This window comes from Ralstonia psammae (assembly GCF_958405935.1).
Classification (GTDB): domain Bacteria; phylum Pseudomonadota; class Gammaproteobacteria; order Burkholderiales; family Burkholderiaceae; genus Ralstonia; species Ralstonia psammae.
In genome coordinates this window covers 1-57671 of the sequence record NZ_CATZBU010000004.1, presented here as the reverse complement: position 1 = coordinate 57671, position 57671 = coordinate 1, and the positions used below count along the sequence as shown (strand labels likewise).

The 57671-nt window shown below is 65.1% G+C and carries 51 protein-coding genes (1 of these 51 running past the window's edge); 27 read left to right on the top strand and 24 right to left on the bottom strand.

What is annotated here, in order from left to right:
• The 3 genes in view from R2N16_RS09815 to R2N16_RS09805 are tightly spaced (each overlapping or abutting the next) and all read left to right on the top strand, a layout consistent with a single transcriptional unit that may run on beyond the window.
• On the top strand, positions 1 to 1193 hold the final stretch of the coding sequence (locus R2N16_RS09815) for an N-6 DNA methylase (protein WP_316665476.1). It extends 1309 nt beyond the left edge of the window; only the last 1193 of its 2502 coding nucleotides appear in the window; its start codon lies off the left edge, out of view; it ends in the stop codon at positions 1191 to 1193.
• Positions 1193 to 1924 carry a hypothetical protein gene (locus R2N16_RS09810; protein WP_316665475.1) on the top strand — a complete coding sequence of 244 codons (732 nt, stop codon included), beginning with the start codon at positions 1193 to 1195 and terminating at the stop codon, positions 1922 to 1924. Before R2N16_RS09815 ends, R2N16_RS09810 begins: the two co-directional genes overlap by 1 nt.
• Positions 1921 to 2943, top strand: a complete 1023-nt coding sequence (locus R2N16_RS09805; protein WP_316665474.1) for a virulence RhuM family protein — start codon at positions 1921 to 1923, stop codon at positions 2941 to 2943. Before R2N16_RS09810 ends, R2N16_RS09805 begins: the two co-directional genes overlap by 4 nt.
• A gap of 24 nt (positions 2944 to 2967) precedes the next feature.
• On the opposite strand, the gene R2N16_RS09800 is transcribed toward R2N16_RS09805, so the two are convergent.
• From R2N16_RS09800 to R2N16_RS09775, 6 genes are all read right to left on the bottom strand, one after another.
• Positions 2968 to 4104: a porin gene (locus R2N16_RS09800; protein ID WP_316665473.1), complete on the bottom strand. Its 1137-nt coding sequence runs from the start codon at positions 4102 to 4104 to the stop codon at positions 2968 to 2970.
• Positions 4105 to 4213: 109 nt separating this feature from the next.
• Positions 4214 to 5437, bottom strand: coding sequence for a 3-(3-hydroxy-phenyl)propionate transporter MhpT (gene mhpT, locus R2N16_RS09795; protein WP_316665471.1), 1224 nt, complete (start codon positions 5435 to 5437; stop codon positions 4214 to 4216).
• A 29-nt stretch (positions 5438 to 5466) separates the two neighbouring features.
• On the bottom strand, positions 5467 to 7215 hold the full coding sequence (locus R2N16_RS09790) for a tannase/feruloyl esterase family alpha/beta hydrolase (RefSeq protein ID WP_316665470.1): 1749 nt from the start codon (positions 7213 to 7215) through the stop codon (positions 5467 to 5469).
• Positions 7216 to 7277: 62 nt separating this feature from the next.
• The gene (locus R2N16_RS09785) at positions 7278 to 9182 is read right to left on the bottom strand and encodes a feruloyl-CoA synthase (protein WP_316665923.1); all 1905 of its coding nucleotides are present in this window, start codon (positions 9180 to 9182) and stop codon (positions 7278 to 7280) included.
• An 81-nt stretch (positions 9183 to 9263) separates the two neighbouring features.
• A complete protein-coding gene (locus R2N16_RS09780) occupies positions 9264 to 10727 on the bottom strand; it encodes an aldehyde dehydrogenase (RefSeq protein ID WP_316665469.1) in 1464 nt (487 codons plus the stop codon).
• Positions 10728 to 10760: 33 nt separating this feature from the next.
• Entirely contained in the window at positions 10761 to 11594 is an 834-nt protein-coding gene (locus R2N16_RS09775; RefSeq protein WP_316665468.1) for a p-hydroxycinnamoyl CoA hydratase/lyase, read from the bottom strand.
• A gap of 188 nt (positions 11595 to 11782) precedes the next feature.
• On the opposite strand from R2N16_RS09775, the gene R2N16_RS09770 reads away from it, so the two are divergent.
• The 4 genes from R2N16_RS09770 to R2N16_RS09755 all read left to right on the top strand — a co-directional run bounded on the left by R2N16_RS09770 (position 11783) and on the right by R2N16_RS09755 (position 18373).
• On the top strand, positions 11783 to 12256 hold the full coding sequence (locus R2N16_RS09770) for a MarR family winged helix-turn-helix transcriptional regulator (protein ID WP_316665467.1): 474 nt from the start codon (positions 11783 to 11785) through the stop codon (positions 12254 to 12256).
• 171 nt (positions 12257 to 12427) lie between these two features.
• Positions 12428 to 15634, top strand: a complete 3207-nt coding sequence (locus R2N16_RS09765) for an efflux RND transporter permease subunit (RefSeq protein ID WP_316665466.1) — start codon at positions 12428 to 12430, stop codon at positions 15632 to 15634.
• Positions 15627 to 16916: an efflux RND transporter periplasmic adaptor subunit gene (locus tag R2N16_RS09760; protein WP_316665465.1), complete on the top strand. Its 1290-nt coding sequence runs from the start codon at positions 15627 to 15629 to the stop codon at positions 16914 to 16916. Before R2N16_RS09765 ends, R2N16_RS09760 begins: the two co-directional genes overlap by 8 nt.
• On the top strand, positions 16913 to 18373 hold the full coding sequence (locus tag R2N16_RS09755; protein ID WP_316665464.1) for an efflux transporter outer membrane subunit: 1461 nt from the start codon (positions 16913 to 16915) through the stop codon (positions 18371 to 18373). The genes R2N16_RS09760 and R2N16_RS09755 overlap by 4 nt, the downstream gene beginning before the upstream one ends.
• 3 nt (positions 18374 to 18376) lie before the next feature.
• Here the strand turns inward: R2N16_RS09755 and R2N16_RS09750 are convergent, their stop codons facing one another.
• Entirely contained in the window at positions 18377 to 19306 is a 930-nt protein-coding gene (locus R2N16_RS09750; RefSeq protein WP_316665463.1) for a hypothetical protein, read from the bottom strand.
• 344 nt (positions 19307 to 19650) lie between these two features.
• On the opposite strand from R2N16_RS09750, the gene R2N16_RS09745 reads away from it, so the two are divergent.
• From R2N16_RS09745 to R2N16_RS09735, 3 genes are all read left to right on the top strand, one after another.
• Positions 19651 to 21243: an N-acyl-D-amino-acid deacylase family protein gene (locus R2N16_RS09745; protein ID WP_316665462.1), complete on the top strand. Its 1593-nt coding sequence runs from the start codon at positions 19651 to 19653 to the stop codon at positions 21241 to 21243.
• A gap of 61 nt (positions 21244 to 21304) precedes the next feature.
• Entirely contained in the window at positions 21305 to 21661 is a 357-nt protein-coding gene (locus tag R2N16_RS09740; protein ID WP_316665461.1) for a RidA family protein, read from the top strand.
• A gap of 13 nt (positions 21662 to 21674) precedes the next feature.
• Positions 21675 to 22928, top strand: coding sequence for an NAD(P)/FAD-dependent oxidoreductase (locus tag R2N16_RS09735; protein ID WP_316665460.1), 1254 nt, complete (start codon positions 21675 to 21677; stop codon positions 22926 to 22928).
• On the opposite strand, the gene R2N16_RS09730 is transcribed toward R2N16_RS09735, so the two are convergent.
• From R2N16_RS09730 to R2N16_RS09710, 5 genes are read right to left on the bottom strand one after another with little or no spacing between them, the layout of a single operon-like run.
• Complete coding sequence (locus R2N16_RS09730; protein WP_316665458.1) at positions 22925 to 24406, bottom strand: NAD-dependent succinate-semialdehyde dehydrogenase; 1482 nt, start codon at positions 24404 to 24406, stop codon at positions 22925 to 22927. The two genes, R2N16_RS09735 and R2N16_RS09730, sit on opposite strands and share 4 nt — an antisense overlap.
• Positions 24407 to 24430: 24 nt before the next feature.
• Positions 24431 to 25516, bottom strand: coding sequence for a tartrate dehydrogenase (locus R2N16_RS09725; RefSeq protein WP_316665457.1), 1086 nt, complete (start codon positions 25514 to 25516; stop codon positions 24431 to 24433).
• Positions 25517 to 25544: 28 nt separating this feature from the next.
• The gene (hpaI, locus tag R2N16_RS09720) at positions 25545 to 26348 is read right to left on the bottom strand and encodes a 4-hydroxy-2-oxoheptanedioate aldolase (RefSeq protein ID WP_316665455.1); all 804 of its coding nucleotides are present in this window, start codon (positions 26346 to 26348) and stop codon (positions 25545 to 25547) included.
• Positions 26317 to 27657 carry an MFS transporter gene (locus R2N16_RS09715; RefSeq protein WP_316665454.1) on the bottom strand — a complete coding sequence of 447 codons (1341 nt, stop codon included), beginning with the start codon at positions 27655 to 27657 and terminating at the stop codon, positions 26317 to 26319. The genes hpaI and R2N16_RS09715 overlap by 32 nt, the downstream gene beginning before the upstream one ends.
• Before the next feature lie 42 nt (positions 27658 to 27699).
• A complete protein-coding gene (locus tag R2N16_RS09710) occupies positions 27700 to 29247 on the bottom strand; it encodes a UxaA family hydrolase (RefSeq protein WP_316665453.1) in 1548 nt (515 codons plus the stop codon).
• Positions 29248 to 29409: 162 nt separating this feature from the next.
• Between R2N16_RS09710 and R2N16_RS09705 the strand changes: the two genes are divergently transcribed.
• Positions 29410 to 30462, top strand: a complete 1053-nt coding sequence (locus R2N16_RS09705) for a LacI family DNA-binding transcriptional regulator (protein ID WP_316665452.1) — start codon at positions 29410 to 29412, stop codon at positions 30460 to 30462.
• Between the two features lie 3 nt (positions 30463 to 30465).
• On the opposite strand, the gene R2N16_RS09700 is transcribed toward R2N16_RS09705, so the two are convergent.
• The 7 genes from R2N16_RS09700 to R2N16_RS09670 form a co-directional block, all read right to left on the bottom strand.
• Entirely contained in the window at positions 30466 to 31944 is a 1479-nt protein-coding gene (locus R2N16_RS09700; protein WP_316665451.1) for a M81 family metallopeptidase, read from the bottom strand.
• Positions 31945 to 31963: 19 nt separating this feature from the next.
• Positions 31964 to 33208 carry a Zn-dependent hydrolase gene (locus R2N16_RS09695; RefSeq protein ID WP_316665450.1) on the bottom strand — a complete coding sequence of 415 codons (1245 nt, stop codon included), beginning with the start codon at positions 33206 to 33208 and terminating at the stop codon, positions 31964 to 31966.
• A 14-nt stretch (positions 33209 to 33222) separates the two neighbouring features.
• Positions 33223 to 33930, bottom strand: a complete 708-nt coding sequence (locus R2N16_RS09690; protein WP_316665449.1) for an ABC transporter ATP-binding protein — start codon at positions 33928 to 33930, stop codon at positions 33223 to 33225.
• On the bottom strand, positions 33927 to 34697 hold the full coding sequence (locus R2N16_RS09685) for an ABC transporter ATP-binding protein (protein WP_316665448.1): 771 nt from the start codon (positions 34695 to 34697) through the stop codon (positions 33927 to 33929). The genes R2N16_RS09690 and R2N16_RS09685 overlap by 4 nt, the downstream gene beginning before the upstream one ends.
• Positions 34694 to 35662, bottom strand: coding sequence for a branched-chain amino acid ABC transporter permease (locus tag R2N16_RS09680; RefSeq protein WP_316665922.1), 969 nt, complete (start codon positions 35660 to 35662; stop codon positions 34694 to 34696). The genes R2N16_RS09685 and R2N16_RS09680 overlap by 4 nt, the downstream gene beginning before the upstream one ends.
• The gene (locus R2N16_RS09675) at positions 35662 to 36519 is read right to left on the bottom strand and encodes a branched-chain amino acid ABC transporter permease (protein WP_316665446.1); all 858 of its coding nucleotides are present in this window, start codon (positions 36517 to 36519) and stop codon (positions 35662 to 35664) included. The genes R2N16_RS09680 and R2N16_RS09675 overlap by 1 nt, the downstream gene beginning before the upstream one ends.
• Before the next feature lie 72 nt (positions 36520 to 36591).
• Complete coding sequence (locus R2N16_RS09670) at positions 36592 to 37791, bottom strand: ABC transporter substrate-binding protein (protein WP_316665444.1); 1200 nt, start codon at positions 37789 to 37791, stop codon at positions 36592 to 36594.
• A gap of 355 nt (positions 37792 to 38146) precedes the next feature.
• Between R2N16_RS09670 and R2N16_RS09665 the strand changes: the two genes are divergently transcribed.
• Positions 38147 to 38986, top strand: a complete 840-nt coding sequence (locus R2N16_RS09665; protein ID WP_316665443.1) for a FadR/GntR family transcriptional regulator — start codon at positions 38147 to 38149, stop codon at positions 38984 to 38986.
• Positions 38987 to 38990: 4 nt separating this feature from the next.
• Here the strand turns inward: R2N16_RS09665 and cynS are convergent, their stop codons facing one another.
• Entirely contained in the window at positions 38991 to 39434 is a 444-nt protein-coding gene (cynS, locus tag R2N16_RS09660) for a cyanase (protein ID WP_316665442.1), read from the bottom strand.
• Between the two features lie 299 nt (positions 39435 to 39733).
• Here cynS and R2N16_RS09655 point away from each other — a divergent pair, with 299 nt between their 5' ends.
• From R2N16_RS09655 to R2N16_RS09635, 5 genes are all read left to right on the top strand, one after another.
• Positions 39734 to 41089 carry a carbohydrate porin gene (locus tag R2N16_RS09655; protein ID WP_316665441.1) on the top strand — a complete coding sequence of 452 codons (1356 nt, stop codon included), beginning with the start codon at positions 39734 to 39736 and terminating at the stop codon, positions 41087 to 41089.
• Between the two features lie 30 nt (positions 41090 to 41119).
• Positions 41120 to 42130, top strand: a complete 1011-nt coding sequence (gene xylF, locus R2N16_RS09650; RefSeq protein WP_316665440.1) for a D-xylose ABC transporter substrate-binding protein — start codon at positions 41120 to 41122, stop codon at positions 42128 to 42130.
• 56 nt (positions 42131 to 42186) lie between these two features.
• Positions 42187 to 43734 (top strand): xylose ABC transporter ATP-binding protein, encoded by a 1548-nt coding sequence (locus tag R2N16_RS09645; protein ID WP_316665439.1) that lies wholly within the window; start codon positions 42187 to 42189, stop codon positions 43732 to 43734.
• 6 nt (positions 43735 to 43740) lie between these two features.
• The gene (locus R2N16_RS09640) at positions 43741 to 44943 is read left to right on the top strand and encodes a sugar ABC transporter permease (protein ID WP_316665438.1); all 1203 of its coding nucleotides are present in this window, start codon (positions 43741 to 43743) and stop codon (positions 44941 to 44943) included.
• 151 nt (positions 44944 to 45094) lie between these two features.
• Positions 45095 to 46021 carry an NAD-dependent epimerase/dehydratase family protein gene (locus R2N16_RS09635; RefSeq protein WP_316665437.1) on the top strand — a complete coding sequence of 309 codons (927 nt, stop codon included), beginning with the start codon at positions 45095 to 45097 and terminating at the stop codon, positions 46019 to 46021.
• A 1-nt stretch (position 46022) separates the two neighbouring features.
• Here R2N16_RS09635 and R2N16_RS09630 read toward each other — a convergent pair whose 3' ends face one another.
• Together R2N16_RS09630 and R2N16_RS09625 are read right to left on the bottom strand one after the other, a co-directional pair.
• Positions 46023 to 47063: a LacI family DNA-binding transcriptional regulator gene (locus R2N16_RS09630; protein ID WP_316665436.1), complete on the bottom strand. Its 1041-nt coding sequence runs from the start codon at positions 47061 to 47063 to the stop codon at positions 46023 to 46025.
• Positions 47064 to 47176: 113 nt separating this feature from the next.
• A complete protein-coding gene (locus R2N16_RS09625; RefSeq protein WP_316665435.1) occupies positions 47177 to 48070 on the bottom strand; it encodes a DMT family transporter in 894 nt (297 codons plus the stop codon).
• 98 nt (positions 48071 to 48168) lie between these two features.
• Between R2N16_RS09625 and R2N16_RS09620 the strand changes: the two genes are divergently transcribed.
• Complete coding sequence (locus R2N16_RS09620) at positions 48169 to 48984, top strand: AraC family transcriptional regulator (protein WP_316665434.1); 816 nt, start codon at positions 48169 to 48171, stop codon at positions 48982 to 48984.
• 9 nt (positions 48985 to 48993) lie between these two features.
• On the opposite strand, the gene R2N16_RS09615 is transcribed toward R2N16_RS09620, so the two are convergent.
• Positions 48994 to 49791 (bottom strand): SDR family NAD(P)-dependent oxidoreductase, encoded by a 798-nt coding sequence (locus R2N16_RS09615; RefSeq protein ID WP_316665433.1) that lies wholly within the window; start codon positions 49789 to 49791, stop codon positions 48994 to 48996.
• Positions 49792 to 49936: 145 nt separating this feature from the next.
• Here R2N16_RS09615 and R2N16_RS09610 point away from each other — a divergent pair, with 145 nt between their 5' ends.
• The 3 genes from R2N16_RS09610 to R2N16_RS09600 all read left to right on the top strand — a co-directional run bounded on the left by R2N16_RS09610 (position 49937) and on the right by R2N16_RS09600 (position 51983).
• Positions 49937 to 50836, top strand: coding sequence for a LysR family transcriptional regulator (locus tag R2N16_RS09610; RefSeq protein ID WP_316665432.1), 900 nt, complete (start codon positions 49937 to 49939; stop codon positions 50834 to 50836).
• 119 nt (positions 50837 to 50955) lie between these two features.
• On the top strand, positions 50956 to 51489 hold the full coding sequence (locus R2N16_RS09605; RefSeq protein WP_428984110.1) for a hypothetical protein: 534 nt from the start codon (positions 50956 to 50958) through the stop codon (positions 51487 to 51489).
• Entirely contained in the window at positions 51486 to 51983 is a 498-nt protein-coding gene (locus R2N16_RS09600; RefSeq protein ID WP_316665431.1) for a hypothetical protein, read from the top strand. The genes R2N16_RS09605 and R2N16_RS09600 overlap by 4 nt, the downstream gene beginning before the upstream one ends.
• A gap of 13 nt (positions 51984 to 51996) precedes the next feature.
• Here R2N16_RS09600 and R2N16_RS09595 read toward each other — a convergent pair whose 3' ends face one another.
• Positions 51997 to 52572, bottom strand: coding sequence for a TetR/AcrR family transcriptional regulator (locus R2N16_RS09595; RefSeq protein ID WP_316665429.1), 576 nt, complete (start codon positions 52570 to 52572; stop codon positions 51997 to 51999).
• Between the two features lie 92 nt (positions 52573 to 52664).
• On the opposite strand from R2N16_RS09595, the gene R2N16_RS09590 reads away from it, so the two are divergent.
• The 6 genes from R2N16_RS09590 to R2N16_RS09565 form a co-directional block, all read left to right on the top strand.
• Positions 52665 to 53396, top strand: a complete 732-nt coding sequence (locus R2N16_RS09590) for an SDR family oxidoreductase (RefSeq protein WP_316665428.1) — start codon at positions 52665 to 52667, stop codon at positions 53394 to 53396.
• Between the two features lie 47 nt (positions 53397 to 53443).
• Positions 53444 to 54031 (top strand): 2-hydroxychromene-2-carboxylate isomerase, encoded by a 588-nt coding sequence (locus tag R2N16_RS09585; protein ID WP_316665427.1) that lies wholly within the window; start codon positions 53444 to 53446, stop codon positions 54029 to 54031.
• Between the two features lie 137 nt (positions 54032 to 54168).
• Positions 54169 to 54453, top strand: a complete 285-nt coding sequence (locus R2N16_RS09580) for a hypothetical protein (protein ID WP_316665426.1) — start codon at positions 54169 to 54171, stop codon at positions 54451 to 54453.
• A complete protein-coding gene (locus R2N16_RS09575; RefSeq protein WP_316665425.1) occupies positions 54450 to 54716 on the top strand; it encodes a hypothetical protein in 267 nt (88 codons plus the stop codon). The genes R2N16_RS09580 and R2N16_RS09575 overlap by 4 nt, the downstream gene beginning before the upstream one ends.
• Before the next feature lie 7 nt (positions 54717 to 54723).
• Positions 54724 to 56346: a PepSY-associated TM helix domain-containing protein gene (locus R2N16_RS09570; RefSeq protein ID WP_316665424.1), complete on the top strand. Its 1623-nt coding sequence runs from the start codon at positions 54724 to 54726 to the stop codon at positions 56344 to 56346.
• A gap of 121 nt (positions 56347 to 56467) precedes the next feature.
• Positions 56468 to 57671: TonB-dependent siderophore receptor (locus R2N16_RS09565; protein WP_316665423.1), on the top strand; the 1204-nt coding region annotated here is incomplete at its 3' end.

Genomic DNA, 57671 nt, shown 5'->3' with positions numbered 1-57671 from the left:
GGAATTTGAGTGGGGAGCGTTATCGGACCACCGCCCAAACTCATCACACCTATCCGATGGTGGCCCTGGGTGATCAAACGGTATTCCGCATCGAGAGCGGCGGCACGCCAAAATCCACCGAACCGACATATTGGAGTGGCGACGTTGCGTGGGTCACGCTGGCCGACCTGCCGCAGCAGAACTACATCACGGACGTCAGTAGCACCGAACGCACGATTACAGAAAGCGGCTTGGCAAGCTCTTCCGCCAAGATGCTTCCCATGGGTACGGTCTTGGTTTCCACTCGTGCAACCATTGGCCGGGTAGGCATTGCGCGCATTCCGCTGGCGACCAATCAGGGGTTCAAGAACGTCATTGTTCAGGACACGAATCGCGCCACCCCCGAATTCGTGGCGCACATGCTCAAGCGTCTCGTGCCGCAAATGGAAGCCTTGGCGTCAGGCGGAACCTTCAAAGAAATCTCGAAAAGCTCGCTAGCAGCGCTCAGTATTCCGCTCCCACCACTTGACGTCCAACGCGAAATCGTTGTCGAAATCGAGGGCTACCAGAAGATCATCGATGGGGCACGGCAGGTGGTGGAAAGCTATCGCCCGCAGATCATCGAACAACGAGCCTGGGAACAGGTCGCGGTTGGCGAACTCTGCGACGTCAAGTCCGGGGGAACGCCAGATCGCGCATCACCCGAATTCTGGAACGGCGATATTCCTTGGATCAAGACCGGGCAAATCGACTTCGACCACATCGAGCAAGCCGAGGAGTTCATTACCGAGGCCGGACTCGAACAATCATCGGCTCGAATCATTCCGGCTGGAACAGTCCTGATGGCAATGTACGGACAGGGGATCACACGAGGAAAAGTCGCCATTCTCGATATCGATGCCGCGATTAACCAAGCATGTGCCGCGTTGTTGCCCAAATCCACGGCTATCGATCGCGATTTCCTCTTTTACTCTCTCGCGTCCAGGTATGAACACCTGCGGGCCATCAGTGAATCGCGGGGTGGGAATCAATCGAACCTGAACGCGCAGCTCATTCGAGAAGTCACCATCCCATTGCCACCCCTCGACGTGCAGCAGGCTGTGGTCGCGGAAATCGAAGCTGAACAAGCCCTCATCAACGCCAACAAAGCTTTGATCACGCGCTTCGAAGCCAAAATCCAATCCGTCCTAGACCGAATCTGGACCGCCGCCTGATGCAGCAAGCCCAGCAGATGCACGATTACCTGCCCCTGGCCTACCGTACCCCGGCCGAGGCGGAATACATCGCGTTTTTGTGGGAAACCTTCGAGACCAACTATCAGCATGGCAACTACCAGTTCGCCCTGCTGGCGTATCACATGCTGTGCATGAGCAGCATGTACGTGGCGGTGTGGCAGATCAGGCTGGCGCTGCCCGATGCGTTTGCCCAGGCGCTGTTGTTCCAACAAGAGGCACAGACACTGCGCAGCGCCACGTCGCCCTTCACCTTTAGCAAGATCAGCGAGCGCGGCGTCCTGAAGTTCCTGCACCTGATCGGCTGCGATGACGCGCAGATCGCGCAGCTGGGCCGGCTGGTGGCTGAGCGCAATCACATGGCACACGCCAACGGCAACGTCTTCTGCCGCACGCAGGCGGCCGCACAGGGCAAGATCGAGAACATCCTTGCGCGCTTGCATGACGTGCAGACCAAGATCGCACCGCTGCTGCAGCGCTGCTTTGAACGTTTTCTGGCAGACAACGCCCACGTAGAACAGTGGGAATACGTGGCGGCGGAAGATCAAGTGCGGGGTGCTTTCATCCAGCCGTATTACCTGTCACCGCAGGATGTGGCGGCGTGCCTTCAACAGCCGGCCCCGCAGTTGGCCAACGTCGGCGCGGCACATCAGCTGCACTCGGCCCTGCACGCCTGCTTGCCTGACACAGACCTCTTTGCGAGCACCCTATGAGCACCGGAGAACTCATCCTCTACACCACCGAAGATGGCGCGACACAGCTCCATCTGCGCGCGGAAGGCGGGACGGTGTGGCTGATGCAGGCCGAAATCGCCACTTTGTTCCAGACGACCAAGCAGAACATCAGCCTGCACGCCAAGAACGTACTGGCGGAGGGCGAATTAGTTGCTGAGGCAGTTATCAAGGAACGCTTGACAACTGCCTCCGACGGCAAGAATTACCGGACCCTGTTCTACAACCTCGACATGATCCTCGCGATCGGATACCGCGTCCGGTCGCATCGGGGCACGCAGTTCCGCCAATGGGCCACGGCCCATTTGCGCGAGTTTCTGGTCAAGGGTTTCGTCATGGACGATGCCAGGCTTAAGGACCCAGCCGGGTGGCACTACTTTGACGAACTGCTCGAGCGCATTCGCGAGATTCGCGCCTCCGAGAAGCGGTTCTATCAGAAGGTGCGTGATATCTACACGACCGCCGTTGACTATGACGGCAAGAGCGATGCTGCCAAACTGTTCTTCAGCAAAGTCCAGAACAAGATGCTCTGGGCAATTACAGGCCGCACAGCAGCGGAGCTGATTTCCCAGCGGGCGGACCCTGCGCAGCCGAACATGGGGCTGCAAAGCTGGAAAGGCGCTCGGGTACGTCAACAAGACGTCACCACTGCGAAGAACTATCTCGGCACGGAGGAATTGCACGAGCTTGACCGCATCGTGGTCATGTATCTGGACTATGCGGAAGACCAGGCTCGTCGCCGCAAGGCGATGACCATGCAGGAGTGGGAAAACAAGCTCGATGCATTCCTGACGTTTAACGAACGCCACGTGCTCACGCATGCGGGCCAAATCTCGGCGCAGATTGCTGAGCAACTGGCGTTGGACCGTTACGCGCAATTCGACGCACAACGCCGTGATGCTGAGCGGCTGGCCGCCGATGCGCAAGACGCCGCACTCCTTACCGAGGTGGAGCGCGCCCTGCAACGGCGCGCCCCCGCCAAAAAGCACGGCAACAGTTGATAGCTGCGCGCCTCCCCTCCCTCATCAAAACGCCGTCCGCATCCCCACCATCGCGCCGAGCTGGTTCACGCCCTTGGCGGGCGTGGTGCCGCCGCCACCGCCGCTCACGGAGTACTGGGCATTGGCGCTGTTCCACAGATAGCCCGTCTGCGCGTAAAGCGCCGTGCGCTTGGACAGGGCATAAACGCCGCGCAGCACCGCCATCGTCGCGCTGCGGCTCTGGTCTGCATTGACGAGGCGGATCAGGCCGGCATCCAGCGTGAGCGCACCCGTGAGCGGATAGCTGCCGTTGACGAAGTACAGGTTGGAGCGCACATCCCCCGCGACGGCCTGCAAGTGGCGGCCGATCCAGCCGACGCCCAGCTTGGCATTGCCGAGCTTCAGATAGCCATTGGCGACGATGCGGCGGTCCTTGTCACCCGCATCGGTGAACGCGACGGGCGCGCTGCCGTTGAAAAACGACGCGGTGGCGCCTGTGCCGCCGCGCTGCTCTTCGTAGGCACCGGCCACCCCAAAGGTGGCCGCGTCGTACTTCAACATCGCCGACATGGCGCGGCACGCCGATGCATTGCCCGCCACTTCCCCCGCACAGGTGCCGGACGCCGGCACACCGCCTGCCGCATCGCGGCCGAACGAATACGTGGCGCCCACCGTCAGGCCGCCGAAGGTGCCCTTGTAAGCGATGGTGTTGTCCGTGCGTGCGTTGGGGATGTAGGCATCCAGCGAACCGATGGCGTACTGGCTGGGGCCCAGGATGTCGGCATCGGCCAGCGAAAGAAACACCATGCTGTACTGCCGGCCCAGCGTGACGGTGCCGTAATCGCTCGCCAGCCCGACCCACGCTTGCCGGCCGAACAGGCGGCCGCCCTGGCTGGCCGTGCCGGTGTCGGTGTTGAAGCCGCTTTCCAGCGTGAACACGGCCTTCAGGCCGTTGCCCAGGTCTTCGGCGCCGCGCAGGCCCCAGCGCGAGGGCAGCGTACCCGTCACCGACGGGATGCGCGCGAGGCCGTTGCCGTTGGCATTGGCGTGGCTCACGTATTCGATGCCGGTATCGATCAGGCCGTAGAGCGTGACGCTCTGTGCATTGGCGGCGCCGCTGGCGAGTGCGCACGTGGCGGCTGCCAGCGCGAGACAGTGCGTGCGCAAGGTGGTGGTTTGCATGTGGGGCCCCTCCTAGGGTCGAGCCGGTACCGCCCCCCTTGTCTGGCGGGCCGGCAGTTTGGAATGCATGGAAGGCGCCATCCGACCGGAGGCGCAAAGTAGCGCTGTGTCAGTCCTGCACGCGCGGCCGCTTGAGCAGCAGCAGCGCAGCCAGCGCCGCAATAATGGTGACGGGGATGCTCGCGCCGATGATGGTGGTGGCGTGCTGCCCCATCGCCAGCAACTGGCCGGCCAGTAGCGGCCCCGCAATCGAGCCCAGCCGGCCCACCGCCACCGCGGCGCCCACGCCGGTTCCGCGCACAACGGTGGGGTAGTACGCCGCCGCCAGCGCATACAGCACCGACTGTGCGCCGATCACAAACAGCCCGGCCATGAAGGCCCCTGCGGACATCGACGTCATACCGCCCGCAGCGGCCAGCAACGACAGCGCCGCGATGATGCCGACATACATGCCCGACACCACCCAGCGCGGGCGCGCCGCGTCCATCAGCATGCCGATACCCAGCGCGCCTGCACCCCCGCCGATGTTGAACAGGATCTGCACCACACCCACCTGCGGGCGGCTCAGCCCCTGCGCGGCCATTAAGGAAGGCAGCCAGTTCAGCAGGAAATACAGCACGATCAGCGTGAAGAAATAGCTGACCCACAGGAATAGCGTGGCCGCCGTGCGGCGCTCGCCAAACAGTGCCCATGACACGGGCGGCGGCTGGATGGCGCCACGTTGCGCGCTGTCGAATCGCCGCGATTCCTGCAGCGTCAGCAGCAGGGGCACCACCACCAGCGGGCCGAAACCGCCCACGTAGAAGATGTGGCGCCAGCCGGAATCGCCCGCGCTCAAGATGCCGACCACCGCCGCAATGGCCCCGCCAAACGGAATGCCGCAGTACATGACGCTCACAGCGGTATTGCGCAGGCGCGCGGGTACCGCTTCGGCGCACAGCGCAATCAGGTTGGGCATGGCGGCACCCAAGCCGAGACCGGTGGCCACGCGGATCATCAGCAAGCTGTTGAAATCCCACACGTGCGCGGTGGCGATCGAGAAGAGGCCGAACAGCGCCGTGGCCAGGATCAGCACGCGCTTGCGGCCGATGCGATCCGCCAGGCGGCCGCCCAGCATGGCGCCCGGCAACAGGCCGAACGTGCCTGCGCTGAAAGCCAGGCCCATCTGCCCGACCGAGAGGCCGAACTCGCGTGCCATGCGCGGCGCAGCCACCCCGATGGATTGCAGATCGAGTCCTTCAAGCAGCGCAACGATGAAGCACAGCCCAAGGGTCATGGCGACACCTGGGCCGATGTTCTCCCGGCTCAAGGTCGTAGTGGTCGTGGTTTGCATGGCGTCTCCTTCCGGATGTGGGGCGGCCGTCATTGGCAACTGAAGCTCGATGCATCGTTGATGTTGCCGGTGCCCGTATAGCGCGCGTTCTTCGGGTATGCGCACAGCGGGCGCGTGCGGTCGTGGCCGGCTGCATTCCAGTCGCTGGGCACTTCGGCGTTGGGCACGGCGTTGGACGGGCCGCGTGCGGTGGCTATCACGCTGTCGGGGGCCACGCCGTGCTCCACCCAGGCCACCAGCGGCGTCAGCATGTCGAACTGATCGGCGGTGGGGCCGCCCGAGCAGTGGTTCATGCCGGGCACCGCATAGAAGCGCGCGAAGTTGCTGGCATCGCCGCCATTGGCAGCGGCCAGGCGCTGGTACCAGTCGGTCGTGTCGTCGGACGAGAACACCGGGTCGCTCGTGCCGTGATAGACCATCAGCTTGGCGCCGCGTCCTTTGAGCGTGCCGAGGTTGGTCTCATCGGGCGGCGTCATGAACGACCAGGCGGATTCGGTGTACGTGGCGTCGGTGGCGAAGATCTTCGGCGCGTCGGTGTCCATGTTGAACGCCAGGCCATACGCGGTGAGTGACGTGATGGCAGACGCCGGCTGCGGCGTGGTCGTAAACACGAACGCCAGTGCTGCGGGGTCAAGCTGGATCGAGTTGCCCTGCTTCCAGGCCGCCCAGTTGCTGCCGCTGATGCCCGCGTCAAACGAAAAGCCCGAGTACAACGCCTGTCCCGCGCTGTTGTGCGCACCGGCAAACAGGTTGGCCATCACGGTCTTCTGCGCGGCGCTCAGGCAAGTGCCGTCGCGTGCGCCGCTGCATGTCGGCACATCGTTGGCGAGGCTGAAGGCCGTCTGGCACGCCTTGAGGTTGTTGATCATGCCGTCGGTCGTGCCGTCCAACGCATCGCATTTGGCGAGCACGCGGCTGGCCACCATGGCGCGCTCCGTGGCGCTCAGGGAAGTGGTGATGTCTGGAAAGCCGGCACTGGTGTTGGCCGTGGCCACCGTCGCCAGTTGCTGCGCGCTGTACACCTCGTTGATGGCTGCCTTGGGTAGATGGAAGCCCGGATCTCCGGCGACGATGCCGTCATACGCATTGGCCGAGCGCGCGGCAGCCACCATCGCGTGGCGCCCGCCGTTGGAGCACCCGCCAAAATAGCTGCGGTCCGGCGCCTTGCCGTACACCTGCGCGATCATCGACTTCGCCATGGGTGTGAGCGTGGCAACGGCGTTGTAGCCGTAATCAAGGCGCGCCTGCGGGTCGCGCCCGAACAGCGGCACCTGGCTGCCGTTATGCCCGGCATCCGAACTGATCACGGCAAACCCCGAGCCCAGCGCACTGCTGATGGGGCCACCGCCCAGCGCGCCCAGCGCAGTGGCCACCGACCCATCCAGCCCGCCGTTGGCCTGATAGAAGAAGCGACCGTTCCATGCTTTGGGCAGACGCATTTCAAAGCCGATGGCGTAGGTCTTGCCGTCCACCGGGCTCACGCGCGTATTCATGGTTCCGGTGACCAGGCAGTGCTCGGGCACGGCGTTGCCGCCCACGGTCAACGTGCCGGCGGCCACGGTGGAGACGGCGGTGATGCTGGTGTTGGCAAAGTTCAGCTTGCCGGCAAAGCTCTCGCACGCGGTGGCGAGGTTCAAACCGGTGGCGGGCGTGAGCTGTGGCAGTTGCGATGCTTGCGACGACGATGTGTCGCCTGTGCTGTCGTCGTTGCAGCCGGCGCAGCTCAGCGCGAGGGCGAGCGCGGCCAGCGCCATGCCCCGTGACATGACGGTCTTCATGAGTCTCCTCCTGGGTGGATGAACCGGTCTTTGCCGGTTGGGTCTCGTTGGAAGCGGTACGGTCAGCCCGCGCGGATCACGGCAGGATCGCCATCGCGATACAGCGTGTCGACCTGCTCCGCACGGTGCGCAAGCACGGCGCGCTGGTTGAGCGTGCCCTTGTCGGTGATCTCGCCACGGTCCAGCGATGGCGGCGCGTCCAGCAACAGCAACCGAGCCACGCGCGTTGCGCTGCCGGTGGCCGTCGCGTTCAGTTCATGCAACAGCGCGGCACATGCGGCGCGCACCGCGGGGGCGGCCAACACCTCCGCCACGCTTGCGGTGGGCGGCAGGCCGGACAGGCGCCGGCATGGCTCCATTTGGGGAAACACCAGCAAGCCGATGTCATCACGGTTCATGCCGGCGATCACCACGTCCTGCACATACGGCGCGCCCGCGGCGATCACGCGTGCACGCAACGGCCCCACGCTCACGAAGGTGCCAGAGCTGAGCTTGAAGTCCTCCGCAATGCGGCCATCGAAGACCAGGCCCTTCTCGGGATGCTCAGGATCGTAGAAACGCAGCGCGTCGCCGCTGCAGTAGTAGCCGTCTTCGTCGAAGACCGGGGCGGCAGGCTCTTCGCCCAGGCGCCAGTAGCCACGCATGACGTGCGGCCCGCGAAAACGCGCTTCCAGCTTGTCGCCCACGGGCACAAGCTTGAGTTCGCAGCCCGGCGCCGGCGTTCCGACATAGCCGGAGCGCATGATCGGCCCGGTGGTGAACAGGCAGCACGGCGAGGTCTCGGTCATGCCCAGGCCGGCCATGATGCGGATGCGCTCGCCGCAGTGCTGGCCGGTGACGCGCTCCAACCGGTCCCATGCCTCTTGCGACAACCCGGCACCGCCAAAGAAGTAGAGCTTCACGCGAGAGAAGAAGGTCTCGCGCAGCGCCGGGTCCCGTTCCAGCGCCAGCGCGAGTTCTTCCCACCCCTTGGGCACATTGAAATACGCCGTGGGCGCGATCTCGTGCAGGTTGCGCAGGGTCTCGTCAAACTTGCCAGGCACGGGCCGGCCATCATCGATGTAAAGCGTGCCGCCGTTGTAGAGCACGATGCCCACGTTGTGGCTGCCGCCAAAGGTGTGGTTCCACGGCAGCCAGTCCACCAGCACCGGCGGCTCCTTGGCAAATTCGGGAATGGTCTGGCGCAACATCTGCTGGTTGCTGCACAGCATGCGGTGCGTGGTCGGCACGGCCTTGGGCGCGCGTGTCGAGCCGGACGTGAACAGCACCTTCACCAGCGTCTGCGGGCCGGTGGCGGCCTGTGCGGCGTCTACCGTCGTCACAGGCGTTTGCAGCAGTGCATCGAATGCGGTGGCCGTGCGCCCCGGCAGTACGCCGTCACGCGTGATGACTTCCACGCCGTCCGGTACCACCGCGGCGATGGCCTTGGCGAAGGCCGCGCCATCCGCTGCATAGACGAGCCCCGGGGTCAGCACGTCGAACACGTGCCGCAGCTTGCCGAAATCCGCCGATACCAAGGCATACGGGGGCGACACCGGCGCATATGGCACACCCGCCCACATCGCGCCCAACGCCAGTTGCAGGTGCTCGAGATCATTGCCCGACAGAATCGCCAGCGGGCGCTCGGCGGACACACCGCGATCCAACAGCGCCTGGCCGATGGCGCGGGCACGCTCCAGCATCTCGCGATAGGTCAGATTGATCCACGCGCCGTCCGCCCCACGGCGTGCGGCCAGCACGCGATCCGGGTGACGCTGCGCGCCGGCCACCAGGCAGTCGGTCATGCGTTGCGGATGCTCCGCCAGCGCTTCGGTATTGCGCACGTGCCAGACCGTGGCGTCGCGCTCGTCCATCTCGCAACGCGCAGGTGCATTGCTGACGGCAACCTGCCTGTATGGGTGATCAGGCACACCTGCCGGGGGCGGCGTGTGGTGCCCAGTCTGAACCCGCCGGCGTTGAGCCTGCATTTCGACGTGATCCACGTCTTGTCTCCTGAATGCGTCGCCCGTTTTATGTTTGTGGTGGGCGGCTGCTGAACTTCAGATGGATTAAATCGGATAGTGGCGCGGCGTATTCTGCAAGGTGATCCAGCGCAGCTCGGTAAATTCCGCGATCGACGCCTTGCCGCCAAACCGGCCATAGCCGCTGCTCTTCACGCCACCAAACGGCATCTGCGCTTCGTCGTGCACGGTGGGGCCGTTGATATGGCAGATGCCCGATTCGATACGCTGCGCGATCCGCATGGCGCGTGACACATCGCGGCTGAACACGGCGGCCGACAAGCCGTATTCACTGTCGTTGGCCAGGCGGATCGCCGCTTCATCGCCATCCACACGCGCCACCGTCACGACAGGGCCGAACGATTCTTCGCGGTACAACCGCATGGCCGGCGTTACGCCATCCACGATGGCCGGCTGAACGATGGCGCCATCCATGTGCAAACCGACGGGCAGCGCAGCACCGTGCGCGCGGGCATCTTCCACCAGCGCCTGCACGCGCCTGGCCGCATCCACGCTGACCATCGCGCCGAGCTGCGCGGTCGCGTCGGTCGGGTCACCCGCGCGAAGCGTGCGTGCCTTGGCGGCAAGCTTGTCGACCAGCGCATCGGCAATCGTGTGATCGACGATCACCCGTTCGGTCGACATGCAGATCTGCCCCTGGTTGAAGAACGCACCAAAGGCAATGGCATCCACCGCCGCATCCAGGTCGGCATCGTCCAGCACCAGCACGGGCGCCTTGCCGCCAAGTTCGAGCAGCGCGGGCTTCAGATGCCGCGCGGCGTGCTGCGCAATGATGCGTCCCACGTGCGTCGAGCCCGTGAAGTTCACACGCCGCACGGCCGGATGTGCGATGAGGCGTTCCACCACCTGGGCGGCATCGGCCGGCGCGTTGCTCACCACGTTGACCACGCCATCGCCCAGGCCCGCCTCTTGCAGCACCGTCCCGATCAGCCGGTGCACGCCAGGGCACATCTCCGATGCCTTGAGCACGACCGTGTTGCCGCACGCCAGCGGCATCGCCAGCGCACGCGTGCCCAGGATCACCGGCGCGTTCCAGGGGGCAATGCCGAGCACCACGCCGCACGGCTGGCGCACGGCCATCGCAAAGTTGCCCGGCACATCCGACGGGATCACGTTGCCGTCAATCTGCGTGGTCATGGACGCGGCTTCGCGCAGCATGTTGGCCGCCAGCATGACGTTGAAGCCAATCCAGTTGGGGCTGGCGCCCGTCTCGGCTGCGCCGGCGCGGACGAACGCCTCGGTGTGCTGGTCCATCAAGTCGGCGGCCTTGAGCAGGCGCTTGCGGCGCTCGCCCGGAGGCAAGGCCGACCACGCTGGGAATGCATCGGCAGCGGCCTGCACGGCAGCATCCGCATCCTCCAGCGTGGCAGCCGCCGCGCGCGACGCGACCGCGTCGTTGACGGGGTTGCGGCGCTCGAAGGTGGCGCCGTTGGCAGCCGGCCGGCTTTGACCGCCGATCAGCAGGGTCACAAGCTGAGTCACGTCAGGCATGGGTTCGTCTCCGGGGGCGTTGGAGGGAGCGGATCAGGCGCGCTTGTACGCTTGCAGACCCGGCTTGATCGACTTGTCGTCCAGGAACTGCTTGAGGCCCTGCTCGCGGCCACCCTCCGGATCACGCAGCGTGGCCTGGTCGAGCTTGGCGTACAGGTAGTCCTCGTTCTGCTCCCACGTCAGTTCGCGGCTGCGCTTGAAGCCGTGCTTGGCGGCGCGCAGTACCACCGGGTTCTTCTCCAACAGCTTCTCCGCCAGTGCCACGGTGCGCGCACGCAGGTGGGCACGCGGCACACTCTCGTTGACGAGGCCCATGGCGGCGGCCTGCTGGCCGGTGAAGGTTTCGCCCGTCATGATGTAGTAGAGGGCCTGGCGGTGACCCACCGTGTCGGCCATCGCCTTGCTGACGAGGTTGCCCGGCGGGATGCCCCAGTTGATTTCCGACAGGCCGAAGGTGGCCTCATCTGCGGCAATCGCCAGATCGCACGCCACCAGTGGCGAGAACCCGCCGCCAAAGCACCAGCCGTTGACCATCGCGATGGTCGGCTTGGCATACATGCGCAGCAGCTTCCATTGCCACTGGCAGGCATCGCGACGAATCTTCTCCTGCAGGATTTCCGGGCCAGCGTCGACTTCGCGGAAGTATTCCTTCAGATCCATGCCCGCCGTCCACGCATCGCCCGCGCCGGTCAGCACCAGCACCTTGGCATCGGCGTCCAGCTCCAGCGCTTCGAGCACCTGGATCATCTCCGTGTTGAGCGTCGGGCTCATGGCATTGCGCTTCTCGGGGCGGTTGAACGTGACCCAGGCAATGCCCTGGTCCACGTTGACATCCACGGTTTGCCAGCGCCCTTGGTAATCAGCCATTTCCATCTCCTTGATCTGTCGGCTTGCTTGAGACACCCGCCGTCTGGTGTGCGGCGCGTCTCAGCTTGGTACCCATTTAATATCAGGTAGCCTGATATCACAAGGAGATTATCATTGCCGTAAACCCTGATTCGAACCACACGTAGCAGAATGTGCGCATCTGCATAGGTGCACATCCACTCACATCCATGGCGGCCACACGAACCCAACGCAATACCCCTCAGCCCGCACCAGACGGCGCCCCGGCAACGTCTGCCCGACTGCCGTACCTGATCGGCCGCACCGATCGCATCGTCAAGCGCCGCCTGGGCGAGGCGCTCGCCCCGCATGGGCTGACGGTCCCGCAGTTCACCGCGCTGTCTGTACTGCACGCGCGCGGCAGCCTGTCGAATGCGCAACTGGCGGAGCGCTCGTTCATGTCGCCGCAATCGGCCAATGAAGTGGTCAAGACGATGGAAGCGCGTGGCTGGGTGACCCGCACGCCCGATCCGACACACGGCCGCATCGTCATGCTCGGGTTGACGGAAGAAGCGCTCGCCTTGCTGGCCCTCTGCGATCAGGCCGTCAGCCGGCTGGAGCAGGAAATGCTGCAGGGAATCGACGCCGCGCACGCGGCATTGCTGCACGATCTGCTGCTGCAATGTGGGCGGAATCTGCGCTGAGCGCAGCCCTTCAGATGCCCCGGCAGTTGCCGTTATGCAATGTAATAAAGTCAGATCAAAGGGACATATTGATCGACGGCCCCGGACGCTAGAATGGTGGGGCCCTGCCTTTCGGGCTCGGATCGAGCAACCGTCCCCACCTTCAACGCACCGCGGTTCTGAAACACCTCCATGTGGATTGTCCAACTCGCGCTGCGAAGGCCGCTGACGTTCATCGTCCTCGCCCTGCTGATCCTCCTGGCGACGCCGTTTACGCTCATGCGTACGCCAACGGACATCTTTCCGGAAATCGACATTCCGGTCGTCAGCATCATCTGGAACTACAACGGCTTACCCGCCAAGGAGATGGCCGACCGTATCGTCTCGGTAACGGAACGCAGCCTGACGACCACCGTCAACGATATCGAGCACATCGAGTCGCAATCGTTGAACGGCATCTCGATCGTCAAGGTGTTCTTTCAGCCGACGGCGAACATCCAGACCGCGCTGGCGCAGATCGTGTCGGTATCCCAGGCGCAAGTGCGCCAGCTGCCGCCCGGCACCACACCGCCGCTCATCATCAAGTATTCGGCGTCGAGCATTCCGATCCTGCAGTTGGGCCTGTCGAGCAACACGCTGTCGGAGCAGGAACTCAATGATGCGGCGCTGAACTTCCTGCGCCCGCGCCTGATTACGGTGCCGGGCATCGCCGTGCCGTTCCCGTATGGCGGAAAGAGTCGGCAGGTCACGGTCGATCTGGACACGCAAAAGCTGTTGGCGCAGGGCCTGACGCCCGTGGATATCGTCAACGCGGTGGGCGCGCAGAACCTGATCCTGCCGGCCGGCACGCAAAAGATCGACGCCACCGAATACGGCGTCACGCTCAACGGCACGCCCGGCAGCATCGCCGCGCTCAACGCCATTCCGGTCAAGACCAGCAATGGCGCCACGCTCTACCTGGGCGACGTGGCCAATGTGCGCGACGGTTTCTCGCCGCAGACGAACGTGGTGCGTCAGGACGGCCAGCGCGGCGTGCTGCTGTCCATCTTGAAGAACGGCGGCGCATCAACGCTGGACATCGTCAACAACATCTACAAACTGCTGCCCACGGCCGCCGCCGCGCTGCCGCAAGACCTCAAGATCACGCCGCTGTTCGACCAGTCGTTGTTCGTCAAAGCTGCCATTGAAGGCGTGATCCGCGAGGCGCTGATCGCCGCATGCCTGACGGCAGCGATGATCCTGCTGTTCCTCGGCAACTGGCGCAGCACGGCCATCATTGCGGTGTCGATTCCGCTGTCGATCCTCTCGTCGATCATCGTGCTGCACCTGATTGGCGAGACCATCAACCTGATGACGCTCGGCGGCCTGGCGCTCGCCGTCGGGATCTTGGTGGACGACGCCACCGTCACGATTGAAAACATCGAGCGCCATCTGCACGAAGGCAAGGCGCCGATCACGGCCATCCTGGACGGCGCGGCCGAGATCGCCGTGCCGGCCTTCGTGTCGACCCTCTGCATCTGCATCGTGTTCGTACCGATGTTCTTCCTCACGGGCGTGGCGCGTTACCTGTTCGTGCCGATGGCCGAAGCGGTGATCTTTGCGATGCTGGCGTCGTACGTGCTTTCGCGCACGCTGGTGCCGACGCTGGTGATGATGCTCATGACCGGCCACACGCAGGACGCCACGAAAGCCGACGCCAAACCGAGCGCCTTCGGCCGCATTTACAAGGCGTTCAACACGCAGTTCGAGCACATGCGCGGCAACTACGCCGCCATCCTGGGCGGGCTGCTGGAATACCGCCGCGTGTTCGCGCTGTCGTTCCTGGGCTTCTGCGTGGCGTCGTGCGCGCTGTACCTCGCGCTCGGCCGCGACTTCTTCCCCGATGTGGACGCCGGCCAGATCCGCCTGCACATGCGCGCGCCGTCGGGCCTGCGCATTGAAGAAACCGCACGGCTGGCCGACGAAGTGGAAACGGCCATCCGCGAGATCATTCCCAAGAAGGAGCTGTCGACCATCCTCGACAACCTGGGCGTGCCGAACTCGGGTATCAACCTGTCGTACAGCAACGCGGGCACCATCGGCACGCTGGACGGCGAAATCCTCATCGCCCTGCACGAAGGCGAGCGCAAACCCAGCGCCGAATACATCCGCCGCCTGCGCGAAGCATTGCCGAAACGATTCCCGGGCGTGGAATTCGCGTTCCAGCCTGCAGACATCGTCAGCCAGATCCTGAACTTCGGCCTGCCATCGGCCATCGACGTGCAGTTCTCCGGCGCCGACGTGGCCACCAACAAGCAGCTCGCGGGCATCCTGGCCAACCGCATCAAGCAGATTCCGGGGGCGGTCGATACGCACGTGCACCAGCGTTTCGATCAGCCCACGCTGGCCTTGAACATGGACCGCACACGCATCCAGCAGGTCGGCCTGGAAGGGCGCGACGTGGCGCAGAACCTGCTGGTGTCGCTCAGCTCCAGCTTCCAGACCTCGCCCACGTTCTGGCTGAACCCGATCAACGGTGTGGTGTACCAGGTGGCCGTCACCAGCCCGCAGTACCGCGTTGACTCCCTTGATGCACTGCTGCGCACGCCGGTGGCAAGCTCCCGCGGCGGCGCTGCACAGGCAGGCGGCCCGCAATTGCTGGGCAACCTCGTGCAGGTGAGCCCTGCCGTGCAGCCGCAAGTGGTGTCGCACTACGACATCACGCCGGTGGTGGACGTCTACGCCGCCGTGCAGGGCCGCGATCTGGGCGCCGTCGCCAAGGAAGTGCAGAAAGCCGTGGACGACATTCGACCCAAGCTGCCGCGCGGCGCGCAGGTCACGGTGCGCGGTCAGGTGAAGACGATGGAATCGTCGTTCCTCGGCCTCGGCGTCGGGCTGGTGATGGCAATCGTGCTGGTGTACCTGCTGATCGTCGTGAACTTCCAGTCGTGGATCGACCCGCTCATCATCGTGACGGCACTGCCGGCCGCGCTGGCGGGCATTGCGTGGATGCTGTTCGTGACGGGGACGACGCTGTCCGTGCCGTCACTCACAGGCGCGATCATGACGATGGGGGTGGCGACGGCCAACTCGATTCTGTTGATCTCGTTTGCCCGGGAACGGTTGGCTGAAGGCATTGCGCCCGTGCAGGCCGCGCTGGAAGCCGGCGCCACCCGTCTACGCCCGGTGCTGATGACGGCCCTGGCGATGATCATCGGCATGGTGCCCATGGCTTTGGGCCTCGGCGAGGGCGCAGAACAGAACGCGCCGCTGGGGCGCGCGGTGATCGGCGGTCTGCTGTTCGCGACCGTCTCGACCCTCTTCTTTGTTCCGGTGGTGTTTGCCAGCGTGCACAACAGATTGCAGCAGCGCGCCGCGCGGCGTAGTCAAGATTTGCGGGGAAGCGAAGGACATGTCTGAGCAAACATCCGGAACCCATTCGGGGCACATGGCGGACGGCTCGCCGCACCACATCGTCACGGTCGATCCGATCGAACAGGTGGATCGCGGCCCCGCTATGCGGCGCGCACGCTGGGTCGTGATTGTCGTGGCGGTGCTGCTGGTGCTGGGCGCCGCGCGCACGCTGGTGGGCCGCTACTACAATGCGCACGCGCTGGAACGCCAGGTGAGCGCGCAAGCCAGCCGCTACGTCACCACCATCGCCCCCAAACCGGCCAACGCCAACCGCGAGCTGACGCTGCCGGGCACGCTGCAGGGCTTCGTTGAATCGCCCATCTATGCGCGTACCAGCGGCTACGTGCTGCGCTGGTTCAAGGACATCGGCGCCCATGTGGACAAGGGCGAAGCGCTGGCGCTGCTCGACACGCCCGAAGTCGACCAGGAACTGAACCAGGCCCAGGCCGCACGCAACCAGGCCGCCGCACGCAAGGCACTGGCGCAGACGTCGCTCACGCGCTGGCAGAACCTGCGCCAGAAAGATGCCGTCTCGCAACAGGAACTGGACGAGCGCACCAGCGCCGCCAATCAAGCCCAGGCCGACCTGGCCGCAGCGGAAGCCAATGTGCGCCGTCTGCAGGAGCTGCAAGGCTTCCGCCGCGTGGTGGCTCCGTTTGCGGGCGTGGTGACCAAGCGCAATGTCGATGTCGGCGCACTGGTCAATGCCGGCAATGCGGGCGCCAACCGCGAGCTGTTCACCCTGGCGCAGACCGATCCGCTGCGCATTTACCTGTATGTGCCGCAGGCATATTCGCAACAGGTGAAGGTGGGGCAGGACGTGGCCGTCACGCTGTCCGAACTGCCCGGCCAGACCTTCCACGGCACCATCGCGCGTGCGTCCGGCGCCATCGACGCCACCACCCGCACCATGCAGGTGGAAGTGCAGTTGCCCAACAAGGACGGCCGCCTGCTGCCGGGTGCCTATGTGCAAGTCGCCATCAAGGGCAAGACGTCCGGCGACCAAGCGGGCGCCGGCGCGCAAGCGACCTATCTGGTGCCGACCAACACGCTGCTCTTCCGCAAGGAAGGCCCGCGCATCGCCATTGCAGAAAACGGCCGCGTCGACCTGCGCCCGGTCGCCATCGGGCGCGACTACGGCCGCACGGTGGAGATCGTCTCGGGCCTCAAGCCGAACGACGCGGTGATCCTCAACCCTGCCGACTCCATCGAACAAGGCGAAGCGGTGACCATAGTCGAACCCGCGCCGGCTTCGGCACCTGCGGCATCGGCGCCGCACGCATCATGAGCCGGCGACCGCGGCCCCGCACCACAGCGCTGGCGGCTTCGCTGGTCGTCTCGCTGGCCGGCTGCTCGCTGGCACCGACGTACGAGCGCCCCGCCATGGATGTGCCGGCGCACTGGCAAACCGAAGCGCCCTGGCGCGCCGCGCAACCCGCCGACGCTACGCCCAAAGGCCCATGGTGGCAGCGCTTCAACGATCCGCAGCTCGACAAGCTGATCACGCAGGCGCTACAGCAAAGCCAATCGCTCAAGGTCGCGCTGTCGAACCTGGAGCAGGCACAGGCGCAGACGCGCGTGGCGCGCGCGAGCCTGCTGCCGACCATCACGGCCACCAACAACGACACGCGTACGCGCACGTCATCGGAACGGCCGCTGTCGTCGTACACCAGCCCGACCATGTCGACCGTGCAGAGCGACTTCGTCCTGCGCGCCGACGTGAGTTACGAAGCCGACCTGTTCGGTCGCGTGCGCAATACCGTCGCCAACGCCGCCGCAAGTGAAGAGCAGGCCGGCGCCAATGTCGAGAACTTCCGCCTGCTGCTCGCCGCGCAGGTAGCCACCACCTGGTACAACCTGCGCGAGACCGATGCAGAAATCGCAGTGGTGCAGGAAGGGCTGGCATTGCAGCGCAAGGCGCTCGATTTCGTTACCTCGCGGCATCAGGACGGCGTGGCGTCGGGGCTCGATCTGGCGCAGCAGCAAGCGCTGTTCGACAGCACCGCCACGCAGGCCGAACTGCTGACCAAGCAACGTGCGCAGTACGAACACGCGCTGGCCACGCTGGTCGGCACCCCTGCACCCGCCTTCCATATCGAGCCGACTCCGCTCAGGGGCACGGCGCCGCAAATTCCGGTGGCGCTGCCGTCCGACGTGATTGAACGCCGCCCCGACGTGGCCGCCGCCGAACGCGGGGCCGCTGCCGCCAACGCGCAAGTGGGTGTGGCGCGCGCTGCGTTTTTCCCAAGCGTGATGCTCAACGGCGGGGCCGGTTGGGAAAGCCGCGATCTTGCGCTGCTGTTTTCTGCGCCCACGCTGCTGTGGTCGTTCGGCACGCAGATCGCCCAGACGGTGTTTGACGCGGGCCGCACGCGGGCGCGTGTGGACTTTGCCAATGCGGCCTACCAGGGCGCGATCGCCAACTACCGGCAAACGGTGCTGGGGGCGTTGCAGGAAGTGGAAGATGGCCTGGCCGGGCTGCAATCGCTGGACCGTGCGGCAAACCAGGCGCGCAACGCCGTGGAAAGCGCCCGCAAGGTGTACGACATTGCCAGCGTGCGCTACGAGGGCGGGCTGGCAACGTCTTTGGACGTGATCACCGCGCAGCAATCGCTGTTGAACAACCAGCGCACGGCGGTACAGATTCTCGGTCAGCAGATGACGACGAGCGTGTTTCTCGTCAAAGCGGTGGGCGGCGACTGGAACCACACCGTCGCGACGCCACTGTCAACGGCCAGGCAATAAGCGTCAGGCAACGGCGCGCAGGAAGCGCGCCCCCACGAACAGCCCGGCCAGCCAGCTCAAGGTGAGCGCCACGGCGACGAGCAATTCGAGCAGCGCGGTGGCATCGCCCGGCACGCGCAACGCCAGCGCAATCACCGCGGCCATCAGCGCACCCGCTGCGACCAGGCTGACCAGCAGGGCGCCCAGACCCGATGCGAGGGTGCGCACGAGCGGCGGATGCACATGCGCCGGCGGACACAGCACCGCCATGCGCGCCCGCACATAGGCGGTGGTGCGTGCACCATCGGTGGCCTCGGCGTGATGGCGCATCACTTGCATCCAGGTTTGCGTGTCAAGCACGCCGGAACTCAGCTCCTGCGTTACGCGGCGCAGTGCGGCGCGCTCTCGCGCGTGGTCGGTGGCATCGCTGGGCGTTTCGTTCGGGTTGAGCCTGTCGAACACGGCCGGCGCGGCCGCCGGATCGCTCGCCCGCACCTCATGCCGATACGTCACGCGCACGCGGCGCGAGCGGGCGAGATACGCCAGCGTCCCGATCGGCACCAGTACCTCCGCCGCCAGCAACAGCACCAGCGGCAACCCCGCTGCCGCACCGCCCGATGCCTGCACAGCCCACGCCTTGATCCCACCGCTCATGCCCAGCGTGGCCAGCAGTTGCAGCAGGCAATATCCCAGCCAGACCCACGGAAACCAGCGCACGCGCAAAAACGCCAGCACCACCAGCCCCAACGGAAACGCCAGCCCCGCAAGCGCCAGCACCGGCCGCGCCGCACCCCCGCCCATCTCGCCCAACATCAGCACCGTGGCCATCGCCAGCACGACCACCAGCGCGGGCAATGTGCTCAGCCACAGCAGCGTCACGAGCCAGCCGCGCACGCCATAAAGCCGATGCGCCCGCGCACGTGCCGCCGATATCGCAATCCAACTTCCTTGCATGAAGCTCCCTCAACCGGTCCGCCATGCTGCACGCCGTGGCGGAGCATGGACTTCTGAATTTCGGCGATTGTGTCATTGAGGCAAAGCAGGTGCCCCCCTCTAGAGTGGGGGCGCGACCACATTGTCGTCAATGTGTTGTCGGAGCTAATGCTGACAAGGGGTTGCGGGTGATTAGCAGGTTTTAATTCTGATGTTGATATTGCTGACTGTTGTTTCGATGCCTTACCCCGGATCGCATCGGCAGCGAAACCTGCATGTCTGTCCCGCATACCGGCCCCAACCATTTGCATGCAACGCAAGGAACCAAGCTCCTTACACTCGCTGCAAACTCAAAGGAAGCCAATATGCGCCTACACCGTCTGCCGCAGTGCCTGCTGTCTGCCCTCACGCTGAGCCTCGCGCTCGCTTGCACGGCCAGTGCCGCGCCGGCGCCTGAACCGGTCGACATCCTGATCCGCAACGGCACCGTGGTCGACGGCAGTGGTGGTGCGCCGTTCGTGGCCGACGTGGGCATCCGCCATGACCGCATTGTGCTGGTGCAGCCGTCGGCCACGGGCGTGCCGGCGAAGACGGTGCTCGACGCGCGCGGGCTGGTGGTGGCGCCGGGCTTTATTGATCCGCACACGCATGCCTATCACAACCTCATTTCCAAAGACCGGCACCAGAACCTGCCCTACCTGCTGCAGGGCGTGACGACGGTGGTGATCGGCAATGACGGCATCGTGCTCGAAGGCGACGGGCCCGATCTCGACCGCATCGGGCCGGCGCTCCAGGCACTGGAAGCCAACCGCATCGGTACCAACGTGGCCATGCTGGTCGGCCACAACGCCGTACGCCATCGCGTGATGGGCGACGTGGCCCGCGCGCCCACCGCTGACGAACTCAAAACCATGCAAGGCCTGATGGAAGACGGCATGCGCGACGGCGCATTCGGCATGTCGACGGGCCTCGTGTACACGCCTGGCGTGTTTGCCAAAACCGACGAGGTGGTGGCACTGGCCAAGACAGTGGCCGCGCGCGGCGGCATCTACGACACGCACCTGCGCGACGAGGGCAACTTCCGCACTGGCCTCGTCAACGCGGTGAAAGAAGCGCTGGACATCGGCCGGCAGTCAGGCATCCCGATTCACATCTCGCACATCAAGGCGCTGGGTGTGGATTCGTGGGGCAAGAGCACCGAGATCATCGGCCTGATACGGGAAGCGCAGGCCAGCGGCATGAACGTATCGGCAAGCCAGTATCCGTACACGGCGTCGAGCACGCACATCATTCCGGCGCTGGTGCCGGGCTGGGCACGCGACGGCGGCAACGCCGCACTGCTCAAGCGGCTGGAAGACCCGGCCACGCGTGCGCGCATTGCGGCCGACATGGAAAAGGCCATGCAACAGCGCAACGGGCCGGCGGCGCAGGTGCTGATCTCCACCAACCCCGAATACAACGGGCAATCGCTCGAAGCGCTGGGCAAGAAGCTGGGCGTCAGCCCCGTTGATGCGGCCATCGACGTGATCCAGCACGGCGGCACGAACATCGTGTCGTTCAACATGAGCGACACCGATCTGGAAGCCTTCATGAAGCAGGACTTCGTGGTGGGCGGCTCCGACGGCATTGCCGGGCACCCGCGTGAAGCCGGCACCTTCGCACGCCGCATCGGCGAATACGTCACGCGCAAGCACGTGATGACGTTGCCGTTCGCGATCCGCCAGGCCAGCGCACGCACCGCCGAGATCTTCGGCATGAAAGATCGCGGCTCCGTGCAGGCGGGCAAGTTTGCCGATCTGATCATCTTCGACCCCGCCACCTACGCCGACCGCGCAAGCTATGAACAGCCGGCGCTGCCGCCCGTGGGGGTGCGCTGGGTGCTCGTCAACGGCGCGCTGGCCGTGGCCGACGGCAAGGCTGTGCCGGATGTTCTGGCGGGACGGGCGCTACGCAAGTGACGCCAAGGGGCGCTACCATCGGCGTTCCTCACGCTTTTTCTGAGTTCACTTCCGAATCGACATGACCGACATCCAACGCCTCCACACCAACGCCCGCATGAGCCAGATCGTGATCGCCAACGGCATCGTGCATCTGGCCGGGCAAGTGCCCGACATCGATTTCAAGTCGGTCACGGAGCAGACCAAAAACATCCTCGAGCGTATCGACACGCTGCTGGCGGAAGCCGGGGTGGACAAGACGCGCCTGATCTCGGCCAACATCTGGCTGACCGACGCCAAGCACTTTGCCGAGCTGAACGCCGCCTGGGAAGCCTGGGTGCCGACCGGCCACGCACCCACGCGCGCCTGCGTGCAGTCGGGCCTGATGCGCCCCGGCATTGACGTAGAGATCGCCGTCACGGCGCTGGCCAAGGGTTAAGGAGCGGGTTGCCATGCGCTTCGACACCCTTGTGCTGGGCGCCGGCATTGTCGGCGTATCGGTGGCGGTGCATCTGCAGAAACGCGGGCGCGCCGTCGCCCTTGTGGACCGCCGTGCACCGGGCTTTGAGACGTCGTTCGGCAATGCCGGGCTGATCCAGCGCGAGGGTGTGTATCCGTATGCGTTCCCGCGCGACGTGTCGACGCTGTTGCGTTATGCGAGCAACACGTCGGCGGACGTGCACTACCACCCGGGCGATCTGCCCCGGCTGCTGCCGTTTCTGTGGCAGTACTGGCGCAACTCGCACCCCACGCGGCACGCAGCCATTGCGCGTGTGTATGCGCCGCTCATTGCGCACAGCGTGAGCGAGCACCGCGCGCTGGCCGAAGCTGCTGCCGCCACGCATCTGATCCGCCCCAGCGGCTGGATCAAGGTCTTCCGCAATGCCGCTACGCAAGACAAGGAAACCCGCAACGTCGAGCGCTGGCAGCGCGAGTACGGCGTCGCCTTTGAGACGCTGGACCCCGCGCGCCTGCGCACCGTTGAACCCCATCTGGATACATCGCTGCTGGGCGGCCTGCGCTACACGGAAGCCGATTCCGTGAGCGACCCGAATGCGCTGGTGACGGCCTACGCGAAATACTTCGAGCAGATCGGCGGCCGCCTGTTTGAAGCCGATGCCAACACGCTGACGCCCAACGCGCCGTGGCGGCTGCAAACCCGGGAGGGCGAACTGCGCGCGGACCACGTCGTCATCGCCATGGGACCCTGGGCGGACGTCATCACCTCGCGCCTGGGCTACAGCCTGCCGCTGGCCGTCAAGCGCGGCTACCACATGCACTACGCACCCGCCCCGGGCACGCAGTTGAACCATCCTGTGCTCGATGCCGACGGCGGCTACGTGCTGGCACCGATGACGCGCGGCATCCGCCTGACCACCGGCGCTGAACTCGCGCACCGTGATGCGCCCAAGACGCCCGTGCAACTGGAAGCCGTCGAGCCCGTCGCCCGCAAGCTCTTTCCGCTGGCCGAACGTGTGGATGCGGAACCCTGGATGGGCGCCCGCCCCTGCACACCCGATATGTTGCCGATCATCGGGCCGGCGCCGCATCACCCAAGCCTGTGGTTTGCGTTCGGCCATGCACACCACGGCCTGACGCTGGGGCCGATTACCGGGCGATTAATTGCAGAAATGATGACGGGCGAGACACCCGTCGTGGATGTTCGCCCGTTCCGTGCGCAACGCTTCTGGGAAACGGCGCGTTAGTTCAAGCCACCCTGGCACAGGTACTTGATCGACAGGTAATCGTCGAGCCCGTACTTGGAGCCCTCACGGCCGTAGCCCGATTCCTTCACGCCGCCAAAGGGCGCCGCCTCGCTGGCAAGCGCGCCTTCGTTGATGCCGACGATGCCCGCTTCCAGCGCCCGCGAAACGCGCTCGATGCGGCGGATGTCCTGCGTATAGAAGTACGAGGCCAGCCCGAACGGCGTGTCGTTGGCGGCCTGGACGGCTTCGGCTTCATCGACAAAGCGGAACAGCGGCGCAACGGGCCCGAAGGTTTCTTCGCCGCACAGGGCCATACCGCTGTTGGCGTCCGCCAGCACGGTGGGCGCGTAGAAGTGTTCACCAACTTCCGGCAGGCGCTTGCCACCCGCCAGCACGCGCGCACCGTTGGCGACGGCATCCTGCACGTGGCGCTCGATCTTGTCGACGGCGCGGGCGTTGATCATCGGGCCAATCTGCGCATCCGGATCGGTGGCGGGCGCGACTTTCAGCGCGGAAACCCGCTCGGCCAGCATGGCGCCAAAGCGCTCATACACACCGGCTTGCACGTAGATGCGGTTCGGGCACACGCAGGTCTGGCCGCCGTTGCGGAACTTGGCCGCCAGCAAACCCGTGATGGCCGCGTCGAGGTCCGCGTCATCAAACACGATGAACGGTGCATTGCCGCCCAGCTCCAGCGAGAGCTTCTTCAGCGTGCCCGCCGATTCGCGCGCCAGATACTTGCCCACTGGCGTCGAACCCGTGAACGTGATCTTGCGCACGCGGCTGTCCTGCAGCCAATCGGCCACGGCCTCGATGCCGCGGTCACGCGAGGCGCAAATCATGTTCAGCACGCCCGGCGGCAATCCGGCTTCCTGGGCGAGCTGCGCCAGCGCGAGTGCTGTAAGCGGCGTGTCTTCCGCCGGCTTGGCGACCACGGTACAGCCCGCCGCCAGTGCCGGCGCGATCTTGCGCGCAATCATCGCCAGCGGGAAATTCCAAGGCGTGATGGCCGCGACGATACCCACGGGCTCCTTGACGGCGCTCATGCGCTTGCCGCGCTGCTGCTGCGGGATGAGATCGCCGTAGATGCGCGTGGCCTCGTCGGCAAACCACGCGACGTACGAGGCGCCGTACAGCACTTCACCGCGCCCTTCGGCAAACGGCTTGCCCTGTTCGAGCGAAATCAGCCGCCCCAGCGCATCGGCATTCGCGACGATGGCCGCGTGCCAGCGGCGCAGGATGGCGGCGCGCTCGGCCGGCAACGTGTCGCGCCATGCGGGAAAGGCGCGCGCTGCCGCGTCGGTGGCGGCACGCGCGTCGGCAGCGCTGCTATCGGGCACGTTGGCGATGAGGCTGCCGGTGGCCGGGTCCGTCACGGCAAAGCGTGCGCCGTCAGCGCCGGCCTTCCATTGACCGTCGATCAGGTTGTCGGGGCGCACGAGCCCCGTCTGGCGAAGTTGGTCGAAGCGCAAAGCCATCTTGGATTCCCTCAAGCCGCCCGTTCAACCCAGGTGCGCGGCAATCGCCTCGCCCACCTGCGTGGTGCTGGCGGTGCCGCCCAAATCCGGCGTGCGCGGGCCGTCCTTGAGCACGGCTTCGATGGCCGCGACGATGGCGTCGTGCGCGGCGCGGCCCGCACCTTGGCTCTGCGTGAGGAAATCGAGCATCAACGCGCCCGACCAGATCATCGCGATCGGGTTGGCGATGTTCTTGCCGTAGATGTCCGGTGCCGACCCGTGCACCGGCTCAAACAGCGACGGGAATGTGCGCTCCGGATTCAGGTTGGCCGACGGCGCCAGCCCGATCGTGCCGGTCGTTGCCGGGCCAAGATCAGACAGGATGTCGCCGAACAAGTTGGTGGCGGCCACCACATCAAAGCGACCCGGCTGCAACACAAAGCGCGCGGTCAGGATGTCGATGTGCTGCTTGTCGAGCGTGACATCGGGGTATTGCTGTGCAACCTCATCGGCGCGGGCGTCCCACCACGGCATGCTGATGGCAATGCCGTTGCTCTTGGTGGCAAGCGTCACGTGCTTGCGCTCACGGCTCTGTGCGAGGTCGAAGGCGAATTTCAGCAGACGCTCTGCACCGCGGCGCGAGTAGACCGACTCCTGGATCACGATCTCTCGGTCGGTGCCTTCGTACATGATGCCGCCCAGCGACGTGTATTCGCCTTCGGTGTTTTCGCGCACGACGTAGTAGTCGATGTCGCCCGGCTTGCGATTGGCCAGCGGGCACGGCACGCCTTCAAACAGGCGCACAGGGCGCAGGTTGATGTACTGGTCAAACTCGCGGCGGAACTTGAGCAGCGAACCCCATAGCGAGATGTGATCGGGCACCGTGGCCGGCCAGCCCACCGCGCCGAAGAAAATCGCGTCCATGCCCTTGAGTTGGGCTTTCCAGTCGTCGGGCATCATCTTGCCGTGCTGCTGGTAGTAGTCGCAACTGGCCCATTCGATGTGGTGGGTTTCGAGGCTGATGCCGAAACGGCGCGCGGCGGCTTCGAGCACGCGCAGGCCTTCGGGCATCACTTCACGGCCGATGCCGTCGCCGGGGATCACGGCGATCCGGTAAGTCTTGCGGGTCATGTCAGATCCGGTAAAGAAGGAAGAAGAATCAGGCACCTTGTGGCGCGATGAACTCGCGGGCGAGCTTCCGGGCGCCGTTGGCGAACATCAGGATATCAACGCCGGTGGCGACGAACGTGCAGCCCAGCTCCAGATAGTGACGCGCCAGCGCCGGGTCAGACGTCAACGTGCCAGCAGCCTTGCCCGACGCAACAATCGTGCGTACGGCGTTGTCGATGGCGGCCTGCACATCCGGGTGGCCAGCGTTGCCAAGATGGCCCATCGACGCAGCCAGATCCGCCGGGCCGATGAACACGCCATCCACGCCATCCAACGCGCAGATGGCTTCGAGGTTTTGCAGCGCGGTGACGGTCTCGGCCTGGACGAGCAGGCAGGCTTCATCATCGGCAATCTGCAGGTAATCGGTGCGGGCGCTCCAGCGCGATGCCCGGCCCACGGCACTGCCCACGCCGCGCATGCCGAGCGGGGGGTAACGCACCGCACGCACCAGTTCGCGCGCCTGCTCCGCCGTATCCACCATCGGCACGAGCAGCGTGCGTGCGCCGATGTCGAGCAGGCGCTTGATGAGCGACGGGTCGCCGTTATACGGGCGCACGATGGGCTCGGCGCGATACGGCGCCACGGCCTGCAGTTGGGCAAGGATGGTCCGCACGTCGTTCGGTGCGTGCTCGCTGTCGATCAGCAGCCAGTCGAAGCCGGCGGTGGCGCTCACCTCCGCCAGGTACGGATCGCTCATCGCCAGCCAGAAGCCGATCTGGCGTTGCTTGGCGGCCAGCGCGGCCTTGAAACTGTTCGGGCGGTCAAGCGCGGGCGTTTGCATTGCGTTGGTCATGCGAATGGACTGTTTCAAAAGTTGGCTCGAAGCTGATGGGTTCCACCTTGCCGAGCAGGAAGAGGTAATTGAGGATCGCCAGGCCGATCAGCGCGGCGGAGAACACCAGCGCCGGAATGAACGAGCCGGTGGCACCCACGATGGCACCCGTCACGATCGGGCCGACCACGCCGCCCATGTTCGACACGCTGTTCTGCAGGCCCGCCACCATCGACACGTTGTTGCCCGGTGCCACATCCGCCGGCAATGCCCACACCTGCGACGCCGCCACGGTCGTACCCGACTTGGCGATGCACAGCAGGATGACCGCCACCGCCGCGGACTGCGCGAACGCCGCCAGCCCGATGCTCGACGCCATCACCAACCCTGTCACCAGGAACAGCTTGCGCGTGGCCGTGAGCGACAGCTTGCCCGAGGCATACACGCGGTCCGACGCCCAGCCCGCAAACACCTCCACGAACATCGACACGAACAGCGGCAGCGACGCCATGAAACCCATCTCCATGAGGCCCATACCGCGTTCCTTGACGAGATACGTCGGCAGCCACGTGATGAAGAAGTACGAGTTGTAGTTGATCATGAAGAAGCCGATGCACATCGCCCAGATGTTCCGGTGCGTGAGCAGCTTCGCCCAGGGCACCTTGGGTTCATCCTGGGTGCGCGCAGGGGGCAGCCCTTGCTCGATGTGCGCCAGCTCAGCCGCGTTCACACCCTTGTGCTCGGCGGGCCGCTCCTTGAACACGGCCCACCACACCACGCTCCACACGATGCCCAGCGCGCCCGTCACGGCAAAGGTGATCTTCCAATCGAACACCACCAACAGCCACGCGATGAGCGGCAAGGCGACAGCGCTGCCGAGCTTGGAGCCGCTATCGAAAATGGCCGCCACCGTGGCCCGTTCCTGCTTGGGGAACCAGCGTCCCGTGATGCCAGCACTGCTCGGGTACGCACCCGCTTCACCAATGCCCAGCGCCACGCGCAAGCCAACGAGCGACTTGAAGCCGTTGGCCAGCCCCGTCAGGGCCGTGGCCAGCGACCACCACAGCACCGCAAAGCCCAGCACCTTCTTCTGCCCGAAGCGGTCGGCCAGGATGCCCGCGGGCAACTGCAGCAGCGCATACGACCAGAAGAACGCCGACATGACGACGCCCATTTCCACCGCGCTCAGGTGGAATTCTTTCTGGATGTGCGGCGCGGCGGCCGACAGCACGGTACGGTCGATGTAGTTGATGGCAATTGCCGCCCACATGAGGCCGGCGACGACCCAGCGCACTCTCGAGCGCGGGCCGCGTTGTGGCGTGTCCTGCATGGTTGTCTCCTGTCTGTAGTGTTTTGGCTGTGCGTCTGCGCGTCAGCTCACGATGCCCATGTGCCACGGCACGAATTCATGGTCCCCAAGGCCGAGCAGTTCGCTCTTGGTGCGCTCGCCCGAGGCGGTGCGCAGGATGTGTTCGAAGATGTCCTGGCCCATCTCATCCACCGAGCGTTCGCCGTCGAGAATGCGACCGCAGTTGATGTCCATGTCTTCCTCAAGCCGGCGGAACATGGGCGTATTGCTGGCCAGCTTGATCGTCGGAGCGGGCTTGGAGCCGAACATCGAGCCGCGTCCCGTGGTGAAGCAGATGAGGTTGGCGCCGCTGGCAATCTGCCCCGTGACGGCAACCGGGTCGTAGCCCGGCGAATCCATGAAGACGAAGCCGGCGCGATCAATCGGCTCGGCGTATTCGTACACGGCCTGCAGCGGCGTGGTGCCGCCTTTCATGGCCGAACCGAGTGATTTTTCGAAGATGTTGGCCAGACCGCCCTGCTGGTTGCCGGGGCCCACCACGCCGTTGAACTGGCCGTTGTGGCCGCGCGTGTAGTTCTCCCACCAGGCGAGCCGATCGAGCAGCTTCTGGCCGACTTCCGGCGACACCGCACGGCGCGTGAGCATGGTTTCCACGCCGTGGATCTCCGGCGTTTCCGACAGGATGGCCGTGCCGCCGTGACGCACCAGCAAGTCCATCGCCGCACCCAGCGCCGGGTTGGCGGTAATGCCCGAGAAACCATCAGAGCCACCGCACTCCAGGCCGATCTTGATGTGGCTGGCCGATACCGGGCGGCGCACGATGTCATTGGCCGCGGGCAGAATCGTCTGGATGGCGGCGATGCCCGCCTCGATGGTGGCGCGCGTGCCGCCGGTGTCCTGCATCACCAGCGTGTGCATGAGCTTGCCCGTTTCCAGCCCTTGGCTGGCCATCAAGTCAGCCACCTGGTTGCGCTCGCAGCCCAGGCCAACAACCAGCACCCCGGCCAGGTTTGGATGCCGCGCGTAGCCCGCCAGCGTGCGGCGCAGCACGTCAAAGTGTTCCGACGGCGACGACATCCCACAACCGCTCGTCTGCGCAAACGCCACCACGCCATCCACATTGGGAAACGACGCCAGGCGCTCCGGCGTGAACCACGCCGCAATGTTCTTGATGACGGTGGCCGAGCAGTTGACCGACGCCAGGATGCCGATGAAGTTGCGCGTAGCCACACGCCCATCGGGCCGGACGATGCCGTGGAAAGTGGCGCGCTTGGCTTCGGGGATGTAATCGACCGGGCGCACATCCAGGCCGAAACCCGGATCGCGTGCGTAGTCGATCAACTCCACGTTGTGCGTGTGGACGTGTTCGCCCGCTTCGATGTCGCGCGCCGCACAGCCGATGATGGTGTCGTATTTGCGGATGGGCTCGCCCTGGGCGATGCGGCGCGCGGCAATCTTGTGCCCCGCCGGCACCTGGGCGCGCAGGCGGACCACCGTGCCGTTGATGGACAGGCTCTGCCCCAGCGACAGCCCCTCGCGGGCGATCAACACGTTGTCTGCCGCATTCAGTTGAATCAGCGGCCCAGCGTACGCTGGCGTTGCCTGTAACATCCTGTGCTCCTCCGGGCTGTCTTCTGGTGCAGCCGTCGTCTATCGTGATTTTGATGTTACCGGTTTATGTAACCGGTAACATTGGCGCAATCGTAGTCGGCTTTTGCGATAATTGCTAGCCCATTTTTTCCCTTATGTTTCCCTAATCGGCCCCTCGATCACGTGACCAAATCCCCCACCGTGTCCCTCGTAGAAACCGCGCCCGCCACGCCACGCCGTGCGCGCAAGCGCACCGGGCGCGTCACATTGAGCGACCTTGCCAAGCTGGTGGGTGTGACCAAGGTGACGGTGTCCCGCGCGCTGAACACGCCGGAGCTGGTGTCGAGCGACACGCTGGAACGCGTGCGCGAAGCGGTGCGGCAAACCGGCTATACGCCGGACCTGGTGGCCGGTTCCTTGGCATCCAACCGCAGCCGGTTGATCGTCGCGCTCATCCCCACGATTGCAGGCAGCGTGTTCCAGGAAACGGTCGCGGCACTGACCACCGAGCTGGCCGCGGCGGGCTATCAATTGCTGATCGGCCAGAGCGGCTACGACGAGTCGCGCGAAGATGCGCTGCTCAATGCCATCGTCGGACGGCGCCCTGCAGGCATCGTACTGACAGGCGTGGTGCACTCGGCCAGCGTGCGGCAGAAGCTGCAGGCGGCCGGGGTGCCGGTCGTGGAAACGTGGGACATCACGCGCAACCCGCTGGACATGCTGGTCGGCTTCTCGCACCAGAAGGTCGGGCAGGCGGCGGCGCGCTATCTGAAGCAGCGCGGTGCAAAGCGCCCCGCCGTCATCACGCCGAGCGACCGCCGTGCACAGGCGCGCGCGCACGCCTTCGTGAAGACGTTCGGTTCAGATGCGGAGATTCCCGTGATTGCCGCCGAATCCCCCGCCAACCTGGGCGACGGCCGGCGTGCGCTGGGTGAATTGCTCGCGCAGCATCCGAAGACCGACGCCATCTTCTGCGGCGCCGACGTCCTTGCGCTCGGGGTGTTGATGGAAGCCGAACATCGCGGCATTGCCGTGCCCGAGCAACTCCGCGTGGTCGGTTACGGCGACCAGGTCTTCGCCAAGGACACCACGCCTGCGCTCACCACCATCCGCATCGACGGCACGGGCATCGGCAAGCTGGCGGCAACGTTACTGATCGATCGCATCGAGCACGGCGACGAAGAACGTCGCACGCTCGACGTGGGCTTCACACTCGTTGAGCGCGACAGCGCGTAACGCTCAGGCCAGCACCGCTTGCGCGTCGAGCGGAAACACGGGCCGCTGCACCTTCGCAAACGGAAAGCGCGCGTAGTCCGAACTCGTTACACCGCCGCCGTCGCACTCCACCACGGCCTTTGCGATCGGCACGAACACGGGCCGGCAATACATGCGCGACTTCAGCAGCACGAACCGTGCGATATGCGGGTCCACACCGATGTGCGTAAAGATGCCAAGGTCCCAGTGCTCCTGCGGCGTCTCGGTGACAACGATCTGCGCCGCGCCAATGTCCAGTAGCGCCGTGCGCCCCATGCGGATGCGCTGGCCGGTGTAGGTGGGCCCCGTGATGGTGTATTCGCCGTCGCTGATGGCGGCGACCTTGCCATGCAAGGCACGGGGAACCGGGTACACGCCCAGTTGCGCGAGGGGCACCTTGTCGCCCACGGCCAGCGTGACCATGGCGCCCACACCCGCCTCGATCATCGCAGCCACGGCTTGCGGGTCGCACACCGGCCCGACGGCGATGCCGCTCAACCCCTGCTTCAGGGCTTCGTGCAGGACGTGCATGTCGTCGCATGTGCCGCCGGACATGCAGTTGTCGCCGTGGTCGAGCAGCAGAACGGGGGCGTTGCCCGGCGCTTGCGCCAGCTCGGCTGCGCGGGCAATCGATTCGGCCAGCGGTTCAGAGCGGTAGACGAACCCTTCGCGGTCGGCCCAGATGGCAGCGGCAATGCGTTGCGCCGCGGCGTCGGCAGCCTGTTTGTCGCCGTTGCCCACCACCACGATGGAAAGGCACGGCGCGGCAATGTCCGCCAGCCCGAATCCGGCAAGGATCGAGACGGCCAGCATGCCGTCATCCTCCGCCTGCTTGGCCAGCGCCACGGCGCGATGCATCGCCCCTTCATCGGTGCGGCTGCGCAGCGTGTGTGTGACCATCGGCAAGCGGCGCCATGTCAGCACGGGGTTCGCGCGGCCGGCCAGCTTGTCGAACAGCAGGCGGCCCGCGTGCTCGCCGGTTTCGTACATGTCAACGTGCGGGTACGTCTTGAAGCTGACCGCAATGTCTGCCAAATCGATGAACTTCTGCGTGAGATTGCCATGCAGATCCAGCGCGACGGTAATCGGCACATCGGGCATCACTGCGCGCAGGCGTTCGAGCAGATCGCCTTCGCCGTCGTCGCTGTTCTCGGCGACCATCGCGCCGTGCAGGTCGAGCATCAGTGCATCGCACCCCGGTGCAGCCGCGACGATGGCGTCGCACAGCGTGGTGTACGCCTCGGCCGCGACGCGTCCGCTCGGGTTGGCCCCGGCGACGACAGGTACGACGATTTCCGCGCCCGCCGCCTCCGCCAGATCGATGAACGCACCCGCCGCCGTGCGTGTGCCCTTGGCGGCGCGATAGGCATCATCGCCATAGTGCGGTTGGAACGATGCCAGCGGCGTCGGCACCGGCGAGAACGTGTTGGTCTCGTGATTGAAGCGGGCGATCAGGATGCGCATGGGCGGTCGGGTGGTTGTGTCAAATGCGGCCGGCGGCTTGCAGCATCGCGTGCAGCAGCACGTTGGCCCCGGCTTCGAGATGTTCGGGGCGGGCGGCTTCGATCTCGTTGTGGCTGATGCCGTCCTTGCACGGTACGAAGATCATCGCGGTGGGAGCGACACGGGCAAGGTAGACCGCGTCATGGCCTGCACCACTGATCACGTCCATCTCCGACAACCCGAGTTGTCGCGCGCCGCTGCGCACCGCGTTCACCAGCGTGGCGTCAAACGGCTGCGGCGGGAAATAGACGACCTGGCGCAATGCGATGTCGATGCCGCTGCGTGTGCGCAGCGCCCCTACGGCAGCGTGCAGCGCGGCATCCATGTCCGAGAGCACGGCATCGTCCGCCGCACGCAAGTCGATCGTCATCGATACTTGGCCGGGAATCACGTTGCGCGAATCCGGATGCACGCTCAGGCAGCCCACCGTAGCGCGCGCATGGGGTGGACGCTCCACCGCAATGCGGTTGGCAATGCCGACCAGCTCAGCCGCCGGCATCAAGGCATCGCGGCGCAGCTCCATGGGCGTGGGCCCGGCGTGCGCCTCCATGCCGGTCAAGACCACGTCGTACCAGCGCTGGCCGAGCGCGCCAGTCACAACACCAATCGTCGTGGCGTGCGCCTCCAACACCGGCCCTTGCTCGATATGCGCTTCGAAATAGGCACCGACGGCTCGACCGCCAACCGCCTCCCTGCCCGCGTAGCCGATACTGCGCAGCGCCTCGCCCACGGTCACGCCATCGCGGTCTTGCGCGGCCAGCACGGCGTCCAGCGCAAACTCGCCGATGAACGCGCCGGAGCCCATCATCACCGGCACGAAGCGCGAACCTTCTTCGTTGGTCCATACGGCCACTTCAATGGGCGCTTCGGTTTGAATGCCCGCGTCGTTGAGCGTGCGCACGACCTCGATGCCTGCAAACACGCCGTAGTTGCCGTCGAACTTGCCGCCGGTCGGTTGCGTGTCGATATGGCTGCCGGTCATCACGGGCGGCAGCGCGTTGTTGCGGCCAGGGCGGCGCGCAAACAGGTTGCCGATGGCGTCTACGCGCACGGTGCAGCCGGCGGCTTCGGCCTGTGCCACAAAGAAGTCGCGTCCCTGGCGGTCGAGATCGGTCAGGGCGAGGCGGCGCACGCCGCCCTTGGGCGTGGCGCCGATGCGTGCCTGCTGCATGAGCGTGTCCCACAGGCGCGCGCCGTTGATGCGGAGTCGGGTATCTGTCGTCATGTTGTCTTGTCGATTCATGCGGCCAGGCCGACGCCAAGGTAACGGTCCTTGACGGCGTCGTCGGTGCGGAAGGCTTCGTTGCTGCCGGTGTAGACCACACGGCCCTGTTCGATGATCACGTGGCGGTCGGCCAACTGCGTGCAGACCTCCAGGTTCTGCTCGACCAGCAGGATGGACACGCCCGCGGCCTTGATCATCTTCAACTGCGCGACGATCTCTTCGACAATGACGGGCGCCAGACCTTCCACCGGCTCGTCCAACATCAGCAGGCGCGGGTGGTTCATCAGCGCGCGGCCGATGGCCAGCATCTGCTGCTCGCCACCGGAGAGGTTGGCGCCACCATTGCGCCGCCGCTCGTGCAGGCGCGGGAAGATGCGGTAGATGTCGGCCAGTTGCCACGGCGAATCGCGCCGCGCGCCGAGCTTCAGGTTCTCCTCCACCGTCAGCAGCTTGAAGATGCCGCGATGCTCCGGCACGAGGCACAAACCCTGCGCGGCAATGCGATGCGCCGGTTGTCCGGCGATGTCCCTGCCCAGAAAGCGCACATGCCCGCGCGGCGCCACCACGCCGGCAATCGTCTTGAGCGTGGTCGACTTGCCCGCGCCATTGCGGCCGAGCAGCGTCACCAGTTCGCCCTCGCCCACCGACAGCGCCATGCCCTGCAGCACGTGGCTCTTGCCGTAGTAGCCGTGGAGGTCTGCAACGTCGAGGATCGTCGTCATTTCTTGCCTCCCGTGATCATGTTGCCCAGATACGCGGCGCGCACGCGTGGGTCCGCCCGTACGGCATCGGGCGTGCCCTCCATCAGCACCTTGCCCTGCTGCATGACCGTGATGGTGTCGGAGATGTCCATGACGATGTCCATGTTGTGCTCGATCAGCACGACCGTATGGTCATGCGCGAGGCCGCGGATGAGCGCCTTCATGGCAGGCAGATCGTCCACGCCCATGCCGGAGGTCGGCTCGTCGAGAAAAATCGCCCGCGGATTGGCGGCCAGTGCCATGCCCACCTCCAGCCGACGCTGCTGGCCATGCGAGAGGGCGGCGGCCGGCGTGTCGGCCAGGCGTGGCAATTCAAGCCGATCGAGAACACGGTCCACCGTATCGGTGCAGGCCAGAGCACCCTGCGGCAGGCGCCAACCGTGCATGGCGCGACGCGGCGTGGTACCGAGTGCCGCAAGCCGCAGGTTCTCGCGCACGGAAAGGCTCGGAAACAGGCTCGTCACCTGGAACGAGCGTGCAATGCCGCGCTGCACGCGTTGGTAGTCGGCCTCGCGCGTCACGTCGTGGCCATCGAAGACGATGGTGCCGCTGGTGATCATGCGGGTGCCCGTGAGCATGTGAAACAGCGTGGTCTTGCCGGCGCCGTTCGGGCCGATGACGGAGTGCACCGTGCCCGGCATCACACGCAAATCGACGCCGCCCAGCGCCGTGAACTTGCCGTACTGCTTGACGATGCCGGTGGCTTGAAGGATGGGCGTGGTGGTCATGCGCGCTCCTCCTGCACCGCCGCTGCGTTACGCGGGGCACGCACGCGTTGCCACAGCTTCTGTCCGAGCCCGAACAACCCCCGCTGCATGAACAGGCTCACCGCGATCAGCAGGAAGCCGAGCAACATGAGCCAGCGCGGCCACAGGCTGGAGAGCCAGTCCGACAGCAGTACATAGAACGCCGCCCCCAGCACCGAGGCAAACACGTTGCCCGTACCGCCGATGACGGTCATCACCAGGATCATCTCGCTGACGTGGTAATCGATGTTGGCCAGCGGCGCGATGCCCGTGAGCATGGCGTGCAGCGCGCCGGCCAACCCGGTCACGGCACCGGAGATGACGAACGCCAGCAGTTTGAACGCGCGCACGTTGTAACCCACCGCAAGCGCGCGTTCTTCGTTATCGCGGATCGCCAGCAGCGTGCGGCCGAATACCGATTCCGTCACGCGCTGCACCAGGAAGAACACGACAAGGAACAGCACCGCGACGAACGTGTAGAACGCCCACGGCGAGCCCGCAAACGCCGGACGCGGAATGTCGAGCAGGCCGTTATCGCCGCCCGTGAGCGACGGCGTGGTGTAGGCCAGGAAATAGAACATCTGCGAGAAGGCCAGCGTGAGCATGACGAAGTACGTGCCGCGCTGGCGAATGGCGAACCACCCCACCACCGCTGCCACGATCGCGCCCACCACGACGGCCAGAGCAAGCGCCACCGGCATCGGCAGCGCCAGTTGCGTGAGGCCAATGCCCACGGCATAGCTGCCGAGTCCGAAGAAGATGCCCTGCCCGAACGACAGCAGCCCCGTGTAGCCAAGCAGCACGTTGCAGGCCATCACGGCCATCGCGTAGACCAGCACTTCGGTGGCCAACGTGCCGGACATCAGCACCAGCGGCAGCACCAGCGTCACGCCCAGCGCCAGCCACCAGAAGCGGTGGCGCGCGAGTCCATGGAATGCGGCTTGCATCATCCCCTCCCCAGCAGGCCGTGCGGGCGCAGCAGCAGCACGGCTGCCATCGCCACGTAGATCATCAGCCGCGCGCCCTCGGGCCACAGCGTGCTCATCAGGCTTTGCACGATGCCCACCAGCAGGCCGCCGACCAGCGCCCCCGCAAAGCTACCCATGCCGCCCACCACCACAACAACGAAAGCGACGCCGAGGGCCTCCACGCCCATGAAGGGCTCCGCGCCGCGAATGGGCGCTGCCAGCACACCGGCCACCGCCGCCGTCGCCGCGCCCAGCGCGAACATCAGACTGAACAGGCGGAACACGTTGATACCGAGCAGCGACACCATCTCGGTAGACTCGCTCCCCGCGCGCACCGCGCTGCCAAGCCGCGTGCCCTCCAGCAGCCACCACAACCCCAGGGCCAGCACAGCGGTAAAACCGATCACGAACAGCCGGTACTTGGGATAGACGAAATCGCCCCACATCACCACGCCCTGCAGCGCATCGGGCGCAGGCACATCCACGCCCAACGGCCCCCACGCCACGATGATGAGTTCCTGCACCACCAGCGCCAGCCCCACGGTGACGACGATGTGGAACTCGTGCGCCTGCGCATACACGTGGCGCAGCAGCACCTTCTCCGTCACCCACGCAAGCACGCCGATGACGATGGGCGCCAGCACGAGCGCGAGCCAGAAATTCATGCCCATCTGCAGGGCCTGAAAACAGAGATACGCACCCAGCGCATAGAACGCGCCGTGGGCGAAATTGACGAAGCGCAACAGCCCGAAGATGATCGACAGCCCCACCGCCAGCAGGAAGTAGAGCATGCCGATCCCCACGCCGTTGACGACCTGCAGCAGGTAGACGTTCATTGCGTTGACCGAATTGGCACTCAGGAAGACAGGCACCCGCGCTTCATGCGCTGAAGCCGGGCGCGTGGCGAATCAGGCCAGCTTGCACTGCGTCTGTTCGACCGGCAGGAACGCCTTGCCAACCGACACCACGTCGGCAAAGTCGTCCTTGTCTTTCATGCGGCTCTTGGGCTTGCCCTTGAGCAGGTAGTAGTTCTTGAGCACCTGGTGGTCGGCCGCGCGAATCTCTTCCGGGCCCGTCAGGCCGTCGTACTTCATGCCCTGCAGCGCGGCAATCACGGCCTTCGGATCGGCGCTGCCGGCCTTGACCATCGCGTCGAGCAGAATCTTGGTGCAGGTGTACGAGCCCGCGAGGCTGTAGTTCGGGTTGGTCTTGAACGCGGCCTGCGTGCGCTTGACGAGATCGCGGTTGGCAGGCGTATCCACGTCGTGCCAGTACTGCGCGCCGAAGTACACGCCATCGCACAGATCGGCGCCCAGCGATTCGAACTGCTCTAGGCCCGAGGCCCACGCCACCAGGATGGTCGTGTTCTTCTTCATGCCGAAGCTCACCGCCTGGCGCAGCGTGTCGGACGATTGCGAGCCGAAGTTGAGGATGAGCAGCACATCCGGCTTGGCGGCCATCGCGTTGGTGAGGTAGCCGCTGAATTCCTTTTCGGTGAGCGCGTGGTAGCTGTTGCCCACATGCTCGATACCCTTTTCCTTGAAGATGTTCTTGGCCGCCGAGAGCAGCCCGTCGCCAAACACGTACTGAGGCGTGATGGTGTACCAGCGCTTGGCCTTGGGCATCGATTCGATCAGCGGGCGCACGGTGCGCTCGATGGCGCCGTAGGTCGGCACCGACCAGCGGAACGTCGCGCGGTTGCAATCCTTGCCGGTAATCTCATCTGCCCCGGCGGTGGTGATGAAGACGCCGCCGAACTTCTCCGCCTCCTTGCCCATCGCCAGCGACTCGGAAGACAGGATGCCGCCCGCAAAGTAACGCGCATTCTTCTGCTGCGCGAGTTCCTGCACCTTGCGCACGGCCGTGGCGGGCTTGCCTTCGGTGTCGAGCACGCTGTACGCCAGCGGTCGGCCGAGCACCTTGCCGTATTGCTCCACGGCCAGCTTCATGCCCAGGTCGGCAAACTTGCCGTTGGCAGCGAACGGGCCTGACATCGGCACCGGGCAGCCCAGTTCGATGGCATCGGCCGCCCACGCAAGGCGGGCCTGCAGCAACGACGCGGGCACGGCGGACAGCGCCGCCAGTTTGAGCAAATCTCGACGATTCAAAGCGCACTCCTTGGGGTTCGTGTATGGGACACAACAAGCGCCTGGAGCCACCGGGGGCGGCTTCCTCCTAGCCTGACCGGCGAGGTTTTCGCCGACCGTGGAGCCGAGCAAGAACCAGACCAGTTTCTTATATTTGTTATGATAAATAGGCGAAATCATCATAGAAGCCGCGTCCGCGCCGCGTCAACGGCGAAGAACTCGGTGTTTACGCCAAGGTGTGGGGCGATTTAAGGTGCCGGGCGATGATGCGGACATGCGGTGCGTGCGCACGATCGAAGGGCATGCATGCACCACGTCGGGTAGCCGAACGGCACAACCCCGCAGTTAGAATGCGCGCAACAAGGAACGGACATCCATGGCCACACTCGGAGCAGGCAAGACGGCGTCGATCGGCATCCGCAAACAGAAGCGCGCCGACCTCGTTGCCGAAGAACTCAAGCGGCTGATCACGCAGCGCAACCTCAAGCCCGGTGACAAGCTCCCGCAGGAGGTCAAGCTGCAGGAGACCTTCGGCGTGAGCAAGGGCACCATCCGCGAAGCGCTCAAGTCATTGGAAGTGCAAGGGCTGGTGAGCGTGAGCACCGGGCCCGCCGGCGGCGGCACCATCGTCGAGGTGCCGTTGGACCGCACGTTCCAGCTCATGCAGAACTACCTGTTCTTCAAAGACATCGGCATCGCAGACGTCTACACCGTGCGCCGCCTGCTGGAGCCGGAGCTTGCCGCCGGGGCCGTGCCACACCTGACGGAAGACGATTTCCGCGCGCTCGAACACACCATCGACCTGTGCGATCCGGCTTCGACCAAGGCCGCCGCGCCACTCGATCAGCGCCAGGAAGACCTCAGCTTTCACGACATCCTGGCCGCCGCCAACCCCAACCCGATGCTGCGGTTCTGCTGCGAGCTGATCAACGAAATGATTCGGCAGCTTGTGGTGTTCGGCAATGAAACCTCGTCTAAGGACCACGCCAAGTTCGGTGCGTCCAACGTCAAGTTCCACCGACAGATTCTGGACGCGGCCCGCGCGCGCGACGCCGAAACCGTGCGCGAACTCATGAGCACGCACATGGAAGACTGCACGCATCACGTCACCCGCATGAAGGGCCGCGTGCACGGCCGCCTCGTGCTCGATTCGGAGATGCCGCGTCGCAATCGGCCGCTGATCGATGAACATGACGACAGCGGCGGCGACGCGTGACGGCTCAGTAGGTCTTGTACGGCAAGAACTTGCCGCTCATCACGATGCGCACGCGATCGCCCTTCGGGTCGGGCTCGCGCGTGAGGTCCATGTTGAAGTCGATCGCGCTCATGATGCCGTCGCCAAACTCTTCGTGGATCAGCGCCTTGAACGTCGTGCCGTACACGCTGACGAGTTCGTAGAAGCGATAGATCAACGGATCAGTCGGCACCGCCGTCGGCAGAGATCCTTTGTAGGGCGGCACCTGCAATAGCGCGATCGCCTCTTCCGGCAGGTCCAGCGCCGCGCCCACGGCATGCGCCTGCGCAGCAGTCAGCGTCATCTGGCCGAGCAGCGCGGCCGTGCTCCACTCCTTGCTGTGGCCGATCACCTCGGCCAGTTGCGCCCAGCTCAATTGCTTCTTGATCTTCTGCAGGACGATCAGGTCGGTCACATCTTCGCGTTGCATATCGGCACCTCCGATGGGTTGAGAAAGCAGCGCGCAGCATGAGCAAGGTCGATGCCATGCACGCAGCGCCGCGCCCGGGGCGACGCTTGCGCCCGCTGCACACAATTTCCGCATCGCAACATGCATCCGGCAAGCCTTCCCAGGCGTTGCAGACACCCCTCGGACTAGGGCAAACCCCGAGATTGACAGCGCTGTCAATTGTGGCCATTCTTGCGTCCGTCGGCCCGCCACACTATTCAGAAGAGAACGCCGACACCGCTGTCATGCATGACAGACGGTCCAATATCAGGAGACAGTCCATGGAGCTTGAAGCCGCACGTCCGGCCGCACGTCGTCAATCCCGCAACAAGCGCTTTGGTCAACGCGTCGGCGCGTCAGCCATTGCAGCTGCCGTACTCGCGCTCGGCGCCGCCAGCGCTCACGCGTATGACGTCACCACCAGCCCCTATCTGCTGGGCGACTGGGGTGGCCTGCGCACCCGCCTGGCCGAACAGGGCGTGACCTTCAACCTCGGCTACGGCAGTGAAGTTGCGCACAACTTCAGCGGTGGCACCGAGCACCTCACGCGCTACACCGATCAATGGGTGATCGGCACGGCGCTGGACTTGCAGAAACTGTGGGGCTGGAAAGGCGGCACATTCCAGGCCACCGTCACGGATCGCAACGGCCGCAACCTCGGCTCCGATGCGAACATCGGCAACAACATGCTGATCCAGGAAGTCTATGGCCGCGGCCAGACCTGGCACCTGACGCAGTTCTGGCTGAACCAGAAGCTGCTCAACGACCGCCTGGAAATCAAGGCCGGCCGCGTTACGGTGGGCGAAGACTTCTTCTCGTTCTCGTGCGACTTCCAGAACCTGACGTTCTGCGGTTCGCAGCCGGGCAACCTGGTGGGCGGCTACTGGGTGAACTGGCCGACCAGCCAGTGGGGCGCACGCGCCAAGGTGCACACCTCGGCCGAAACCTACGCGCAGATCGGCGTGTACCAGGTCAACCCCAACTACGTGGATGACGGCTGGGCCCGCCGCAACGGCTGGAAGCTGAACAACCCCGGCGGCACCACCGGCGCGCTGATCCCGCTGGAGTTCGGCTGGATGCCCACCATCGAAGGCCGTCCGGGCACGTACCGCGCAGGCGTCTGGTACAACACCTCCAACGGCCGCGACCTGTACGAAGACGTGAACGGCAACGCGCGCGGCATCACGGGTCTGGACGCAAAGCAGCGCAACGGCCAGTACGGCGCCTACCTGAACCTGCAGCAGCAGATCACGGGCGCACCCGATGGACGCGGTGCAACGGTGTTCCTGAACTTCTCGCAAGCCGATCGCAACACCGCCCAGACCGATCACCAGATCTCGGTGGGCGTGCAGTACAAGGGACCGTTCGATCGCCTGTCCGACACCGTCGGCTTCGCAGTGGGCGCCACGCACAATAATGGCCGCTATGCCGACTTCGTCCGTCAGACGAACGCCCGCACCGGCGCCAATACCGTGGTGGGTGACGGCTACGAGTATGTGAGCGAGCTGTACTACAGCTGGTCGCCAGTGAAGTCTGTGTACTTCCGTCCTAATCTGCAGTACATCCTTCATCCGGGCGGCACTTCGCAAAACAAGAATGCCTTCGTCGTCGGCCTGAAGACCGGCGTCACGTTCTAAGCCGCATTGATGCACCACAGGAGACCTCTGATGATTTCCCGCGTACTGAACACCCTGGCCGCTGCGGCGGTCCTCACCTTCGCCGCCACGTCGGCCCACGCCAGCAAGGAAGCACCGGTGATCGGCTTCTCGATCGACGACCTGCGCGTCGAGCGCTGGACGCACGACCGCGACTACTTTGTCGAAGCGGCCAAGAAGCTGGGTGCGACCGTCAACGTGCAATCGGCCAACGCCAACGAAGCCAAGCAGATCGCCCAAATCGAAAACCTGATTGCGCAGAACGTCGACGTGCTCGTGATCGTGCCGTTCAACTCCAAGGTGCTGGGCAATGCCATCGCCAGCGCCAAGAAGAAGGGCATCAAGGTCGTGTCGTATGACCGCCTGATCCTGAACGCGGACGTGGACGGCTACGTGACGTTCGACAACGTGAAGGTGGGCGAGCTGCAGGCGCAGGGCGTGGTCAAGCTGGCACCGAAGGGCAACTACTTCCTGCTGGGCGGCGCCGCGACCGACAACAACGCGCGCCTGCTGCGCGAAGGCCAGATGAAGGTCCTCAAGCCCTACGTGGACAAGGGCGACATCAAGATCGTCGGCGAGCAGTGGACGCCGGAATGGGACCCATCCAAGGCGCAGAACATTGTTGAGAACGCACTGACCGCGAACAACAACAACATCCAGGGCATCGTCGCCTCCAACGACGGCACGGCCGGCGGCGCCATCCAGGCGCTGGCACGCCAGAAGCTCGCGGGCAAGGTGCCGGTGTCGGGCCAGGATGCCGACCTGGCCGCCGTACGCCGCGTGGCCGAAGGCACACAAGCCATGACGGTGTACAAGCCCATCAAGGAAATTGCCGGCACCGCCGCCGAGATGGCCGTCGGCTTCGTGAAGGGCACGACGCCGAAGTTCAACACCAAGCTGAACAACGGCAAGAAGGATGTCGACACGGTGCTGCTGACCCCGACGCTGCTGACCAAGGACAACCTGGATAGCACCGTCGTCAAGGACGGCTTCTATACGCATCAGCAGATCTTCGGCAAGTAAGCCGTCGATGCAGCGGTCGGTCGTCAGTGGTCAGTTGTAGTAAGTAGGAGAACGCCATGAGCAGTAACGGCACCCTGTTCGAGATGCGCAACATCGTGAAGTCGTTCTCCGGTGTGCGCGCGCTCGACGGCGTCAGCCTGGCAGTGAAGCCCGGCGAGTGCGTCGGTTTGTGCGGGGAGAACGGCGCCGGGAAATCGACCCTCATGAAGGTGCTGTCGGGGGTCTACCCCTACGGCACCTTCGAAGGCGAGATCCTGTGGGACGGTGAGCCGCTGCGCGCGCATTCCGTGCGCGACAGCGAGCGCGCTGGCATCGTCATCATCCATCAGGAACTGATGCTGGTGCAGCAGCTCTCCGTCACGGAGAACATCTTCCTCGGCAACGAGATCACCAAGCCGGGGGGCCGCATGGACTACGACGCCATGCACGCCAAGGCGGAAGAACTCCTCGCCCGCCTGCGCCTGACCGACGTGAATGTGGCCGCGCCCGTGATGAACTACGGCAGCGGCCACCAGCAGCTCTTCGAGATTGCCAAGGCGCTCGCCAAGAACGCGCGCCTGCTGATCCTGGACGAGCCGACGTCATCGCTCAGCGCCAAGGAAATCGAGGTGCTGCTGTCCATCATTGACGACCTCAAGCGCAGCGGCGTGGCGTGCGTCTACATCTCGCACAAGCTCGATGAGGTGAAGCGCGTGTGCGATACCGTCACCGTCATCCGCGACGGTAAGCACATCGGCACGCGCCCCGCCGCCGACATGACCATCGACAACATCATCACGATGATGGTCGGCCGCGAAATGACCTCGCTCTTCCCCAAGGTGGAGCACACCGTCGGCGAAGTGGTGATGGAAGCGCGCAACGTCACCTGCTGGGACGTCACCAACCCCAACCGCAAGCGGACAGACAATGTGAGCTTTGCCGTGCGCCGCGGCGAGATTCTCGGCGTTGCGGGCCTTGTGGGTGCGGGGCGTACGGAGATGGTGTCCGCGCTGTTCGGCGCCTACCCCGGCCGCTCCAGCGCAGAAATCTTCATGGACGGCCAGCCGGTCAAGGTCAACACGCCCGCACAGGCAATTGCCAACGGTATCTGCCTGGTGCCCGAAGACCGCAAGCGCCACGGCATCGTCCCGCTGATGGCCGTCGGCGAGAACATCACGCTTGCCACGCTGGCTCAATACGCGCGCGGCATGCGTGTCGACAAGGGCGCCGAACTCACCACGGTCGACCGCGAAATCAAACGCCTGCGCATCAAGACCGCCAGCCCGGCACTGCCGATTGCCAGCCTCTCCGGCGGCAACCAGCAGAAGGCCGTGGTCACGAAGATGGTGCTGGCGATGCCGAAGGTGCTCATCCTCGATGAACCCACGCGCGGTGTCGACGTCGGCTCCAAGTACGACATCTACAAGATGATTGCCGACCTGGCCGCCAGCGGCATGGCGATCATCATGGTCTCTTCCGAGATGCCGGAAATCCTGGGCATGAGCGATCGTGTCCTGGTCATCGGCGAAGGCCAGTTGCGCGGCGACTTCGTCAATCAAGGCCTGACCCAGGAGCGCATCCTGGCTGCTGCAATCAACGCTGAACCCGGCCGCCAAGCGGCTTGAATTGCCATGTCCAATATCCTGCAATCCCAACTCGCCCGCCAGAACGGTAGCGGTGGCGGCCCGCGCCTGGACGGCCGCGCCATCCAGCAATTGTTCGTGCGCTACAAGGTACTGGCCCTGCTGCTGGCCGTGGCGCTCATCTGGATCTTCTTCCAGTTCCAGACCAACGGCACGTTCCTCAAGCCCAACAGCATCTCCAACCTGTTCCTGCAGATGTCGGTGACGGGCATGCTGGCCTGCGGCATGGTGTTCGTCATCATCGCGGGGGAGATCGATCTTTCGGTCGGCTCGCTGCTCGGCTTGCTGGGCGGGCTGGTCGCCATCCTCACCGTCAACCTCGGGTGGAACACGTGGCTGGCCGTGGGCACGGTGCTCGTGGCGGGCGCGGCCATCGGCGTGGTCAACGGCTTCATCACGACCAAGCTGCGCGTGCCGTCGTTCATCGTTGGCCTGGGCGGCATGCTGGCTTTCCGCGGCTTGCTGCAGTGGAGCACGGACAGCGTGACGATCGCCCCGGTGCCCGATGACCTCGGCAACCTCGCGCAGAGCTTCGTGCCGGCGTGGCTGTCGTGGTCGCTGGCCGCCGTCATCGTTGCCGCTTCGGTTGTGCTGACCGTGCTCCGCCGTCGGGAGCGTGCTCGCCTGTCGCTCTCGCTCACGCCGATGTGGGCTGACGCGCTGAAGCTGCTGGCCATCGCTGCCGCCTCGTTTGGCTTCGTCGCGGTGCTCAACGACGCCAGCGGCGTGCCGCTGCCGGTGCTGATCCTGCTGGTGCTGCTGGCCGTCTTCTCGTACGTCGCTACGCAAACCGTGTTCGGCCGTCACGTCTATGCAGTGGGCGGCAACATGGAGGCCACGCGCCTGTCCGGCGTGAACGTTGGCCGCGTCAAGCTGCTGGTGTTCGTGCTGATGGGACTGATGTGCGCGTTCGCGGGCATCATCACCACCGCGCGTTCAGCGGCAGGTTCGCCCTCCGCCGGTGTGGGCGGCGAACTGGATGCCATCTCCGCCTGCTTCATCGGCGGCACGTCGATGCGCGGGGGCTCAGGCACCGTGTACGGTGCACTGATCGGCGCACTCGTCATGGCGAGCCTCGACAACGGCATGCAGCAGATGAACGTCGACGCCTCGTGGCAGATGATCGTCAAAGGCGTGGTGCTGGTGGTCGCGGTGCTGATCGACGTGCTGTCGGGCTCGAATCGCGGCTAACGTCCGCGGCTGACGTCGGCAGACGCCACATAACTCCAGGGCCCGTGCCGGGCCCTTTCCTGATCTGGAACGACACGGCGGCGCCATGGTGTTGCAGCGCCAGCCGCCGGTCGCCCCATTCTTTTCCTCATCCCGAACGGAATCCGACATCGTGGCTGACTACCAAACCCCTGCTCGCGTTCTTGTGACCGGCGTAGCCGGCAACCTGGGCCGCAAGGTCGTCGAGGCACTCGCCTCTGCCCCGTGGTGTACATCCATCATCGGCGTCGACTGGGTTGCACAGAACGTTGAGTTTTCGCCGCAAGCGGCCCAGCGTTTCCAATGGGTCAAGGCCGACCTCACACAAGCCGATGGCGCATGGACCGATCTGCTGAGCAACGTCGATGCCGTCATCCACTTGGCCGCTATCCACTCCACGCCGGACGCCACCTGGGAGCAAGCACTGGCCTCTTACGGCATGACGCTCAACGTGCTGCAAGCCGCGGCCACCAACGGCGTGCGGCGCTTCGTGTTCGCCTCGTCCAACCATGCGATGGGCGCGTACAAGGACCAACCCCTGGCCGTCACCATCGGCCCCGGCAAACTCACCGCCGAGTTGCCCCCTGCCCCCGGCACACGCTGGAATAACGGCACCGAAGACGTCTACTCGCTCGCTTACGGGACGTCCAAGGCAATGGGCGAACGGCTATGCAAAGCAACGGCAGCGGTGTCCGCGGCCGCAGGCGGAAAACTGTCGATCGTGTCGCTGCGCATCGGCTGGGCACTGCCCGACGAGAACGACCCCAACGACATCAACTACTCCGGCACCGCTGACACGCCCGTCCCCACCGAACTGCCCGATGAAGCCAGCCGCATCGCGCTGCGCTGGTTCCGCAACATGTGGCTGTCGAACGAGGATTTGCGCCGGCTGTTCCTCTGCTCCATCACAGCCGACCCGGCGCGCTGGCCCGCACCGGCCATCGTCGTGAATGGCGTGTCGAACAACCGCGGAATGGATTGGGGCCTGGAGACGGGTCGCGAGTTGATTGGTTATGACCCGCAGGATGATTTGTATGCGTTGATCAGGCAGCCCGCCTAACTCAACGCACCGGCGGGCAAGTCGATTCCCGAATCACCAACTCATACTGCAAATTTTCGTGCACGGAGTGCGGCTTCAGCCCCGGCAGATGCGGGCGATGAATGGCGACGAGCTGTTCCACTGCGGCATGTGCCATTGCCTGGATCGGCTGGCGCACGGTGGTCAGGGCCGGCCAGAGCTGGCGTGAGAGCGGCGTGTCGTCGTAACCGCAAATGGAAAGTTCTTCCGGCACCTTGATGCCGCGTGCCTGCGCGACGCGCAGCACACCGGCGGCCATGTCGTCGTTGCCGGCAAAGATGGCGGTGGGGCGCGGCTCGCAAGACAGCAGCCGTTCAGCGCAGGCCACGCCGGATTCGAACGAGTGCTCGCCCTGCTCCACCAGGCGTTCGTCGATTTCGATGCCGGCTTGCGCCATCGCATCGCGATAACCGAACACGCGCTGGTACGCGGCGCCGTGGTCTGGATCGCAGACCACAAAGCCGATACGGCGGTGGCCGAGCCCGATCAGGTGCAGCGTCATGTCGCGTGCGGCGGCGCGGTCTTCGGTGTTGACGGATAACCCCTTGTGCTCGCGATCGGCCGGCGCCAGGCGTACGTAGTCAATGCCGGCGTCATCCAGGGCCGTGATCAGCGATGGCACGTCCGACACCGGCGGCGTCAGGATGATGCCGGCCAGTGCACGCTGGCGCGCACTCTGGATGATCTGCTCGGCGAGATTCGGGTCGCGGTAGTTGCAGGGAGTGAGCAGGAGGCTGTAGTCGAGTGCCTGGCAGGCTTCGAGCGCGCCGTGCTGAATGTTGACGATGTAGTTGTCGGAGGGGTTGTCGTAGACCAGCGCGATGATATCGGCGCGCTTGCTGGCCAGGCGCCGCGCCGCCGGGTTGGGCCGGTAATCGAGCGTCTGCATCGCCTCGACCACCTTCGCACGCGTCTTCTCGCTGATGTTGGGCTCGTGGTTCAGCACGCGCGAGACGGTCTTGATGGACACGCCCGCATGCGCGGCAACATCATCGACGGTGACAGCTCCGGCGTTGCGCTTCATGGTCTGATGATGGTCTGGCGAGAGTGGTTCTGGAACACGGAACGGGCGCCGTCACGCGCCCGCCAACGTGTTCGATTTTACCGCCAACCCCCACGCCGCGCGGCCGAAAAAAACTAACGGGCGCTCAATCCCGAACGGCCAATCGGCAGCCGAACGATGCCTTGCGCCAGGCTCACGCCCAGCAGGACGAGGCCGCCGCCGATCCAGTGATAGCCGTGCACCGTCTCTCCCAGCATCACCGCCGCCATACCCGCCGTAAAGACCGGCATCAGGTTCATCAACACCGCCGTGCGTTCGCTGCCGATGCGCTTCAGCCCCTGCATCCACAGATACGACGCGACGATCGACGAGGCGATGCCCGCAAATACCACCAGCCCGATGCCCTTGGCAGGCACAACCAGGGTGTGCGCCGTCATGGCCACCGGCACGAGCATCACGACGGCCAGCAGCACCTGCACGTAGAGGTTGATCCACTGCCCGAACGGCAGCGCCCAGCGGCGATAGAGGATGTTGTACAGCGCGTATGCAGTGGCGCCGGCAAGCACCAGCACGTCGCCGTGGTTGATGCCGCCATCGAACAGGTTGGCGGGCACTCCGCGCCCCAGCAGGTACAGCACGCCCAAGAGCGATACCACCACGCCCGTCACCGCCTGCGCCCCGACCGGTTGCCGAAACACCGCCACGTTCAGAATCAGCCCCAGCATCGGGATCAACGCCCCGATCACGCCCATGTTGGTCGCGCTCGTGCTATGTGCGGCGTAATACGCCAGGCACTGGTACATCACCATGCCGAGCAGCGCGAGCACCGCAAAGCGCCCCCACTGCGCTAGCACAGCCTGACGCTGACGCCACAGCGGCCGCGCACAGAACGGCGTGAGCACGATGGCCGCCAGCAACCACCGGTAGAACGAAATGGCCGCCGGGTCCACCACACCCGCCGCGGCTTTCGACACGATTGTGTTGGCGGCCCAGATCAGCACCGCCAGCAAGGGATACAGCACAGGCACGACGGCCTCCTCGAGCAATGGAAGGAGGCAGTGTAGTAATGTCTGGTTCAAAACATATACTTCAAACCGGACAACATCACCGCTCGAAAGCGACAACCATGGCCGACACCATGTACACCGCCTACCGCGAAGCCGATCTGCGAGTGCCCGAGGGTGCCCCGTTCTACTTTCGCTACGACCATTTCGAGCCCGAAACCGATATCGAGCCGCACACGCACCCGTGGGGCCAGATCAACCGCATCAGCCTGGGGTTGATGGAGGTGGTGGTCGATGGCCGCCGCCTGACGGCGCCTGCCGAATACGTGATCTGGGTGCCGGCCCACCAGCCGCATTCGGCATCGATTCGGCAGGCAACGGACTTCCTCTCGCTGTACATGGCCGAACCGCTTGCGCAGCGGCTGCCGCCCATGGCCTGCCTGATTCCGCAGACGCCGCTGGTGCGCGCGCTCTTCGAAGACTTCGCCACCCGCCGCGTCACCGCCATGGCTGACGCGTGGGACTTGCGCCAGTTCGAGTTGCTGGTGGAAACGTTGGTGCGCGCCGGCCATACCGACAGCTACCTGCCCGACAGCACCGATCGCCAGCTTGAGCCCATCCTGCACGCCATCCGCCTGGACCCTGCCGACATCACCACGCTGCAGCAATGGGCCGAACGCGTGCACAGCACCGAACGCACACTCGCGCGACGTTTCCAGACCGAACTCGGCATGAGCTTCGTGCAATGGCGCAACCGCGTGCGCCTGCTGCGGGCGCTGGTGTGGCTCAAGGAAGATCGATCGGTGCAGGACATTGCACTCGCGCTCGGCTATGGAACACCGTCGGCGTTCATTGCGATGTTCCGCAAGCAGGTTGGGTTTTCGCCGGAGCGCTATCGTCGGCAGATGTGCGGCGAGAGCGAACGCCCCGCCGCATAGGCACCCGCATCAAGCGACCGAGTAGCCGCCATCCGCCACCAGCGCGTGGCCCGACACAAAACTCGCATCGTCCGAAGCCAGGAAGGCCACGATGGTTGCCATCTCCTGTGCACTGCCGACCCGGCCGGCCGGTGTGCCCGCGGCAAAGTCATACATTGCCTGTGCCGACGGCCAGATGCCGCGATGGTGGAACGGCGTCTCGATCAGCCCCGGCGCCAGCGCATTGACGCGCACGCCGCGGCGGAACCATTCGATCGATGCCGTCTTCGTCATGCCGATCACCGCGTGCTTGGTGCCGATGTAAAGGCCCGCATTCTCAAAGCCGATCACACCGCCCATCGACGCGTTGTTGATGATGCTGCCCCCGCCTTGGCGCAGCATCACTTCCGCCTCGTATTTCATCGAATGGAAGACGCCACGCACGTTGGGGTCGAACACCTTGTCGTAGGTGACGTTGGTCTGCTCGGTGAGCGGTGCGAACACGCCCTCGGTGCCGGCGTTGTTGAAGGCGATGTCCACGCGCCCGTAGGTGGCGACGGTAAAGTCGACCATCTTGCGGATGTCGTCTTCGCGCGTGACATCGGCTTCAACGGCGGCTGCCTCGCCGCCTTGCGCACGGATGGCCTCGACCAGCGCGTCGAGTTCCGGCTTGCGCCGTGCCGCCACGACCACCTTGGCGCCGCGCCGGGCCAGTTCAAGCGCGGATGCGTGCCCGATGCCCGAACTGGCGCCCGTCACGAGCGCAACCTTGTCTTTGAGCTGTGCGGATTGCGTGGATTGCGTGTTGATTTGCGTTGCTGCGTTCATTGCCGGCTCCTTGCCGTAGGTCTGTGATCTGGCGCTCGGTTCATCCGCGCTGCCAGGCTTGGAGCCAAGTATGGGTAGGCCAACACGACAAATAAATGGAATAATCCGGCAAACAAAATTCCCATTTCTGGAATACAACAACGCCATGCAAGACCGCCTCGAACTGCTGCGCATCTTCACTGCGGCCGCCGGCGCGCCGACGTTCCGCGAGGCGGCTGCACGGCTGGGCGTATCGCCGCAGGCCGTCACGCGGGCGGTGCGCGAGCTGGAGGACACGCTGGGCGAGACGCTCTTTCATCGCAACACGCGCAGCGTGCAGATCACCCGCTACGGGCAAGACCTTGCCGCGCAGGCCCAGGCCGCATTGCAGACTGTCGATGGCCTGTTCGACCGTTCCTCCGCCAAGGCGACGGAGGCGAGCGGCATCGTACGTGTCACGGCGGCTGCGCACATGGGGCGCACCTATGTCATGCCCGTGCTGACGGCACTGATGCAGCAACACCCGGGCCTTGTCGCAGACCTTCGCCTGTCGGACGCGCCTTCCGCCGTGGTGGATGAGCAGATCGACGTGGGGGTACGCATTGGCTTCATCGGGGACAACCGCTTCGTGGCGCGCTCGGCCGGTAGCGTAGCGCTGTGGGTGGTGGCTGCGCCCGCGCTACTTGCCCGCGTGGGCGAACCCAGGACGCTCGATGCGCTGCTGGAGCTGCCCGTCACCACACTCATCAACCGCAGCGACGGCCGCGCCTGGCCGTGGGCATTCCGCGACGACACCCAGCTCCAGCCTCACCGCACCGTCTTCGTGACGGATGACCCGGAAACTGAGATACAGGCGGCCTGTGCGGGCCTCGGCTTCACGCAGACCACGGAGTACCTGGCTGGCCCGCAGGTGGAGCGCGGCGAACTGGTACGCGTGCTGCGGCGGTTCGAACCCGCACCTTGGACACTCCACGTCTATCGCCCCCAGCGAGGGCCGGTGCCAACGCGGGTGCGGGTGGTGTTCGACGCATTGGCCACGCAGCTAAAGGCGCTCTGCGCTGGCTGAACATGTGCGACGGCGCGCCGCAGCAACTCAAAACAATTGTGAGAAACCGCGCCGCATCGCCGTTTGCGGGCTGCTGTGTCCTTTAGAATGCGCTCTGTTGCAGATTGGAAAGTCCACCTATGCGCACACCACGGTTCGCATCTGCCCGCATGCTGGGCAGCGCGCTCGTCCTGAGCATGTTGGCACTCAGCGGCTGCAGTTCGCTGATGTCGGAAGGCACGACCACCGCGGCCGGTATCGGCGGTGCGGCCCTTGCCGCCAAGGTGACCGACAACGCCGCGGTGGCCACCGGCATCGGCTTGGGCGTACAGGCCGGCGCACGGGCCGCGTTGCAGCACAGCCAGCGCGTCATCCACACCGAAACACAAGACCACATCGCGCAGATCGCCGGGGCGCTGGTCGACAACACCGTCGGCAACTGGCAGATCAAGCACCGCATCCCCTTGGAGCCCGACGAACACGGCCGCGTGGTGGTCACGCGTTCGATCAACGGGCCGCTCGTCAATTGCAAGGAAATCCTCTTTACCGTGGACGGAATGGAAGACGGCGCAGCGAAGGTCGACTTCTTCGTCGCGTCGATCTGCCATGACGGCAAGCAATGGAAGTGGGCGACGGCAGAACCGGCCACGGCGCGATGGGGATCGCTGCAATGAGCCGCACACGCTGGCTTGTCGCAGCGTGTGCGGGCCTGATGGCTGGCTGCTCGTCGGTCGGCCCGTTGACCGGCGCCGCAGCGGGCGTGGCCACCGGCACCGTCACAGGCAACCCGGCGGTGGCCTATGGCGTGGCGGTATCGGTCAACGCCGCGACCGATGCGTCCATCAAATACGCAACGCGCAAATGGGCCGCCAGCGAGCAGGATGCGCTGGCCATGGCCGTCGGGCGGTTGAGTGACAGCACGCCTTCGCTCAACTGGTCGCTCGAGCGCATGATGGGCTTGACCAAGGCGCACGGCCAGGTTGTGCTGGTACGCACGTTCACGACACCGCTGGCCACCTGCCGCGAAGCCGTCCTTACCGTTCTGGAAGCCAAGTCACCCAAAAACGCACCCGGGGCTGGCTACACGATCTACGCGTGCCAGAACGGCAACACATGGCAATGGGCCAACGCCGAGCCCGCCGTGCCGCGCTGGGGCAATCTGCAGTAGCGCGCATCGTGCGTTAGGACTTGGCGACGAGGCGCGTCACCGCGTCCTGCAGAAACCGCTTACTCGCCTCGACAATCATGCGCTGCATGGCCTCGTCGGGCATGGCCCGCGCGATATGGATGGCGCCCACCAACTGCGCAATCATCGCCCACGCGGCATCGTCGTCACCCAGGCGCTGCGCGAGGATCGCGTGTCCTTTGCGCATTTCCTCCTGATACAGCTCGCGGACGGAGGCATCGGCGCGCGCAATCTCCGCGGCAAGGCCGGGCACGGCGCAGCCTGCTTCGGGATGCTTCACGTGAGCCAGGCACAGGTAGCGGTCAAGCTCGAAGCGCAGCCAATCGTCTGCCGTGTCGTGCGGATTGCCGGCCCACATCTCGCGGCTGGCGGCCAGTTCTGCCTCGATCAGCGCCTTGAGCCAATCGGATTTGGAGCCGAAGTGGCTGTAGAACGCGCCGCTGGTCATGCCGGCCGCCTGCGCGAGCGCATCCACACCGGTCGCAGCAAAGCCGTTCACCTTCACCTTGCGTGCGGTGGCTTTCAGCAACTCCTTGCGCTTGTCTTCCTTGTGACCCGGCTGGTATCGCATCTTTCCCCCCCGCACTTTCCGGCTTGACACTATGCAACCAGTAGCATAAGTTTGTTTTCCGTAACGATCGTTATTCTATAAACGAGGTGGACATGGAGACAAGCAACAAGGCAGCCCTCGTCATCGGGGCGGGAGACGCCACGGGCGGGGCCATCGCCAGGCGCTTTGCGCGCGAGGGCTACGTCGCCTGCGTGACGCGCCGCTCAGCCGACAAGCTGCAACCGCTGGTGGAGGCGATTCGCGCGGAAGGCGGGCAGGCGCACGGCTTTGCATCCGACGCGCGCAAGGAAGACGACGTCATCAAGCTGGTCGACGACATCGAGCGCGACGTCGGCCCCATCGAGGTGATGGTCTTCAACATTGGCGCCAACGTGCCAAGCAGCATCCTGGAAGAGACCGCGCGCAAGTACTTCAAGATCTGGGAGATGGCGTGTTTCTCGGGCTTCCTGGCGGGGCGCGAAGTGGCCAAGCGCATGGTCACGCGCGGGCGCGGCACGATCCTTTTCACAGGCGCGACGGCTGGCATGCGCGGCGCAGCCAACTTTGCGGCATTCGCGGGCGCCAAGCACGCGCTGCGGGCGCTGGCGCAGAGCATGGCGCGCGAACTTGGGCCCAAGGGGATACACGTGGCGCATGTGGTGGTCGACGGCGCCATCGACACCGCATTCATCCGCGAGAACTTTCCCGAGCGCTACGTCCTGAAAGAGCAGGACGGCATCCTCAACCCCGAGCACATCGCCGAGAACTACTGGTATCTGCACACGCAGCCGCGCGACGCGTGGACGCACGAACTCGACCTACGGCCGTGGATCGAGCCCTGGTAGGAACCGGTTGACGTTCCAAGCCCATCACAACACCAGGAGACACACGCATGAAGCAGGTCGAATTCTTCTTCGATGTGGGCAGCCCTTACAGCTACCTCGCGTATCACCAGTTGCCAAAGATCGCGCAAGCCAAGGGCGCGGAGATAGTCTGGCGCCCGATGTTGCTGGGCGGCGTATTCCAGGCCACAGGCAACAGCAGCCCGGCGACGATTCCCGCCAAGGGCCGCTACTCCAACATCGATCTGGAACGCTGGGCAACACACTTTGGCGTGCCGATCCAGCACAACCCGCACTTCCCCATCAACACGCTGCAATTGATGCGCGGTGCGGTCGGTATGCAGCTGCGCAGCGATGCGGAATTCCACCGCTACCTCGCAGCCATCTTCAGCGCGATGTTCGAGCATCCGCGCAATCTCGGCGATCTGCAGGAACTGGCCGCGGTATTGGAGGCGGCAGGCATCTCCCCCGCGCTGATGCTGGAGCTGGTGCAGGACGACCGCATCAAGCAGACGCTGCGCAACACGACCGAAGAGGCCGTGGCGCGCGGCGTATTTGGTGCGCCCACATTCTTTGTCGGCGACGAGATGTTCTGGGGGCAGGATCGGCTGCACTTTGTCGAGGCAGCACTGTCCTGACAATTGGGCATGCGGTGGCGACGAGTGCCGGCGCATGCTCATTCCATCGCCCTTCCCTTACGAAGCAACCTGCCTCGGCTTGTTTATTTTAATGCGAATCATTATCATTTGTATTATTAATTAAATTGAAGGCTGCCATGCACGGTATTGCCCTCCTGCTCGGGCTGCTGGCGGCGGGCTGCCTGTATGCGGCCGCGCCCAATCAAGTACTGCTCGCGCCAGCCTCGCCCCTGCGCGGGCGCGTGCTGTGCAGCGCGGCCGTTGCGCTGTCGGTCATTGCCGTGGTGCTGTGGAGCGACGTGCTGGGCTGGGCGGGAGCCGTAATCGCGGTGGCGCTGGTGGTAACGGGTGCCTTGTCCCTGTGGCCCATGCTGGGCGCGTGGACCCAACAACGGCGTGCAGGCAGCGAGGCGCGGTCATGAACGGCATGGGCACCAAATGGTTGGCCGGCACGGTGCTGGGACTGCCGCTGTCGATCGCCCTGTGCACGCTGGCGATCCTGTGGCTGCCGCACGGCTGGGAAACCGGTGTCATCGGGGCGTTGCTCGCCTGCCTGCCGCTGTGGGCCGTGATCATCAGCCTGAGCGTGCTGTTTCCCACCAGCGCCCGTGCGTGGACCGTGCTGGCGGCTGCCAACGTGCTGTCGTTCGGCGTGCTGTGGCTGCCGCGCCTGATGGTGGCCTGACCTTGCCATGAAATCGACGACCTTACGTCTGTATCAGACGCTGCATACCTGGGTGGGCCTGATGGCCGGCTGGGCGCTGTTCATCGCTTTCTTTGCGGGCGCGCTGACGGTGTTCCATGAAGAGTTGCACGCGTGGCAGAACCCGCTCCGCGCCAACCATGCCGCCGTTGCCACCAAGCCGGCCGACATCGATCACTTCGTGAACACGCTGGTGCGCACGCATCCGGCTGCTGCCGCGAGCGCGTACGTCATCTTCCCCAACGAGGGCGAGCCGGAGTTCTCCGCGTATTGGCAGAACAACAAGGGCGACTGGCAGATGACGACCGGCAGTAGGCTGGCCGCCGGCAAGACCTCGCCGAAAGACCTGTCGATCGAGCCATCGAAGGGCGAACTGGCCAATTTCCTTAACCGGCTGCACTACTCGCTGGGACTGGAAGAGCCGGGCATGTACTTCATGGGCGGGATCTCTGTGCTGTACGGCGTGGCGCTCATCTCGGGCGTGCTGCTGCACCTGCCGCGCCTGAAGAAGGATCTGCTTGCCGTGCGGCCGGGGCGCAACCTCAAGCGCTTCTGGATGGACATGCACAACGTGTTGGGACTGTTCAGCCTGCCCTTCCACCTGATCTTTGCGATCACCGCGCCGGTGCTGTGTCTGGGCATCGTGCTGATGAGCGTGTTCAACACGGTGGCGCTCAACGGCAAGCTGTTCGATGCGGTGCCGCGCGTGACCACGGCGGCCGGCACGGTGGTTGCCGCCCACCGCGCCGCGCCGATGTTGCCGGCCGAGCAACTGCTTGAGCGCGCCCGCGAAGTGGCCGACCCGAACTTCACTGCCAAGTCGATCCACTATCAGCACATTGGCGATGCGAACGCAGTGGCGGAAGTACGCGGCAGCAGCACGCGAGCGGTGGGCGACTACGGTTCGGTGGCGATTCGCGCGGCTGCCAACCAGCCCAACAGCGGCAAGCTCGTCGGCAACCAGACGCCCAATGCGCGCGACACCAACCATGCCATCTACAGCCTGGTCTACGGCCTGCACTTCGGCACCTACGGCGACATCGTCTTGCGACTCGTGTATCTGGTGATGGGGCTGGCCGGCGCGTTCGTCTTCTATTCGGGCAACCTGCTGTGGATCGAATCGCGCCGCAAGCAACGCAAGGCCGAGCAGCCGCGCCTGCATCAACTGCTGGCGCGCGCCACGGTTGGCGTGTGCATCGGGTGCTGCGTCGGCGTGATGGCGGCGTTCCCAGCGGCGCTGCTGTGGCCCGAGCGTTCAGCCGGTGTGACGTACTACACCGTGTTCTTCGCGGCGATCGCCTGGGCGATGCTGCGGCCGCCCGCACGCGGCGCCGTTGAACTGCTGAGCGCTGCCGCCCTCGCAGCGGTGCTCGCCCCCATCACCAATGCTGTCGTCACCGGCGACCACCTGCTGCGCGCGATGGCGCGCAGCGACTGGATGGTGGCCGGTTTCGACCTGGGCGCACTGGCGCTCGCGTGCGGCTTTGCCGGCCTCGCGCGTGCGACGCTGCGCCGGGCGCGCCACGGTGCGCCTGATTCCGTCTGGGCCATGCCGGTGCGTGAATCGCGCGCCGGCAAAGACCTGCACCCGAGCGTCGCCGCAGAGCAATAGCTCCACACGCGCCGCTCCAAGAAACCACAACCAACCCGCACAGGACTGCGCGCTTGCCGCCCGCCGGCACGCGCGGGACTGCGCACGCCTGTACACAACATTGACCCAGGGGAGCTTGATCATGCGAGCCGCTGCTTTACCACCCGCTTTACGCCGTTCTACCGTCTGCGTTCGCCCAACACCGCTGGTGCGCCGGCTCGCACTGGCAGCCGCCGCCATGGGTGCTGGCGCATCGGCGCTGGCACAGCAGACCACCACGGAGGTCGACCTGCCCGCCACGCAAGTCAGCGCAGCCAAACCTGCCGCCTATGGTGCAAAGCAGGCCAGCACCGGCGCGCTGGGTGACAAGCCCCTGCTCGACACGCCGTTCACGATCAACGTCGCCACGCAGGAGCTGATCCAGAACCGCCAGGCGCAGACCATCGGCGAGGTGTTCAAGGGCGATCCGGCAGTCACGGCCAACAACGACGGCTACATCGGCGAGGCATCGAACATCACCATTCGCGGCCTGCAGCTCGACCTGCTGGAGGGCTATAAGGTCGACGGCTTGGCCGTACCCAACTGGGGCAGCGACGTGCCGCTCGAACACTTCGAGCGCGTGGAACTGCTCAAGGGTCTGTCGGGTTTCATGTATGGCTTCGGCACGCCGGGCGGCATTGCCAACTTTGTGACCAAGCGCCCGAGCAATACCTTTGGCGGCAGCGCCACGTTCGGCTATACCAGCGGCGGCACGCTCAAGGAATCGGTGGATGTGGGCGGCCGCCTCGGCCCAACCAAGGCGTTGGGCGCGCGCCTGGGTGTGGTGCACGAAGAAGGCGACACCTTTGTCGACGGCGGCCATATCAAGCGCGACTCCGCATCGCTGGCGCTCGATGCGCGCATCACGCCGGATCTGCAGTGGTCGTTTGATGGCCTGTACATGCAACGCAACGTGCAGGGCGCGTACTACGGCATCATCCCGGGCCAGGACTTTGGCGTGCCGGTGACAGAGTTCGTGCGCACGCCGCGCGCCATTGACGGCAGCCAGCGTGTGTCGTCGCGCGGCTCGTATTACGAAACCGAGATCAAATCCATCGGCACCGAACTGAGCTGGGCCGCCACGCCCGACTGGAACGTACGCGCCGCCTACCGCTACACGCAGCAGAACCGGGGCAATGCCGACAGCGCGATCCAGCTGATCGACAACGCGGGCAACTTCACCGAGTTGCAGTACGGCTCGTACCAGCGCTACCAGGGCGGATTCAACCGGTCGTCGCAACACCGTTATAGAGAAGGTGTTTATGGGACGACCAGCGGGGTGGATGCAGAAGTTGACGGGGCGAGGA

Bases quoted from the DNA above. Each gene is read 5' to 3' on its own strand.
- R2N16_RS09585 (WP_316665427.1), top strand. From the start codon at position 53,444: ATGAAGCAGGTCGAATTCTTCTTCGATGTGGGCAGCCCTTACAGCTAC.
- R2N16_RS09715 (WP_316665454.1), bottom strand. From the start codon at position 27,657: ATGCAGGACACGCCACAACGCGGCCCGCGCTCGAGAGTGCGCTGGGTC.
- R2N16_RS09685 (WP_316665448.1), bottom strand. From the start codon at position 34,697: ATGACCACCACGCCCATCCTTCAAGCCACCGGCATCGTCAAGCAGTAC.
- R2N16_RS09630 (WP_316665436.1), bottom strand. From the start codon at position 47,063: ATGAAGCGCAACGCCGGAGCTGTCACCGTCGATGATGTTGCCGCGCAT.
- R2N16_RS09610 (WP_316665432.1), top strand. From the start codon at position 49,937: ATGCAAGACCGCCTCGAACTGCTGCGCATCTTCACTGCGGCCGCCGGC.
- R2N16_RS09770 (WP_316665467.1), top strand. From the start codon at position 11,783: ATGGCGGCCACACGAACCCAACGCAATACCCCTCAGCCCGCACCAGAC.
- hpaI (WP_316665455.1), bottom strand. From the start codon at position 26,348: ATGACCAACGCAATGCAAACGCCCGCGCTTGACCGCCCGAACAGTTTC.
- R2N16_RS09740 (WP_316665461.1), top strand. From the start codon at position 21,305: ATGACCGACATCCAACGCCTCCACACCAACGCCCGCATGAGCCAGATC.
- R2N16_RS09735 (WP_316665460.1), top strand. From the start codon at position 21,675: ATGCGCTTCGACACCCTTGTGCTGGGCGCCGGCATTGTCGGCGTATCG.
- R2N16_RS09595 (WP_316665429.1), bottom strand. From the start codon at position 52,572: ATGCGATACCAGCCGGGTCACAAGGAAGACAAGCGCAAGGAGTTGCTG.
- R2N16_RS09600 (WP_316665431.1), top strand. From the start codon at position 51,486: ATGAGCCGCACACGCTGGCTTGTCGCAGCGTGTGCGGGCCTGATGGCT.
- R2N16_RS09615 (WP_316665433.1), bottom strand. From the start codon at position 49,791: ATGAACGCAGCAACGCAAATCAACACGCAATCCACGCAATCCGCACAG.
- R2N16_RS09750 (WP_316665463.1), bottom strand. From the start codon at position 19,306: ATGCAAGGAAGTTGGATTGCGATATCGGCGGCACGTGCGCGGGCGCAT.
- R2N16_RS09665 (WP_316665443.1), top strand. From the start codon at position 38,147: ATGGCCACACTCGGAGCAGGCAAGACGGCGTCGATCGGCATCCGCAAA.
- R2N16_RS09765 (WP_316665466.1), top strand. From the start codon at position 12,428: ATGTGGATTGTCCAACTCGCGCTGCGAAGGCCGCTGACGTTCATCGTC.
- R2N16_RS09760 (WP_316665465.1), top strand. From the start codon at position 15,627: ATGTCTGAGCAAACATCCGGAACCCATTCGGGGCACATGGCGGACGGC.
- R2N16_RS09745 (WP_316665462.1), top strand. From the start codon at position 19,651: ATGCGCCTACACCGTCTGCCGCAGTGCCTGCTGTCTGCCCTCACGCTG.
- R2N16_RS09785 (WP_316665923.1), bottom strand. From the start codon at position 9,182: ATGCAGGCTCAACGCCGGCGGGTTCAGACTGGGCACCACACGCCGCCC.
- R2N16_RS09780 (WP_316665469.1), bottom strand. From the start codon at position 10,727: ATGCCTGACGTGACTCAGCTTGTGACCCTGCTGATCGGCGGTCAAAGC.
- R2N16_RS09710 (WP_316665453.1), bottom strand. From the start codon at position 29,247: ATGTTACAGGCAACGCCAGCGTACGCTGGGCCGCTGATTCAACTGAAT.
- R2N16_RS09695 (WP_316665450.1), bottom strand. From the start codon at position 33,208: ATGACGACAGATACCCGACTCCGCATCAACGGCGCGCGCCTGTGGGAC.
- R2N16_RS09645 (WP_316665439.1), top strand. From the start codon at position 42,187: ATGAGCAGTAACGGCACCCTGTTCGAGATGCGCAACATCGTGAAGTCG.
- R2N16_RS09620 (WP_316665434.1), top strand. From the start codon at position 48,169: ATGGCCGACACCATGTACACCGCCTACCGCGAAGCCGATCTGCGAGTG.
- R2N16_RS09690 (WP_316665449.1), bottom strand. From the start codon at position 33,930: ATGACGACGATCCTCGACGTTGCAGACCTCCACGGCTACTACGGCAAG.
- R2N16_RS09605 (WP_428984110.1), top strand. From the start codon at position 50,956: ATGCGCACACCACGGTTCGCATCTGCCCGCATGCTGGGCAGCGCGCTC.
- R2N16_RS09580 (WP_316665426.1), top strand. From the start codon at position 54,169: ATGCACGGTATTGCCCTCCTGCTCGGGCTGCTGGCGGCGGGCTGCCTG.
- mhpT (WP_316665471.1), bottom strand. From the start codon at position 5,437: ATGCAAACCACGACCACTACGACCTTGAGCCGGGAGAACATCGGCCCA.
- R2N16_RS09730 (WP_316665458.1), bottom strand. From the start codon at position 24,406: ATGGCTTTGCGCTTCGACCAACTTCGCCAGACGGGGCTCGTGCGCCCC.
- R2N16_RS09575 (WP_316665425.1), top strand. From the start codon at position 54,450: ATGAACGGCATGGGCACCAAATGGTTGGCCGGCACGGTGCTGGGACTG.
- R2N16_RS09790 (WP_316665470.1), bottom strand. From the start codon at position 7,215: ATGAAGACCGTCATGTCACGGGGCATGGCGCTGGCCGCGCTCGCCCTC.
- R2N16_RS09755 (WP_316665464.1), top strand. From the start codon at position 16,913: ATGAGCCGGCGACCGCGGCCCCGCACCACAGCGCTGGCGGCTTCGCTG.
- R2N16_RS09655 (WP_316665441.1), top strand. From the start codon at position 39,734: ATGGAGCTTGAAGCCGCACGTCCGGCCGCACGTCGTCAATCCCGCAAC.
- R2N16_RS09805 (WP_316665474.1), top strand. From the start codon at position 1,921: ATGAGCACCGGAGAACTCATCCTCTACACCACCGAAGATGGCGCGACA.
- R2N16_RS09725 (WP_316665457.1), bottom strand. From the start codon at position 25,516: ATGACCCGCAAGACTTACCGGATCGCCGTGATCCCCGGCGACGGCATC.
- R2N16_RS09700 (WP_316665451.1), bottom strand. From the start codon at position 31,944: ATGCGCATCCTGATCGCCCGCTTCAATCACGAGACCAACACGTTCTCG.
- R2N16_RS09775 (WP_316665468.1), bottom strand. From the start codon at position 11,594: ATGGCTGATTACCAAGGGCGCTGGCAAACCGTGGATGTCAACGTGGAC.
- R2N16_RS09570 (WP_316665424.1), top strand. From the start codon at position 54,724: ATGAAATCGACGACCTTACGTCTGTATCAGACGCTGCATACCTGGGTG.
- R2N16_RS09590 (WP_316665428.1), top strand. From the start codon at position 52,665: ATGGAGACAAGCAACAAGGCAGCCCTCGTCATCGGGGCGGGAGACGCC.
- R2N16_RS09640 (WP_316665438.1), top strand. From the start codon at position 43,741: ATGTCCAATATCCTGCAATCCCAACTCGCCCGCCAGAACGGTAGCGGT.
- R2N16_RS09680 (WP_316665922.1), bottom strand. From the start codon at position 35,662: ATGCAAGCCGCATTCCATGGACTCGCGCGCCACCGCTTCTGGTGGCTG.
- cynS (WP_316665442.1), bottom strand. From the start codon at position 39,434: ATGCAACGCGAAGATGTGACCGACCTGATCGTCCTGCAGAAGATCAAG.
- R2N16_RS09800 (WP_316665473.1), bottom strand. From the start codon at position 4,104: ATGCAAACCACCACCTTGCGCACGCACTGTCTCGCGCTGGCAGCCGCC.
- R2N16_RS09675 (WP_316665446.1), bottom strand. From the start codon at position 36,519: ATGAACGTCTACCTGCTGCAGGTCGTCAACGGCGTGGGGATCGGCATG.
- xylF (WP_316665440.1), top strand. From the start codon at position 41,120: ATGATTTCCCGCGTACTGAACACCCTGGCCGCTGCGGCGGTCCTCACC.
- R2N16_RS09810 (WP_316665475.1), top strand. From the start codon at position 1,193: ATGCAGCAAGCCCAGCAGATGCACGATTACCTGCCCCTGGCCTACCGT.